Here is a 56,987-nt window from a genome sequence, read left to right as displayed (position 1 = left end):
TCTGGTTGATGCGCGAATGTGGATGGTGAACGAAGACGGTAGTCATGTGCGCAAAGTGAAAGAGCACGCCGAGGGCGAAAGCTGCACACACGAGTTCTGGGTGCCAAACGGCTCCGCACTGGTGTATGTCTCTTATCTTAAAGGCCAACAGGGCCGCACCATTTACAGCTTCAACCCGGATACCGGGATCAACGAAGCGGTGATGCAAATGCCAGCGTGTTCGCATTTGATGAGCAACTTCGACGGCACTCTGTTTGTCGGCGACGGTTCGGGTACGCCGGTGGACGTAAAAGACACCAGCGGGTATACGATCGATAACGATCCTTACCTGTACGCCTTTGATGTGGCGAAAAAAGCGCACTTCCGTATCGCCCGCCATGATACTTCCTGGGCTACTGTGGCAAACAGCCGCCAGGTAACCCATCCGCATCCATCCTTTACCCCGGATGATAAAGCGGTTCTGTTCAGTTCGGATAAAGACGGCAAACCGGCTCTCTATATCGCGAAACTCCCCGAGCAACCTGTAATGTTGCAAGCATGATTTAGTTAGTGTTTCTGTAACTGGCCTTGCCCTCCTCCTGGAGGGCTTTTTTTTGGCGAATTTGACTTGTTTTGTAGGCCCGATAAGCGAAGCGCCATCGGGCGCTTTTGCCGGGCGGCGCTGCGCTTGCACCGGCCTACAAAACAGGTTTGATATGAACGAAAAAAACCGGCTCACAATGGAGCCGGTTTTTTCCCGGAGGTACTGCTTATTATTTTTTAGAAGGAATACGCCACACCTAAACGGAAACGGGTCTGACGCTCGTCGGTATCTTTCACGCCCACGTTGCCCACTTCCACATACGGTGCCCAGTTTTTATCCCATTTGTAGGCCAGTTTGGCATTATATTCGTTGGAATAATCTTTATTATTATTACGAATCATCCCTTCTGAACTCTTCGCATAAACATAATTCAGCTCGGTACGGAAATCACCCATCACCCAGCCTACCCACGCATCGCCACGGTTGACTTTATCGTCATCTTTATTTGAGCTTGATGGGTAGCGGGTATATTCATAACGATAACGGGCGGCGACATAGAAGCCACTGTCGAAGCTATATTGCAAATGAAGATTCGGTTTATAAATGGTACGACTGTCATTACTTTCGATGGTAAAGGCTGGTGTTAACGCAATATTGTCTGTGGCTTTCCAGCGCCAGCTAATCTGGTCTTCATGGCCGTTTCCGACGACATCAGCAAACGGCTGATCCTGTTTATCACCGCCTGATTTCCATTTCGCTTCAACGGAGAACCCTAAGCCATTGGCGAAGCGGTGTGACACGGATACACGGTCGGCGTTAGAGCCGCTGTCGATGTATTCATGACGTAAGTCAACGGTAACAGCCTGAGCTGCAAAAGACGCACCAACGAGAGAAGCAAGGACCAGAGATTTCTTAAACATGCAAAAACCCTCAAGTAAATAAAATGATGTTTCGTTTTTATGAAATTGCATTTTATTTTTTAACTAACGATATTTTAGTGATCGAGATCGTAATTATTTGTTTCACTTTTTTTGGCAAAGATCGACGTGACACCCATCAACAAACGCAGGGCATTAAAAGGGAATTTCAGGTTTAAGATCACATAAAGAGGGTATTTGATCAGAACACGAAGTTTTTGGATTTAACTGGAACTTTTAGAATCATCTGATAAGCGTAAAAATAGATTTCAGACAGATACAAAAAAGCCTCCAATAAGGAGGCTTTGTAAAAATGTTATTTTTTGCGGACTATCTTTCGATGGCTAACGCCACGCCTTGCCCACCGCCAATGCATAGCGTCGCTAATCCTCTGCGCGCGTTACGTTTGGTCATTTCATGCACCAAAGAGACCAAAATACGGCAACCGGATGCACCAATCGGGTGGCCGAGCGCAATCGCGCCGCCGTTGACGTTCACCCGGCTCGGGTCCCATTCCAGCATTTTCCCGACCGAAATCGCCTGCGCAGCAAAGGCTTCATTCACTTCGATCAGATCCACTTCGCTAAGCTGCCAGCCCGCGCGTTCCAGGCAGCGACGCGTAGCATAGACAGGTGCGATCCCCATCAGGGCAGGATCGACTCCGACGCTGGCAAAAGCTTTAATCCGCGCCAGCACCGGAAGATTGAGTTCTTCGGCTTTGCTTTCGCTCATCATCATTACCGCCGCCGCGCCGTCGTTGATCGAGGAAGCGTTACCGGCGGTCACCGATCCCAGCATTTCAAAAGCGGGATTGAGCTTCGCCAGCCCTTCTGCACTTGCGTCGGTGCGCGGCTGTTCATCGGTATCGACAATCAACAGCTCGCCGTTGTTGCGCAGCGTATTTACCGGGACAATTTCATCGCGAAAACGCCCGGAATCGATCGCGGCGCGTGCTTTTTGCTGAGAGCTGAGCGCGTAGGCGTCCTGCAATTCGCGGCTGATGCCATATTCACGCGCCAGATTTTCCGCCGTCACGCCCATATGGTAATCGTTGAACGCATCCCACAGGCCGTCGTGTACCAGACTGTCGAGCAGTTGGCTGTTACCGAGCTGTGCGCCAGTTCGGCTGTCGGTGAGAACGTGCGGCGCGCGGCTCATGTTCTCCTGGCCGCCGGCGATGATCACGTCGGCCTCTCCGCACTGAATCGCCTGCGTCGCCAGATGCAGCGCTTTCAGTCCCGAACCGCAGACGTCGTTGATGGTGATCGCCGAGACCGTATTCGGCAGCCCGCCTTTCAGCGCCGCCTGACGCGCAGGGTTTTGCCCGGCGCCCGCCGTCAGCACCTGGCCGAGGATCACTTCATCTATTTCATGGGCGGCAATTCCACTGCGTTCGACCAGGGCTTTTACGACCACGCTCCCCAGTTCCACCGCCGAGTGGCGTGCCAAAGCCCCCTGAAAACAGCCGATAGCCGTACGCAACGCACCCACTATCACGACATCTTTCATCTCTACCTCTGCGCAAAATGACACCGCTGATAGTAGATGCATTGTTATCAACAATTAACGTAATTGTTTAAAAAAAGTGAGTTTTGTCACAGGATTAACGCGCGTCCTGCAGATACTGTCGCAGCCAGCTTCCGGCGACGCCTGGCGGGCTGCGTTTGTTCCACAGAAGATCGATAGCAACCGAGCGCGGCCAGCCGGGAACGTTGATTTGCACCAGACTTTTGGCGGCGGCGAACTCCTCCACCAGCGCACAGGGCAGTGCACACCAGCCGAAGCCCTGCACCGCCATGCTCAGAAGTAACAGATAGTTGGGCGCGGACCAGATCGGGCCGCGCACGTGGGTGGTTTCGCGTTCCAGATAGGTACTCAGCTGCAGCTCGCGCCAGCCGTGCAGCTCATCGACTTCCACCCTTCCCTGAGCCGCTAACGGATGGTTCGTCGCCACGTAGATTGCCATCTGGGTTTGCATCGGCAGGCGAATCACGCCGATGCCGGTGGGATAAACGTCGCGCGCCTCTGTAAGGCCAATCTGCGCACGCTCTTTTTGCAGCAGATCGATAACGTCCTCTTCCTCCCCAATCAAACATTCAAACTCAGTGTGTGGAAAGCGCTTGTCGAACTGGATCATTAAATCCTCCAGCACGTCAGGGTTGAGCGTGTCAGAAAGGACAAAGGTCAGCCGGGCTTCGGTCTGCGCCGTCAGCGAAACTGCCAGCTCATCCAGACGCGCACTGGCGGCCAGAATCGACTGCACATAACCCAGCACCTGTTCGCCCTGCTCGGTCAAAACCGGCTGCCGCGCGGAGCGGTCAAACAGTGCAAAACCGAGATCGGCTTCCAGATTGGCAATCGCGGTGCTGACGGTGGACTGGCTTTTGCGCAGGCGTCGCGCGGCGGCCGAGAATGAACCGGTCGCGACGGTTTCAACAAATGCAGACAAAGCTTCAGGAGAGTAGCGCATGAAGTATCTATTTTATCGATGGATAGTATCTTTTATATATCACAAATAACGATAAAAATAGGCGCCATCAACGCCCATTCCGGCGAATTCATGAGGTCAGGTTATGCAACACGATGTACACAAACGAAAACTGCCGGAGCGCATCTTCCACGCGGTGTGCTTCGAGGGGATTGCGACGGCGATCCTGGCCCCGACAGCCGCCTGGTTAATGCAGCGTTCGGTGATGGAAATGGGCGGTTTAACCATCATTCTGGCGACGACGGCGATGGTCTGGAACATTATTTATAACTTTGGTTTTGACCGTTTCTGGCCGGTTCACCGCGTCACCCGTACCGCGAAAGTGCGTGCCTTCCATGCTCTGGGCTTTGAATGCGGCTTTATTGTGATCGGGGTGTCGATCGTCTCGGCGGTGCTCGGCGTGACGCTGCTACAGGCATTCACCCTGGAAATAGGTTTCTTCCTGTTCTTCCTGCCGTACACCATGTTCTATAACTGGGCGTACGACACCCTGCGCGAGAAATTTATCAAGCGACGCCAGCAACGACGTGCCCTGGCGAACTGATCCCCCTCTGGCCGGAAGCTTCTTCCGGCCCCTTCCCGCGACGTCAACTGCGCCTTCCATGCATAATTATGGTAAATTACGCTTCTTTTTGTTCGTTTTATAGTTGATACGTTGCTCTAATGTCGAAAATTTGGTCAAAAGAAGAGACTCTCTGGAGTTTCGCCCTCTATGGCACTGCCGTGGGCGCAGGAACGCTGTTCTTGCCCATTCAGCTCGGCTCCGCAGGCGCGATTGTCCTGCTGATTACGGCCCTCGTGGCTTATCCATTAACCTACTGGCCGCACAAAGCGCTGGCCCAGTTTATCCTGTCGTCGAACGCCAAAGGCAGTGAAGGGATCACCAGCGCGGTGACGCACTACTACGGCAAAAAGATCGGCAATCTGATCACCACGCTCTACTTTGTCGCCTTCTTTGTGGTGGTGCTGATTTACGCCGTGGCGATCACCAACTCGATCACTGAACAGCTGGCGAAGCATCTGACTGTCGACACTACCGTGCGCGTGCTGGTGAGTCTCGGCGTGGTGATGGTGCTGAATCTGATCTTCCTGACTGGCCGCCACGTCACTATCAAGGTAATGGGGTTCCTGGTCTTCCCGCTGATCGCCTACTTCCTGTTTGTGTCGCTGTACCTCACCACCAGCTGGCAGCCGTCGCTATTGACCAGCCAGATGGCGTTTGACCAGCACACGCTGCACCAGGTATGGATTTCTATTCCAGTGATGGTTTTCGCTTTTAGCCATACGCCGATCATCTCTACGTTTGCCGTCGACAGACGCGAAAAGTACGGCGATGCGGCAATGGGTAAATGCAAAAAAATCATGAAGGTCGCGTACCTGATCATTTGCCTGAGCGTGCTGTTCTTTGTCTTCAGCTGCCTGCTGTCGATTCCGCCGTCGTACATCGTGGCGGCCAAAGAGGAAGGCGTAACGATTCTCTCTGCGCTCTCGATGATGCCGTCCTCCCCCGCCTGGCTGGGTATTTCCGGGATTGCGGTGGCGATTGTGGCAATGTCGAAATCGTTCCTCGGCACCTATTTTGGGGTGATTGAAGGGGCGACGGAGATCGTCAAATCGTCGCTGAATCAGGTGGGCATCAAGAAGAGCCGCGCCTTTAACCGCGCCCTGTCGATCATGGCGGTGTCGTTCATTACGTTTGTGGTGTGCTTTATCAACCCGAACGCAATTTCGATGATTTACGCCATCAGCGGGCCGCTGATCGCCATGATTTTGTTCATCATGCCAACGCTCTCGACCTACCTCATTCCGGCGCTCAAACCGTACCGCTCTTTCGGCAATCTGCTGACGCTGATTGTCGGCGTGCTGTGCGTGTCGGTAATGTTTGTCGGCTAAAAAAACGGTGTTCAGCTCCCTGCTGAACACCGTCCTTCATCAGAAACGAATCTCCCCGCCAAAGACCCAGGTACGACCGCGCGCCGTGGTGGTAACCGAGGACGATCCTTCATTTTCCATGCCGTTCTGGTTCATGCGGTTCAGCGCATCAGCGTAGTTTTTGTCGGTGACGTTTTGCACGCTCAAGCGCAGCTTCACATCATCCGTCAGCTGATATGAACTGTAGAGATCGATGACCGTCGGGATATTCGGCATCTCGTCTTTATTCATGGTGTTGGTGTTTTCATCCGGCCAGGTGCTTAAACGCTTGGTTTTGCCGGTGAATTTAAACAGGCTGCCGACCACCAGCTTTTGATCGAACATGCGCCCGCCAACGTCCAGCGTTGCGTAGCTGTCCGGTAAATCACTCAGGTCGTCATACGAAAAACTGGTGCTGCTGCTGGCAATCGACGTCGGTTGATTGGTGTGCTGCTTGCTCCATGTCAGGTTAACGTAGGCATATCCGATGTCATACCCCGCCTCGATTTCGTAACCCCGGGACGTGACCGGTGACGTAGTGTTGACGTAAATATTGGCGTTAAAGCCGCCGGAAGAGTTATCGATATCCTTGCAGCGCGACCCGTCGTAGCAAAGGAAGAAAGACTCGCTGTTAATGTAATCCTTAATCCGCGACTCGTACGCCAGCGCTTTCAGGTGGAACGAATCCTGTTCGCTCAGCAGCCCCTCTTTGTTGAGGTTGAAACCTGCCTGCCAGGTATCGGCCTTTTCCGGTTTCAGGAACGGGTTCATGGATGCGCCACCCTCGTTGGCGAAGAACACCTCCTGCACGTTAGGCGCACGAGAAGAACGGCTCCAGCTGACAAATGGCTGCAGCCACGGCGTAACCTGCGCGGAAAGTGTCACTGACGGGTTCAGCGCTTTGTCGTCCAAATCGAGATTCGCTTCGCCCTGCGGGAAACATTTCTCGTTATCCGCGCAGGCCGGTTTGAAACCCTGCACCTGGCTGCGGGTGTAGTTCAAATTCAAATCGAGCTGGTAGATGCTCTTATTTAAGGTTAAACCGGTGTAGAGCGATGCAATCTTTTGCTTACCGGACGGCGAGAACGCGTTGCGGTCAGTTTCGTTATCCTGTTCAAAGCCACGCGTATAGCGGGTGTCCATCAGCTTGCCGCCCAAAAGATACTCAACATCAACGCTCGCCCAGGTAAAGCGGCTGGTGTTGCTCACATCTACGGCGTTTGATTTGTTGGTGGTGGAAGCGTTGCTGAAGTTATACAACGACTCAATCTGATAGTTTTGATTGCCACGACTGGTACTCGCCAGCACGTTGAAATCAATCAGTTCGGACAGCGGCGAATAGTTGTAGCGCAGGTAGTAATCATCGCTGGTGATATCGCGGCGGGTGAAGGTGTTCTGGTAATTACGTCCGGCGAACTCGATATGGTTATACTGGTCGGGATTAAAATCCACTTTATACAGCTGGGAGCGCGGTTCCTGGCGCATGTAGTTTGTATCTTCCCCCATGAACTCCTTGCTGCTCTGACCACCGCCGTTTTCATAGGTGGCGTAGGTCCGAGTGCCGCTGATCCCCACCAGCGCTCCAAGCATTCCGCCGTTATCAAAGGGATCGGTTTTGCCCGCCACCGCCACCATTCCGGTGCGTCCCAGCCCGTTATCGCCGACGGAGAAACGGGATAACACGCCGGTCTGGCGTCCTTCTTTAACCAGATCGTCAATACCAATGGTGCGCATATTGGCGCTACCGGCCAGGGCATTGACTCCTTGCGAACCCGCACTGCTGCCGCGCGACACATCCACTTCTGCGAGGAAGTTAGGATCAATCAACACGCCCGCGCTGTTGCTCGGCCCAAAGTGATAGCTGCTGGGCGCCATGCCGTAAAAGGTCTGCGTCACGCCATCGACCATAGTATTGACGCGCCCCAGCCCGCTCATCCCACGGATGTTGACGTTAACCGTACCCTGCAGCGGATCGATCTGCGTATAGGTTCCGGCCATGCTGCGAAGCGACGCGTCGAGACTTTGCAGATTCTCATTCAGCGTGCGCGAACTGTACGCGCCTGGGCGCGTGTAAGTATCCGCCGACGAGCCCGGATGATTGGTTTCGGCCTGGGCGTTATCCGTAATGGTCAATGTCGAAAAAACCGATTCCCCTTCATTCTCAGCGGAGAAGGTAGTACCGGGAACAATAAGACACCCTGTCAGCAAATAGCCAACCTTGTGTGAACTTCTCAAAATAAACCCCTTATTTATTTTTCTGGCTATCAACAAAAATGAGGAAACTAAATGCCTGAGCAGAATCCTCAAGACGGGAATAACGACCGCTGCGACCGCTATGCCCGGAATTCATATTGACGCTGAGCAGCTGAAGAGTATTTTTATCCGTATTAGCCGCACGCAAACGCGCGACATATTTCGCTGCTTCCCAGTAAGGAACGCGGGAGTCATATAGCCCGGTGGTCACCAGCATGGTGGGATAAGCTTGCGAATGAATATTGTCGTACGGGCTCCATGCTTTTATGGCAGCATATTCCACCGGAACGTTGGGATTGCCCCACTCGCTATATTCCTGCTGCGTTAATGGCAGAGATTTATCCAGCATGGTGTTGAGCACATCGACAAACGGCACCTGCAACACTACCGCGCGGAATAACTCAGGCGCATGATTGACCGCTCCCGCCAGCAGTAAACCGCCCGCGCTGCCGCCCATTCCATAAACCCTATCCGCAGCGCCATAGCCTTGTTTCACCAGACCGCGCGTGGCGTCGATCAGATCGTTAAAGCTATTCTGCTTATGCTCTTTTTTGCCCGCCAGATACCAGGCAACTCCTTTCTCTCCGCCACCGCGCACGTGGGCCAGAGCAAAGACAAAACCGCGATCCAGCAGGCTCATGCGCGGTGTGCTGAACGCTGCGTCGAGGCTCATCCCGTACGCGCCGTAGCCATACACCAGCAGTGGATTATGGCCCTGATTAAAGCGGTCTTTGCGCCAGATAAGGGACACCGGAACCCTCTCGCCATCCCGCGCTTTAACATAAATCAGCCTGCTGGTGTAAGTGCCCGCTACCAGCCCCGGCACAGCTTTCTGGTGAATCAACGTGCTTTTCCCGCTCTCGAGATCCCACTGGTAATAGCCGAGCGGAGTGTCGAGAGACGAGTAGATATAGTTAAATACTGTGGCGTTTCCGTCGCCGTTGCTGCCGGTGCGGGCCATATAGGTTGGGTCAGGGAAGCTCAGTTCCTGCCACTGCTGGCTGGCAAAACCGAGTTTTCGATAGTGTGTTTTACCGTCATAACGTTGGGAAACCACCACCGCCCGGGCAAACAGGGTAAAACCCTCCAGCTCTTTTTCGCTGTCGGGAGCCAGCACGCTTTGCCAGTTTTCATTAACCTTCGCGCGATAAAGGGCAAAGTTTTTGCTCTCATGATTGCTGCGGATATAAAAATAGCCGTTTGCGTGATCGGCATAATATTCCGTGCCTGTCGCGCGTGGGCGTAATAACTTCACAGGCGCTTGCGAATCCTCTAATGAGAGATAACGCACCTCGGAAGTGTCATTGGCGCTTGCGGTAATAAGCAGGAACTGCTCGGACGCCGAGCGGGCGATTCCGGTATAAAAGCGCCCGTCATTTTCCTGCCAGACTGTCTGGGCTTTGGCAGTGTTCAGATCGTAACGCATAACCTTATAAGGCGTCTGCGTTTGCGGATGCAATTGAACGTAATAGAGCTGCTTACCGTTATTGCTGAAAACGATATCGTCCGACGCCTGATGAATAGTCGCCTTCAGCCATTGCTTATGTTCAATATCAAACACCGCAATCTGATACTGTCCATCGCCGGTATAATCTTCCGCCACAGCGATAAATCGATTGTCTTCACTGAGGGCATAACGCCCAAGAGAATAATAGGCTTTCCCCTCGCTGCGGGTGACCGTATCAATCACGGTTTCCCAGACGGTTTCGCCATCCTTTTTACGCATAATTTGTGGAAAATTAGCCTGAGTCGAATACTCAGATTTATACAGATAATTATGCTGACGCACCGGCTGAGCATAATTGTCCTGTACCTGACGAGACTGCATCTCCTGATAAACCTGGGTTTTCAACTCTTTCCATTGCGCGGAGACCTGTTCCGTATAGGTATTTTCCTGGCGCAGATAATTGAGCACACTTTCATTCTGACGGGAATCATCACGCAGCCAGGCGTAATTATCCTGACGTGTATCGCCGTGGTTTTCCGAGACCTGAGAAACCTTATTCGCAACCGGTGCTTGTGGCAGATTTTGGGCAATAGCGCCCTGTGCCGTTAGCAGAACGCTAAAGGCCATAAACCCAAGGTATTTCATTTTTCGTCCTTTAAATTCTAAATCCTGAGCAAATTAAACTCGACGGGCAAAGTGACTTTATGGATGCCGTTACGCAATAATTCCGCTGGTGGTTGCGGAAGCGGCTGCGCTTTTCGCAGCGCGGCAAGCGCCGCCCTGTCGAGCGACAGCGTGCCGGAGGAGTCCACCAACTGACTGGCGACGATTTCACCCCGGTTATTCACGCTAAAAGCGATGGTTGCCGTGCCCGTACGTTTGCGCTTGCGAGCATCTTCCGGATAGTTGCGCATCCGGTTAATTTTGCCTTTCACCAGCGATTCCCAGTTGATCTTACTGCTGCTGATTCGGGTGGAATCCGTGTCCAGCGGCGCGGCGTTTCGCTGGCTGACAATCGCCTGAACTGGCGGGGCCGCACGGCTGGTCACCGTCGCATTCCCTTTCTCGGCACGCTGCTGTTGCGGTGCCTTTTTCTTCTCCGGTTTTTTGACACTCTTTTGCACCGGCTTGTGAGCGGCCATGTGCAGCTCAGCTTCTTCCACCGTCGGCAGCTTTGGCATTTCTTTAAGCTGCGGCGTCTCTTCGGTACTCATCTCTTCCACCTTACGCTGCTGGCTGATCCCCGGCGGCAGCGTCGGCAGAATGAGGGAAACCTCCAGCTCGGGCGAGTAGTCCACCATCACCGCCGCCGGGGAGGCGATCGGTGGCGGCGAGGTGAAATGCAGCATAAACGCCAGTGCCACAGTCAGATGTGCCAGGACGCTGACAGCAACACCTTTGCCCCAGGAAGGGTGAATATCTACGGCTGTCATTTTTTAATGGCCGGAACTGACCAAATGTAATCGGCCTGTTTCGCGCTGAGGGCCGCCCCTTCGGTCGTCAGCATCACCACAATCGGGGCCTGACCGTTGAGATCCTGCAGATGCAGCGGGACGCCAACATCCTTAGCCGCGTGATATCCCCCGACAAACATCAGCGCGGGTTTTGGCGCATTAAGCAGCTGCTGCGCCATAAAGCGATCGCGGTTTTGCTGAATCGCCACCATTGCTGTTAACTGTTCGGGCGCAATTTCGCCCCCGTGCATCAGATAAATAATGGCGGACAGCGCATTGCGAACTGTTTTTTGCGAACTGTGCTCACCCGCCGGGAAAACGGGTTGTTTATAGATAGCGTTCACCTGAGCACGGGGAATATTGGCGGCCAGCAGCGGATAATCGCCCATCAACGCCGTCTTCGTCAGTTCGCCATACAGCGGCCACGGCCAGCCAGGGTTCCAGCGCAGGGATTCCTGAATGCGTTGATCGCGCATCGAGGCTCCACTCTTCAGCGCCTTTTTGACATCATCGACCGCAGGCTGTTGATCGGCGGTGATCATCTCCATCAGCACGCTGCCCTGCGGGCGTTTGCGCTGGAGATTTTGCAGCAGCCACAGCTCAATAGTGTGATGCGCAACGTTGGTGTGCTCTTCGCCCACAATGACCTGCGGAGCCTGACTCAGAACCGCGAGTAATTCTTCTGGCGTGAGCGTTGCCCCTGTTTGCGCATTTTTAATCTGCGTAGCCAGGGGCAGTTGCGCTGTTGTCGGCTTAGTGCTTTGACAGGCAGTTAAGACCAGAGAGCTGATTAACAGCAGAGATACCGTAATAACCTTTAAATTTTTCATAATAATTAATTAGTTACCTTCTATTATGAAGGTTTCACCCGTTTTATCGTGTAAACAACGAGCAAACATTAATGCTAATGATAATTAATATCAAGATCATTAGCATTAACAATTAATTATCGTACTAACTAACAGGTCTTTTACATACAATGACTTATGTCAAACTGGTGGAATAGAGGACATGGCGCGCCAGCGGATGTTCGGCAGGTAAAGCAGGATGTAAAAACTCACCGCGCTTTTCCATGCCCAGACGCTGCATCAGTTGTTCAGAAGGGAGATTGTGAATTGAGGTAAATGAAACCACTTCGTCGAGGTGTAATTCATTCGCTGCATATGTGAGGCAGGCCGTTGCTGCTTCTTGCGCAAGGCCCTGATGCCAGAATGATTTCGCCAGACGCCAGCCGATTTCAATACAGGGAGAAAAGGGAAATTTATCCGGCTGCGGATGCAAACCGACGCACCCAACAAATTCGCCGGTTTCTGTTAATTCAACGGCCCAAAATCCCCAGCCGCGTTCGGTAATACCCTCGCGGAATCGCGCGACAAGCGTGTCACTTTCTTCGCGCGTTAAGGTTGCGGGGAAAAATCGCATCGTCTCGGGATCGCCGTTAAGATCCGCGAAAGGGGCAAGATCGTCTGATGACCACTGTCGGAGAGTCAGTCGTGGCGTCTTAATCATCGTATTATCCTTGTTTTAGGGTTTCCAGCGGGAACGGTCTGTCCTGCACCACCGTTTTCATCACCAGCGTCGATCGCAGATGCTGCACCCCCGGCATCGCCGATAATTTGTCATCGTAGAGTTTCTGGAACGCCGAAAGATCGCGAGTGACCACATGCATCAAATAATCAGGATCGCCGAACAAGCGCTGCGCGAGCACGATCTGTGGAATCTCTTCCACGGCGGCTTCAAAGGCGCTAACGGCTTTCTTGTCGCCCTCTTTTAACGTCGCAAAGACGATGGCCACAAAATTGAAACCCATTTTAGTCGGGTCCAGATTCGCGCGATATCCGGTAATCGCGCCGCTTTGTTCCAGCGCCCGAACACGCCGGTGACACGGTGAAAGGCTTAAATTGACACGCTCTGCCAGTTCGGTCAGCGACAAACGCCCATCCCGCTGCAGCTCAGCAAGAATTTTTCTATCAATGCTATCCATTTGGAAGATTTTCTCATTATTACCCTTCTTTCAGCATAACATTGGAAGCTCATTTCGCCCTGATGTCGATATTCTTTCTTTCCATTAAATACATTTGTGAAGGGTGCTGCGGGAATGGAAATGAGTATTGTCGTCGGGTTCTGGGTAGTCTCTTTTCTGTTAATCATCACCCCAGGTGCCGACTGGGCTTATGCCATTAGCGCGGGAATCAACGGACGGCGGGTGATCCCGGCGGTGATGGGATTGATGTCTGGCCATCTGTTGGCGACGGTGATTGTGGTCGCAGGGGTTGGGGTGTTAATCGCCGGACATCCGCTGGCGCTTTCACTGCTGACCGTTTCAGGTGCGCTTTATTTACTGTGGCTGGGTGTCACGATTTTACGCCATCCGGCGACGGTCAATGCAGGCGATCAGCAGACGGGAAGCTGGAACACATGGGCGATTAAAGGGTTGTGTATTAGCGGGCTTAATCCAAAAGTATTTCTGCTGTTTTTGGCTCTACTCCCGCAATTCACCGATCCTAAAGGCAGCTGGTCGGTGCCTCTGCAAATGTCGGCGCTGGCTGTGATGCACTTGTTCACCTGCACGCTAATCTATTTGCTGGTCGGCTACGGCTCGCGGGCAATCTTAGCCGCCCGCCCGCAGGCCGCGCGCAGAGTCAGCATCGCCTCCGGAGGAATAATGGTGGTGATATCACTGCTCCTGATTTACGGGCAGTTCAGATAACAAAACACCGGCAGAAGCCGGTGTTTTGTTTTCAGGCGCGGATATCGTCATATTCGCGCGTCTTATCAAACTCGTGTTTAGCGAACGGACACAGCGGGATAACCTTGCGGTTTTCAGCGCGCATTTTTTCGACGACTTTCGCCACCAGCTGTTTGCCCACGCCCTGCCCTTTCAGGCTCTCGTCCACATCGGTATGTTCGATAATACTCAGGTGCTCCCCGGTCGGAACAAACACAATTTCGGCAACCTGATTCCCCTGTGCATCATTGACGTAGAACTTATTGTGGCCTTCCAGAATATTCATGGGTCCTCGCTTATTTTTGGCGATACTTCAGCGCACCGCTCGGGCAGGTATCAATCACTCTCTTGACCGTATCGACATCCACTTCATCCGGGATGATCCACGGCTTACGTTTCAGATTAAACAGCTTGCTGCTGCCGCGCACGCAGTTTCCTGAGTGCTGGCACAGGCCCGTGTTGAAGTAGACATCAATCTTTTCCCCGGTATACGCCCGGTATCCCGCTTCCAGTAATTCCTTATCCATGACATTGCCTCTGTTATTTTTATACGTTCGGAATAAGCATAGCGCTGATAGAAACAAGGAGCTATCTCTCTACCGTTTCGCAGAACTCTACGGGGTTGTGGATGTTGTCACTGGGCCAAACTGCGCGGTGAAAAGGAAACACATGGACGCACATCTCAGGGATAATCCCCCCTTAATTTACGTAGGTATCCATTAAAACTCACGCTCTGTTCGTGATATTTAAAACCAAGTGATTATCATGCAGTGAGAAACACCGCAGAGGTGAAATTTAGGAAATTTTGACATGTTAAAAACACAGCTTAAGCAAACAGAACTCATTTGCAAGATGATGTTAGGTGCTACGATCCTTGCAACCTCAACCGCCTCCTATGCTCTTGAAAATATCGATCAACTAGCAACAAGAATCGGCATGGATAATTTTCGGGAAGCGATTAAAAAAGGGGATCGTAACGCCTATAAAAGTCTCCCAGCAAAAGGTTACAAAAACGGTTTAACCGGCTTGCTGATTAAAACAGGGACTTATGTTAATCCTGAATATAGCTTTGCCGATTGCGACACCGATACCGTTATCGTTTCAGTACAGGAAAGAAAAACGCTTCCCGGTTGTCGGATTTCATTAAAGCTGGCGACTAAAGATGCTGACGGCAGTTATCACGATAATGGCATCCGCATTGAATATGGGATTACCACCGGTTCTAAAAAGTTTGTCGCCAATAATTCCGCATGGGCGCAACACGCCATTGCAGGTGACAAGGTTCTGGAAACCTCACTGAAGCGAGACGCCAACGACTCCGTTTGCACCATGTGGTCAACGCTGGCGAAGAATATGGCGACCGGGCGCGATGAACATACCCCAATGTCCGTGTACGACCAGCGATTTGAATCACTTAGAGGCAAACCAGGCATCTCGGAAGAGAACATTACATTCTCGCACCACTTAACCCACTATGTTTATCAGGATATGGCTGATAAATCCCCTCAGGAAGTTGAAGCCCTGGTTTATCAGACCTGTCAGGCAGGTATGTAATAGTTCATTTGCGATTCTGGCGACGAATGTCATGAATATTAAATCATTATTCAGTTTGTTTATTTTACTTAGTTCTCCCCTTGCTACTTTCGCAGCTAATACGGAAGAACTCAGTCAAAAGTTAGATGAAGGTTATCGTTACGCGTGTAACGCCACCCAAACAGGTGAAGCGGCTAGCGCATCCTATCAACTTGAAAACTATAGAATGCTATTCACGGGTACCCAGGCTGTGGTTGGTTTTAGCCAAATTATGCACGATGAGATAGACAATATTGTGGCTGGTTTCTTTAAAAAGGGAATGATTCAAGGGAACACCAGCACTGCGGCATGCGAAACCCCGCAAGACCTGCTGGCAACAGCGACACGAGCGGTTTATACCCGGCAAGTTAAATTAACGCTGGCGTCTAATTTTGATGATGTTCGCTTTAGCCAATATGCCACTGAGGCTTACCCAATATTTGATTCGATAATTGCGGCTAAAATTAGCGAAGAAGAAGCCAATAGCTCGATAAATAAGATTGCTAATAATGCAATCATTAACAATGAAGATGCTGTTGCCGTCAGTAATGCAACTAATGCCATGAAAGCCGTCGCTGAAGTTCTCGTATCCGTCAGAAACGATAAGGAGCTTGAGCAGTTCTTATCGGACTATATCAGGAAACACAAGTAACCAGGCCGAAGGATGCTGCAATTTTCGAATAATGAATGACCACTTTGCAAGAGCATTGTGAGAGCCGTCGCGGGTATTGCGTGAAGATTAGATGAGAAATGAATAGTTGAGGGAAGATCTGGAGCGGGCGAAGGGAATCGAACCCTCGTATAGAGCTTGGGAAGCTCTCGTTCTACCATTGAACTACGCCCGCTTTGAGGTGCGTAAGGCATTATAGACCTTACGCTTGTTCGCACAAGCCTCAAGACAGCTAACCGGTGATTTATTAACCGCTTAGCATTTCGGTTTACTGCCCTGTGCCGGAAGGTAGCGCTGAGGATCGATAGCGGTAGCGCGGTAGCGAATCTGGAAATGCAGCGCGACCGCATTGGCTCCGGTGCTACCCATCGTCGCGATCTTCTGTCCGGCCTTCACGTTTTGTCCGTTGTTCACCAGCAGCGTATCGTTATGCGCATACGCGGTGATGTAGTCTTCGCCGTGTTTAATCATGATCAGATTGCCGTAACCGCGCAATTGATCTCCCACGTAAACCACCTTGCCTGCACCCGATGCGTAAACGGGTGTGCCGCGTGCTGCTGCGATATCAATGCCTTTGTTACCCCCTTCTGAGGTGGAGTACGGTGCAATCACTTTACCGCTGGCAGGCCATACCCAGCAGCGTTGTCCGACCGGTGGCCATGACGATTGCGGCACCGCGTAAGACGGCGTCACTTTGGCCGTTTTGCCTTTGGATGAGGATTTTTTGCCTGACGAGCTGCTGCCATTGACCTTGAGCTTTTGCCCGATTTCAATGGTGTACGGCGGCGATATGCCGTTCATACGTGCCAGATCGCGCACGCTGGTGCCAGTCATGCGGGAAATTTTGGAGAGAGTATCCCCGCGCTGGACGGTATATACCGAGCCGCTGTAGCTTCCATCAGAGCCTGATTTACTGCCCGAGCACCCTGCCAACATTAACGTTAGCATCAGGCAAAACAGGGCAATCAGGGGATTTCTTGTCAGGCTTCCTGCAAACAAAGCGGCTCCTCGGTCAGCGTAAATGGCGTCCTATGATAGCAGCCTGAAATCTGTTGCCAATCTTTGCTGTAAAGTCTCTTTGCGGCGCAGGGAGCCACCCCACCAGTCAAAGAGTGCGATATAATGTCACCATCCCGTCGTTCGGGTACTGGAGTCGGAATGAGCACACAAGAACACGTCATTTTGGTTAACGACCAGGGAGAGGTCATCGGCACTCAGGAAAAGTACGCCGCCCACACAACGCATACCCCGCTGCATCTGGCTTTCTCATCGTGGTTGTTTAACGCCCAGGGTGAATGCCTCGTCACCCGCCGCGCATTGAGTAAAAAAGCCTGGCCCGGCGTCTGGACCAACTCCGTCTGTGGTCACCCACAAACCGGCGAAAGTACCGAGCACGCGCTTGTTCGCCGCTGCAGGTATGAAATCGGTGCTGAAATTGCCCATCTGACACCTGTTGCTATGGATTTTCGTTACTGCGAAACCGACCCTTCTGGGATCGTCGAAAACGAAATTTGCCCTGTGTATGCGGCAAAGCTCGTCGGCACGCTGACCCTCAATCCTGATGAAGTGATGGCAGTGCAGTGGGTTGAGCTGGAATCGTTAATCGGTGCAGTCGAGGCTACGCCGTGGGCATTTAGCCCGTGGATGGTTTCGCAGGTTGCCCTCGCGCAGGAAAAGCTCAGGCAATTTGCCCTCGAATCCAAGCCATAAAAAAAGCCCCGACGCGATGAACGCCGGGGCTTTTCAGTTAGTAATAGCTTATTTTACCGGACGCATCGCCGGGAACAGGATCACGTCACGGATGGTGTGGCTGTTGGTGAACAGCATCACCATACGGTCGATACCAATACCCAGACCTGCGGTCGGTGGTAAACCGTGCTCCAGCGCGGTGACGTAGTCTTCGTCGAAGAACATCGCTTCGTCGTCGCCCGCTTCTTTCGCGTTAACCTGATCCTGGAAGCGCTGCGCCTGATCCTGCGCATCGTTCAGCTCGCTAAACCCATTACCGATTTCACGGCCACCGATGAAGAACTCAAAGCGGTCGGTGATTTCCGGGTTTTCGTCGTTACGACGTGCCAACGGAGACACTTCAGCCGGGTATTCGGTGATGAAGGTTGGCTGAATCAGGTGCGCTTCGGCCACTTCTTCGAAGATCTCGGTCACGATACGGCCCAGACCCCAGCTCTTCTCAACTTTGATACCGATGCTTGCAGCAATCGCTTTCGCAGAATCGAAGTTATCCAGGTCAGCCATATTGGTCTCTGGACGGTATTTCTTGATAGCCTCGCGCATGGTCAGTTTGACGAACGGCTTACCAAAGTCGAACACCTCTTCGCCGTAAGGCACTTCAGTGGTGCCGAGAATATCGTGTGCCAGGGTACGGAACAGAGACTCGGTCAGTTCGATCAGATCTTTGTAATCCGCATACGCCATATAGAGTTCCATCATCGTGAACTCTGGGTTATGACGTACGGAGATGCCTTCGTTACGGAAGTTACGGTTGATTTCGAACACACGCTCAAAACCGCCAACCACCAGACGCTTCAGGTACAGTTCCGGCGCGATACGCAGGTACATGTCCAGATCCAGCGCGTTGTGATGGGTGATGAACGGACGGGCAGACGCGCCGCCTGGGATCACCTGCATCATTGGCGTTTCGACTTCCATAAAATCACGGCCAACCATGAACTGACGGATGCCCGCCATAATCTGGGAACGGATTTTGAAGGTTTTGCGGGATTCATCGTTAGAGATGAGATCCAGGTAGCGCTGACGATAACGCGCTTCCTGATCCTGCAGACCGTGGAACTTATCCGGCAGCGGACGCAGTGCTTTAGTCAGCAGACGCAGTTCAGTACAGTGAATGGACAGCTCGCCGGTTTTCGTCTTGAACAGCTTGCCTTTCGCACCCAGGATATCGCCCAGGTCCCACTTCTTGAATTGCTCGTTGTAGATGCCTTCTGGCAGATCGTCACGGGAAACGTACAGCTGAATACGGCCACCGACGTCCTGTAACGTCACGAAAGACGCTTTACCCATCACACGACGGGTCATCATGCGGCCTGCAACGGACACTTCAACGTTCAGCGCTTCCAGCTCTTCGTTTTCTTTCGCGTCAAAGTTAGCGTGCAGCTGATCTGAGGTATGATCGCGACGAAAATCGTTCGGGAATGGGATACCCTGCTCACGCAGCGCAGCCAGCTTCTCGCGGCGGGTTTTCAGTTCGTTATTAAGATCGACTACCGCGTCAGTGCCCTGTGCTTGTTGTTCAGACATGTTGGTTCCTCATAACCCTGCTTTCAAACTTGCTTCGATAAATTGGTCCAGGCTGCCGTCCAGCACCGCCTGCGTGTTACGGGTTTCAACCCCGGTACGCAAGTCTTTGATACGGGAGTCATCAAGGACGTAAGAACGAATCTGGCTGCCCCAGCCGATGTCAGATTTGTTATCTTCCATCACCTGTTTCTCAGCATTCTTCTTCTGCATTTCCAGTTCATAAAGCTTCGCTTTCATCTGCTTCATGGCCTGGTCTTTGTTCTTATGCTGCGAACGGTCGTTCTGGCACTGCGTTACCGTATTGGTCGGGAGGTGGGTAATACGCACCGCCGATTCTGTACGGTTAACGTGCTGACCACCCGCACCGGATGCGCGATAAACGTCGATGCGCAGATCGGCCGGATTGATTTCGATATCAATATCTTCATCCACTTCCGGATAGACAAACGCAGAGCTGAAAGAGGTATGACGACGACCACCGGAATCGAATGGGCTCTTACGTACCAGGCGGTGAACGCCGGTTTCGGTACGCAGCCAGCCGTAAGCGTAATCACCAATAATCTTGATGGTGATGGATTTGAGACCCGCCACTTCACCTTCAGACTCTTCGATGATTTCGGTTTTGAAGCCGCGCGCTTCTGCCCAACGCAGATACATACGCGCCAGCATGCTCGCCCAGTCCTGCGCTTCTGTACCGCCAGAACCGGCCTGGATGTCGAGATAGCAGTCGGCGCTGTCGTACTCGCCAGAGAACATACGGCGGAATTCGAGCTGCGCCAGTTTCTCTTCCAGCACGTTGAGTTCAGCGATGGTTTCGTTAAAGGTTTCTTCGTCGTCGGCTTCGACGGCTAATTCCAGCAGACCGGAAACATCTTCCAGCCCCTGAGTCATTTGATCCAGCGTTTCAACGATGGCTTCGAGGGAGGAGCGCTCTTTACCCAGCGCCTGTGCGCGTTCAGGTTCGTTCCAGACGTCGGGCTGTTCCAGCTCGGCGTTTACTTCTTCAAGACGCTCTTTCTTGGCATCATAGTCAAAGATACCCCCGAAGAACGTTGGAACGTTCGGTGAGGTCTTGAATGCGGTTTTTTACCGGATTAATTTCAAACATGGTCTGTTTTCTTTATTGGACTAGTCAAAATGCGGTGATAAGAGCGGGATTGTACCCAATCCACGCCCTTTTTTATAGAGAATAGTGCCGCTAAATTGGCCAGATATGATCGATGATAATCTGCAAACTGCGATTACCGCGAAACTCGTTAATATCCAGTTTGTAGGCCAGTTCAACTTCACGCACACCGCTATCCGGCCAGATGGCGGTGTCGACGTTAAAGGCGATTCCATCCAGCAGCGGGCCACCGTTCACCGGCTCGACCATCACCTTCAGGTGACGCTCCCCCACCAGACGCTGTTGCAGCAGGCGGAATCGACCGTCGAACAGCGGCTCCGGAAACATCTGCCCCCACGGACCGGCATCGCGCAGCATCTGCGCGACTTCCATCGTCATCTCCGCGCCAGACAGCGCGCCATCAGAGACCACTTCGCCCTGCAGTAACGCCGGGTCCAGCCAGTCGGTAACCAGCTCGCTGAAAAGCCGCTGAAACTCGTCGAATTTCGCCTCTTCTAGCGATAAACCAGCCGCCATCGCGTGGCCGCCGAATTTGATCATCAGCCCAGGATAGAGTGTGTCCAGACGCTCAAGCGCATCGCGCATGTGCAGCCCTTGAATGGAACGACCCGAGCCTTTCAGCGTGCCGTCGCCCGCCGGGGCAAAGGCAATCACCGGACGGTGAAAACGCTCTTTGATGCGCGACGCCAGAATCCCGACCACGCCCTGATGCCACTCCGGGTGGTACATCGCCAAGCCGCCGGGCAGCGTGTCGGTGCTGCGCTCAAGTTTTTCGCACAGAGTCAGGGCTTCTGCCTGCATCCCCTGTTCGATCTCCTTGCGCGTCTGATTCAGCGCGTCGAGTTCATTGGCTAACACGCGGGCTTCGCCGATATTGTCGCAGAGCAGCAGCGCCACCCCGACGGACATATCATCCAGTCGCCCTGCCGCATTGAGACGCGGGCCAAGGGCAAACCCGAGGTCACTTGCCGCGAGTTTAAGCGGGTCACGATTAGAGATTTCGAGCAGCGCTTTAATCCCCGGACGGCATTTCCCCGCACGAATCCTGCCCAGCCCTTGCCAGGTCAGAATGCGGTTATTGGTGTCGAGCGGCACCACGTCTGCCACCGTGCCGAGCGCGACTAAATCGAGATATTCGGCAAGATTAGGAACTGCAATTCCGCGCGCCTCGAACCAGCCTTTATCGCGCAGCAACGCACGCAGGGCCAGCATCAGATAAAACGCTACGCCTACGCCCGCAAGCGATTTCGAGGGGAAATCGCAGTCGCGCAGGTTCGGGTTAATGATGGCTTCAGCCGCTGGCAGCGTGTCGCCGGGCAAATGGTGATCGGTGACCACGACCGGGATCCCAAGCTGATGCGCCCGATCGACGCCAGAATGAGATGAGATCCCGTTATCAACCGTCAGGATCAACTGCGCCCCGCGAGCATGAGCTTGATCGACCACTTCCGGGCTGAGGCCGTAACCGTCTTCAAAACGGTTCGGCACCAAATAGGTGACGTTATCGCAGCCCAGCGCGCGCAGGCTGAGGACGCTTAGAGCGGTGCTGGTCGCGCCATCGGCGTCGAAATCACCGACTACGACAATCCGCGTGCCTTCGCGCAGTGCGTCATAGAGAATTTCCGTCGCTTTTTCGATGCCACTGAGCTGCTGCCAGGGCAGCATCCCTTTGACGCTGCGCTCCAGCTCTGTGGCCGCGCGAACGCCGCGCCCGGCGTATAAACGGCGCAGGAGCGGAGAAAGATCGGCAGGTAAATCAACGCTTTCATCCACCTCGCGGCGGCGTAATGTTGTGTTGGCTTTCACGCGAATTATTTACCGCCAGTCTGTTTCTGGTGCGCGTCGAGGAACTCTTTCATCTCTTTCGGCCCCTGGTAGCCCGGCACGACGTAGCCGTTGCTCAGCACGATGGCCGGGGTTCCGGTCACGCCAAACTGCACGCCCAGCGCGTAGTGGTTGGCGATGTCGATATCACAGGAGGCTGGGGTGACGCCCTTGCCGTTCATCGCGTCATCAAAGGCTTTATTGCGGTCTTTGGCACACCAGATGGCTTTCATGTCCTGCTCTGGCTGGCTCTGCACGCCCGCACGTGGGAACGCCAGATAACGCACGGTGATTCCGAGCGCGTTGTAGTCTTTCATCTCTTCATGCAGCTTGTGGCAGTAGCCGCAGGTGATATCGGTGAACACCGTAATCACGTGTTTTTCCTGCGCTGCTTTGTAGACGATCATCTCTTTTTCCAGCGCGTTCAGGTTTTTCATCAGCAGCTGGTTAGTCACGTTCACCGGTTGCGCGCCGCTGACATCGTACATCGGGCCTTGAATGAAGTGCTTGCCGTCTTCAGTGACATACAACACGCCGCTGTTGGTCAGCACGGTTTTCATTCCGGCAACCGGTGCTGGCTGAATATCCGTACTGGCCACGCCGAGTTTCGCCAGCGATTGTTTGATCGCAGCATCATCTGCATGGGCAAAACCGGTAAAAGAAGCGGCCAGCAGGGAGAACAGCACTAAAGATTTTTTCATTTTCAATCCTATCACTATTTTATCGGCACTCACGCTCGTGGGTGGTGCTGTTGGTGTAGCTGTCGCAAGCGTTCTGTTGCTACATGAGTGTAGATTTGCGTCGTCGAAAGATCGCTGTGCCCAAGTAGCATCTGCACCACGCGCAAATCGGCGCCATGATTCAGAAGATGCGTCGCAAAGGCGTGACGCAGAACGTGCGGCGAAAGTTTTTCACTGTCGATGCCCGCCAGTGTGGCGTAATGTTTAATGCGATGCCAGAAGGTTTGTCGCGTCATCTGCTGCGCGCGCTGGCTTGGGAACAGAACATCAATCGACACGCCGTTCAGCAGCCACGGTCTTCCGTGTTCCAGGTAATTCTCAACCCAGTACACCGCCTCTTCGCCAAGCGGCACCAGCCGTTCCTTATTCCCTTTACCAATCACCCGCACCACGCCCTGACGCAGGCTGATGTCGCTCATCGTCAAACCGACCAGTTCCGACACGCGCAGCCCGGTGGCATACAACACTTCAAGCATGGCTTTATCGCGTAACTCCAGCGGCAGGTCAACCGCCGGGGACTGCAACAGGCGATCGACCTGCGCTTCGCTGAGATCTTTCGGCAAACGCTGCGGCAGCTTAGGCGACGCCAGCAGTGCGCTGGGATCGTCAGCGCGAAGCTTCTCGCGATACATATGCTGGAACAGCCGACGCATTGCACTCAGCAAGCGCGCGGAACTGGTGGCTTTATAGCCGCCGTCCATGCGTTCGGCCAGCAGTGCCTGCAGATCGTCGCTTTGCGCCTGTTCCAGAGACAAGTCTCGATGGGCGAGCCACTCCACCAGCATGGTCAAATCGCGTCGGTAAGCGCTGAGCGTATTCTCCGCCAGATTCTTTTCCAGCCACAGCGCATCGAGAAATTGTTCGATGAGGGCGAGATCCTTTTCCACGTCTGCTCCTGTGATTCTGCCATCGGCCATTATGACGTAATGGTACAGGTTTCTGGTACACTACGCCTAAAGTCAAAGCAAGTATTGAGAAGTTTACGCGATGAATATTGGTCTGTTTTATGGTTCCAGCACCTGCTACACCGAGATGGCCGCGGAGAAAATTCGCGACATTATTGGCCCGGAACTGGTGACTCTGCACAATCTGAAAGACGACGCGCCCACAGAGATGGAGCAGTACGACGTTCTGATTCTTGGCATTCCGACCTGGGATTTTGGTGAATTACAGGAAGACTGGGAAGCTATCTGGGATCAGCTGGACTCGCTTAATCTTGAAGGCAAAATCATTGCGCTGTACGGCATGGGCGACCAGCTGGGTTATGGCGAATGGTTCCTCGACGCGCTCGGTATGCTGCACGATAAACTCGCCCCGAAAGGCGTCACCTTTATCGGCTACTGGCCGACAGAAGGCTACGAATTTACAAGTCAAAAACCGATCATCGCGGATGGCCAGCTGTTTGTCGGACTGGCGCTGGATGAAACCAACCAGTACGACTTAAGCGAAGAGCGCCTACAAAACTGGTGCGAGCAAATTCTGGGCGAAATGGCGGAAAAGTTTAGCTAATTCCCTGGCATCACGGCGTCGGCTGTTGCTGCATCACCATCCGACGCAAATCTCGCCACTCGTTCGCATCCATACTGTCTGCTGACAGCCACAAATGCTGGCAACGTGCCCCTTCCTCTTTGCGCAGACGGAACATCATCCCCGAGTTTAACATCCAGGGCGTGCCGACGATCTCCCACTCTTTGCCCTGCCAGCGCAAGCGCGAATCCATCAGCAGTTTGATTTCACCCTGACGGGAATTGATACGTCGCTGGCTGCGCACGCTGTCGAACACCACTAGCGACAGTAACAGCATCCAGAGCGGCGTATAGCTAAGAGGCCACGGCATCAGCAAAATAAAAGCTGCGACAATGCCGTGGAGCAAAAGAGACATCCACTGTGAGCGCCACGAGACGCGCAGATCAGATTGCCACAGGACCACGTTCCCGATTCCGTGTTTGAATTAATTGCACCATCCGCTGCAACTCGGTGTCGGCGGGTTTGCCGTGATTCATCAGCCAGTTGAATAAATCAGGATCGTCACTCTCCAGCAGGCGGATAAACAGACGCTTATCATCATCGCTTAAGCTGTCGTACTCATACTCGAAGAAGGGCATGACGGAAATATCAAGTTCACGCATGCCGCGACGGCACGCCCAGTGGATACGGGCCTTGTTGTTAATGTCCATGTCGATTTCCTGCTAAACGTTTCTTCTACCTCTAAGAGGGACGATTTCTAGTGTAACGTGTTTTTTGCTGTTTCATTACTGGAATATCAGCAACTGGAAGCACGCTTCCAGAATAATCCCTGCAATCAAAGGGGATTACTCTGTTCTGCGTGGCGCTACGCAGAACGGCGATAAGGCACAATTGGGCTGCTGAAAGCGCTTGCAATGACTACAGTCTCTTTTACCATTAGGCATTACCGAAGCGTTATGCAATTCAGGACATCATTATGGCTTTTAACCCATTTCCTCCTCGCCAGCCCGTCGCCTCCGCGCGTCTGCCGCTGACGCTGATTTCTCTTGATGACTGGGCGCTGGCGACCCTCGTCGGTGCAGATGCCGAAAAATATCTGCAGGGCCAGGTGACCGCAGACGTAAGCCAGATGACTGAGCACCAGCATCTGCTGGCGGCGCATTGCGATCCGAAAGGTAAGATGTGGAGCAATCTACGTCTTTTCCGCCGTCAGGACGGTTTCGCCCTGATTGAACGCCGCAGTCTGCGCGATGCGCAGCTGACTGAACTGAAGAAATACGCGGTGTTTTCCAAAGTCACCATCGCTGCGGATGACGAGCATGTTCTGTTGGGCGTGGCTGGTTTCCAGGCTCGCGCCGCGCTGAAAAACCTGTTCAGCGAACTACCGGATGCCGAGAAACAGCTGGTCAGCGAAGGCGCAACTTCGATTCTGTGGTTTGAGCAACCTGCCGAGCGCTTCCTGCTGGTCACCGACGTGGCTACCGCAGAGCGCGTCACGGAAGCTCTGCGCGGTGAAGCGCAGCTGAACAACAGCCAGCAGTGGTTAGCCCTGAACATTGAAGCCGGATTAGCGGTTATTGATGCAGCTAACAGCGCGCAGTTTATCCCGCAGGCGACAAACCTGCAGGCGCTGGGTGGCATCAGTTTTAAGAAAGGCTGCTACACCGGTCAGGAGATGGTGGCGCGGGCCAAATTCCGTGGGGCTAATAAACGCGCCCTGTGGTATCTGGCAGGCCATGCCAGCCGCGTACCAGAAGCCGGGGAAGATCTCGAACTGAAGATGGGCGACAACTGGCGTCGTACCGGCACCATTTTAGCTGCCGTTCAGCTGGACGATGGTCGTCTGCTGGTGCAGGTAGTAATGAATAACGACATGGAGCCGGACAGCGTATTCCGCGTGCGTGACGATGCCGGCACCTTGAGCATTGAGCCCCTGCCGTATTCGTTAGAAGAGTAGTTTTAGTTGGTGGGAATCGCCGGGTGGCGGAAGGTAAAAGCAAAACGGTAACCCTTGGGTTACCGTTTTTAGTTTTTGCCCCCTCTCCCCGTGGGAGAGGGTTGGGGTGAGGGCATCAGGCCGCACCCGCTATCAAACCTGCCCAACGTACAAATAAATCGCCAGGAAATGACACACGCTGCCGCCTAACACAAAGCCGTGCCAGATGGCATGGTTGTACGGAATGCGTTTACAGACGTAAAAAATCACGCCGAGGGAATAGACAATCCCGCCTACCGCCAGCAGCGTCACGCCGCCCGCCGCCAGTTTCACCGCCAGCTGATAAACCACAATCAGCGACAGCCAGCCCATCGTCAGATAGGTCACTAACGACAGCACTTTAAAGCGATGCGCAATGGTCAGTTTAAATAAGATCCCGAGCAGCGCCAGGCTCCAGATGACAATCATCAGCCCGCGCGACAGCGGAGAGTTTAATCCCACCAGTAAAAATGGGGTGTAGGTCCCGGCAATCAAGAGATAGATAGCGCAATGGTCGAATTTCTTGAGCCATCGTTTTGCCCGCTGATGCGGAATGGCATGGTAAAGCGTCGAGGCGAGAAAAAGCAGGATCATGCTTCCGCCGTACAGACTGTAGCTGGTGATCGCCATCGCATTCGCGTTGGTGTCTATCGCCTGAACCAGCAGCAACACCAGGCCCACGATGCCAAAAACAAGGCCAATACCGTGGCTGATACTGTTGGCTACTTCCTCGGCCAGTGAATATCCCTGCGCAGTAAATGGTTTGCTAACCATAAGAGGACTCCGGGAGAACATAAGATCATGATGTATCGCCTGACTATGCTAACTGATAATGATTCCAGTGAACACCTGTTAGCTAAAATAAATCCAACTTCAGGATTAGTCCTTAAAAATCATTATTTTGAGTTATATTTTCACCTAACAGATGTTAGTCAGAGTGAAGGCATTTAAAATCAATCACATAAAATTGCGATTGATTCGGGTAGATCTCCGCAATCACCTCTTTAAGCGCCGCAAGGGACATATTCTCCTGCTGTGCGTGCTTTTCCGTCAGCGTATCCAGCGTCACTGTCGAGGTTCCCACCACTTCGATGGTGCAAAACCAGGCGTCGTCCTCGAAGCGCCCGACGCGCAAAATATCGCCGGTTTTAAAATGCGATTCAGACTCGTCACGGATAGTAATGGTTTTGCGCCCGGCCAGAATGTCGTCCTGGAAACGCTGAAAAAAAGTGATGTCGTTAGGCTGCATGTTATTATTCCCTTTAGATGAAGTCTGATGAGTGAGTTTAGCCACTGTGAGCATGTTCTCCCATTCCGCCATTGCCAGTCTCAACAATCTTGAGATGATGGTCTACAACTATGTCATTAAAAACCGTGACAAAGTGACCTATATGACCATCCGCGAGCTGGCGGATGCGGCGGGTGTGTCTACCACCACAGTGCTACGTTTTTGTCGCAAGCTGAACTGCGATGGCTATTCCGAATTCCGCGTGCGCTTTAAATTATATCTGGAACAAAACGAACCCCAGCAGGCGAATTTTGGCACCAGTGAAATTATCAGTTTCTTTAAAAGCGTCAATAATGAAGAGTTTGACGCTTTATTAGATAACGCCGTCGATATTATATTATCCTCCGAGCGAATTATATTTGTTGGCGCGGGCACCTCCGGATCGTTGGCGAAATATGGCGCACGATTCTTCTCTAATATCGGAAAATTCAGTAACCATATCGACGACCCTTATTTCCCGGTAACCAACGATATGGCGAAAAATGCGCTGGCGATTGTGCTGTCCGTTTCGGGCGAAACCGAAGAGATCCTGCGCTTCGCCAGCCAGTTCAGCCTGCACCACTGCAAGGTTCTATCCATCACCAGCCACGAGCATTCTCGCCTGGCCAAGCTGGCCGATTTTAATCTCTCCTGGCATGTTCCACAAACCCGTATCGGCGGAGTCTACGATATTACGACGCAGATCCCGGTTATTTATATTCTCGAATCTATCGGGCGAAAACTGGCGAAGAAACTAGCGGAATAAAACGCCCTGTTTTTTTGATGTAACATATTACATTATCGCCAAATTGTTATATCGTGACATTTAATTGTGCTTTGCTAGACTCGAAAACAATAGATCATAAGACGAGAGTAGCAAACATGAAAAAACTCACCTTACCAAAAGATTTTTTATGGGGCGGCGCGGTGGCGGCGCACCAGGTTGAAGGCGGCTGGAATAAAGGCGGCAAAGGCCCAAGCATTTGCGACGTGCTGACCGGCGGCGCGCATGGCGTACCGCGCGAAATCACTCAGGAAGTGATTGAAGGGAAATACTATCCCAACCACGAAGCCGTCGACTTCCACGGCCATTACAAAGAAGACATCAAACTGTTTGCCGAGATGGGCTTCAAATGTTTCCGTACCTCTATCGCCTGGACGCGTATCTTCCCGAAAGGCGATGAAACTCAGCCGAATGAAGAAGGGCTGAAGTTCTACGACGACATGTTTGATGAACTGCTGAAGTACAACATTGAGCCGGTCATCACCCTCTCCCACTTCGAAATGCCGCTGCACCTGGTGCAAGAATACGGCGGCTGGACCAACCGCAAAGTGGTGGATTTCTTCGTCCGTTTCTCGGAAGTGGTTTTCGAGCGCTATAAGAGCAAGGTCAAATACTGGATGACCTTCAACGAAATCAACAACCAGCGTAACTGGCGCGCCCCACTGTTCGGGTATTGCTGCTCCGGCGTGGTCTACACCGAACATGAAAACCCGGAAGAGACCATGTACCAGGTGCTGCATCACCAGTTCGTTGCCAGCGCTCTGGCGGTAAAAGCCGCGCGTCGCATCAACCCGGAAATGAAAGTCGGTTGTATGCTGGCGATGGTGGCGCTCTATCCGTTCTCCTGCAAGCCAGAAGACGTGATGTTTGCCCAGGAATCCATGCGTGAGCGTTATGTCTTTACCGATGTTCAACTGCGCGGCTACTATCCAAGCTACGTCCTGAACGAGTGGGAGCGCCGTGGCTTTACCATCCATATGGAAGCGGGCGACGAGCAGATCCTGCGTGAAGGCACCTGCGATTACTTAGGTTTCAGCTACTACATGACCAACGCCGTCAAAGCCGAAGGCGGCACCGGCGACGCCATTTCGGGCTTCGAAGGCAGCGTGCCGAACCCGCATGTGAAAGCCTCCGACTGGGGCTGGCAGATTGACCCGGTTGGCCTGCGCTATGCCCTGTGCGAGCTGTACGAACGTTACCAGAAACCGCTGTTTATCGTGGAAAACGGCTTTGGCGCTTACGATAAAGTCGAAGAAGACGGCAGCATCAACGATGACTACCGCATCGATTATCTGCGTGCGCACGTGGAAGAGATGATGAAAGCGGTCACCTATGATGGTGTGGATCTGATGGGTTACACCCCGTGGGGCTGCATCGACTGCGTCTCGTTCACTACCGGCCAGTACAGCAAACGCTACGGCTTTATCTATGTGAACAAGCACGACGACGGTACGGGCGACATGTCTCGCTCCCGTAAGAAGAGCTTTAACTGGTATAAAGAAGTGATTGCCAGCAACGGCGAGAACATCTAAATCGACTGCCCGGTGTCGCTTCCCTTGCAACGGCCTACAGTCTCGTAGGCCCGGTAAGCGCAGCGCCACCGGGCATTAACACTATTTCCCGCCTGCTAACTCAAGAAAACTTCCCGTCACATACGACGCTTTTTCGCTAAGCAACCAGACGATAGCTTGCGCGACCTCTTCCGGCTGTCCGCCGCGCTGCATCGGTAATGCGGATTTCACCCGGTCGACTCGCCCTGGCTCACCGCCTGACGCATGAATATCGGTGTAGATCAGTCCAGGGCGCACACAGTTCACACGAATGCCCTGCGCCGCCACTTCCAGCGCGAGGCCCGTTGTCAGCGAATCCACCGCCCCTTTAGACGCAGCATAATCAACGTATTCGCCCGGTGCGCCCAGACGCGATGCCGCCGACGAGACATTCACAATCGCCCCGCCTTTGCCGTTGTGTTTAAACGACATGCGCTTCACCGCTTCGCGACAGCAGAGGAAATAGCCTGTGACGTTGGTTGCGAGTACGCGGTTGATACGCTCGGCGGAGAGATTCTCGATGGTGCTCTGCTCAAACAAAATCCCGGCATTGTTCACCAGCGCCGTTAACGGTTCGCCCTCGCGGTCAATGCTGTCAAACATCGCCAGCACTTGAGATTCGTCGCTGATATCCGCGCGCACGGCAAACGCCCTGCCGCCCGCCTCGATAATATGATTGATCACATCCGTCGCGGCCTTGATGTTGTGGTGATAGTTCACCGCCACGGTGTACCCTTCTTGCGCCAGCTGTAGCGCCGTCGCTTTGCCAATGCCCCGGCTGGCGCCGGTGACCAGTGCGATTGCCATTGATTTTCTCCCAATAAAAAAGCCGGGTGGCGGCTACGCCTTACCCGGCCTACTGTTCAGAGCTTAAGTATTACTGATATTCGCTCATTGGCACGCAAGAACAGAACAAATTACGATCGCCGTATACGTCATCGAGACGCTTAACGGTCGGCCAGTACTTGTTCGCCACGCCTGCCGGGAAGACCGCCAGCTCACGGGTATAACCGTGATTCCACTCCGCCACCAGCTCGTTCTGGGTATGCGGGGCGTTCACCAGCGGGTTATCTTCCAGTGGCCATTTGCCCTGTTTCACACGGTCGATTTCACCGCGGATCGCCAGCATTGCGTCGATAAAGCGGTCCAGCTCAACTTTGCTTTCCGATTCGGTCGGCTCAACCATCAGCGTACCCGCCACCGGGAAGGACATGGTTGGCGCATGGAAACCGTAATCGATCAGACGTTTCGCAATATCCAGCTCGCTGATCCCAGTCTCGTCTTTTAGCGGGCGAATATCGAGAATACATTCGTGCGCCACGCGACCGTCACGACCGGTGTAGAGCACCGGATAGGCGTCTTTCAGGCGTGTGGCGATGTAGTTCGCATTCAGGATCGCCACCTGGCTCGCCTGTTTCAATCCTTCCGCGCCCATCATGCGGATGTACATCCAGCTGATTGGCAGAATAGACGCACTGCCGAACGGTGCCGCAGAGACCGCACCCTGACGGGTCAACATGCCTTCAATCTGCACCACGCTGTGGCCTGGAACGAACGGAGCCAGATGCGCTTTCACGCCGATAGGGCCCATACCCGGGCCGCCACCGCCGTGCGGAATGCAGAAGGTTTTGTGCAGGTTCAGGTGCGATACGTCCGCGCCGATAAAGCCCGGAGAGGTGATTCCCACTTGGGCGTTCATGTTCGCACCGTCGAGGTAAACCTGACCGCCGAACTGATGCACTACTTCGCACACTTCACGGATCGTCTCTTCATAGACGCCGTGAGTGGACGGGTAAGTCACCATGATGCAGGAGAGTTTCTCGCCCGCCTGTTCGGCTTTCGCACGCAGATCGGCAAGATCGATGTTGCCATTTTTATCGCAGGCCACGACCACCACTTCCATTCCCGCCATCTGCGCAGATGCTGGGTTAGTGCCGTGAGCGGAGCTTGGAATCAGGCAGATATCGCGATGCCCTTCGTTGCGGCTTTCGTGATAGTGACGGATCGCCAGTAGGCCCGCGTATTCCCCCTGCGCACCCGAGTTCGGTTGCATGCAAAGTGCGTCGTAGCCGGTCAGTTTCACCAGCCAGTCTGAAAGCTGACCGATCATCTGATGATAGCCTTCCGCCTGATCTGCCGGGCAGAATGGGTGAAGTTCAGAGAACTCAGGCCAGGTAATCGGGATCATTTCCGCGGCGGCGTTGAGCTTCATGGTGCAGGAACCCAGCGGGATCATCGCCTGATTCAGCGCCAGATCTTTGCGCTCCAGAGAGTGCATGTAGCGCATCATCTCGGTTTCGCTGTGATAGCGGTTAAACACCGGATGGGTCAGGACAGCGTCGTCACGCAGCATGCTTTCCTGAATCGAGCGGCTGTCGTGCGCCACGTCTTTATCCAGAGAATCGACGTCCAGACCGTGGGCATCGCCCAGCAGAACGTTGAACAGCGTCTGGATATCCTCGCGGGACGTGGTTTCGTTCAGAGTGATGCCAACCGCGTTCAGAATATCGCTGCGCAGGTTAATTTCTGCGGCTTCGGCGCGAGCCAGCACGCCAGCTTTATCAGCCACTTCCACACACAGGGTGTCAAAGTAGTGCGCATGGCGCAGCTTCAGCCCTTTCTGCTGCAAACCGGCCGCCAGAATATCGGCGAAACGGTGAATACGGGTGGCGATGCGTTTCAGGCCTACCGGACCGTGGAACACCGCATACAGACTGGCGATGTTGGCCAGCAGCACCTGAGAAGTACAAATGTTGGAGTTCGCTTTCTCGCGGCGGATGTGTTGCTCGCGAGTCTGCATCGCCATGCGCAGCGCGGTGTTGCCAGCGGCGTCTTTCGACACGCCGATAATACGGCCAGGCATGGAGCGTTTGAATTCATCTTTCGCCGCGAAGAACGCCGCGTGCGGGCCACCGTAGCCCATCGGCACGCCAAAGCGTTGCGCAGAGCCGAAGACAATGTCCGCGCCCTGTTTGCCTGGAGCGGTGAGCAGCACCAGCGCCATGAAATCAGCGGCGACGCTGACCACAATTTTGCGGGATTTGAGTTCAGCGATCAGGCTGGTGTAGTCATGGACTTCACCGGTGGTACCGACCTGCTGCAACAGCACGCCGAACACATCCTGATGATCCAGCACTTTTTCAGCGTCATCAACAATTACGTCAAAACCGAAGGTTTCGGCACGGGTGCGGACCACATCCAGCGTCTGCGGATGAACATCGGCAGCCACGAAGAAGCGGTTAGCGTTTTTCAGCTTGCTGACGCGCTTCGCCATCGCCATCGCTTCGGCGGCGGCGGTCGCTTCATCAAGCAGCGAGGCAGAGGCGATATCCAGACCGGTCAGATCCAGCGTCACCTGCTGGAAGTTCAGCAGCGCTTCCAGACGACCCTGAGACACTTCTGGCTGATAAGGGGTGTAGGCGGTGTACCAGCCTGGATTTTCCAGCATGTTGCGCAGGATAACTGGCGGTAACTGCACAGGGGTGTAGCCCATGCCAATGTAAGACTTAAAGCGCTTGTTGAGGCCGGCAATCGCCTTCAGCTCTGTCAGCGCGGCGTATTCAGTGGTCGCATCACCCACCTGCGGCGGTGTGGCGAGCTGAATGTCTTTGGGCACGATCTGGCCGATCAGTGCGTTTAACGAATCCGCGCCAACTGTCTTCAGCATCTCCTGCTGTTGCTGAGCATCCGGCCCAATGTGACGTTCAATGAAAGCGCCACGGTTTTCAAGCTGGCTTAAAGTCTGTGTCATGAGCGATGGTTCCTGAGCTTGCGGTGATATTAGGATCCCCTCTCCCTTTGGGAGAGGGTGAAAAGCAATTACTCGTCTTCTAACAGTGTTGCGTACGCGGTCGCATCCAGCAGCGCTTCAACTTCTGCTTCATCGTTGGCTTTGATTTTGAAAATCCAGCCACCGGTGTACGGCTCACTGTTGACCAGCTCCGGGGAGTCGCTCAGTGCATCGTTTACCGCTACGATTTCGCCACCGACCGGGGCATAGATGTCAGAAGCCGCTTTCACAGACTCTGCCACGGCGCAATCATCGCCCGCGCTCACGGTTGCGCCGACGTCTGGCAGATCAACGAACACCATGTCACCCAGCAGCTCTTGCGCGTGCTCGGTGATACCCACGGTGTAAGTCCCGTCAGATTCTTTACGCAGCCATTCGTGTTCTTTGCTGTATTTCAGTTCTGCTGGCACATTGCTCATTGGAATTCTCCTGATAATAAATTGATTAGGCGACCGGCTTACCGGCGCGAACAAAAATCGGTTTAGTCACGCTGACCGGCATTTCACGGTTGCGGATCTGCACCACGGCAGTCTCGCCAATTCCGGCCGGGACGCGCGCCAGCGCAATGCTGTAGCCCAGCGTCGGTGAGAAAGTGCCGCTGGTGATAATGCCTTCGTGAAGATTGCCGCTGGCATCGGTGAAGCGCACAGGCAGTTCGTTACGCAGCACGCCTTTCTCTTTCATCACCAGGCCGACCAGCTGCTCGGTGCCTTTCTCGCGCTGCAGTTCCAGCGCTTCACGGCCAATGAAATCGCGATCTGCCGGTTCCCACGCGATAGTCCAGCCCATATTGGCCGCCAGCGGAGAGACGCCTTCATCCATCTCCTGACCGTACAAATTCATCCCGGCTTCCAGACGCAGCGTGTCGCGCGCGCCCAGACCTGCCGGTTTCACGCCCGCTTCGACCAGCGCACGCCAGAAATCAGCGGCTTTCTCGTTCGGCATCGCAATTTCGTAGCCCGCTTCACCGGTGTATCCGGTGGTGGCGATAAACAGATCGCCTGCCTGCACGCCGAAGAACGGCTTCATGCCTTCTACAGCTTTACGCTGTTCATCGCTGAACAGAGATGCGGCTTTGGCCTGCGCGTTTGGCCCCTGCACGGCGATCAGGGAAAGATCGTCGCGAACGGTGATATCAACGGCATATTTGGCGGCGTGTTCGGAAATCCAGGAAAGGTCTTTTTCGCGGGTGGCGGAGTTAACAACGAGGCGGAAGAAATCTTCAGTGAAGTAATAAACGATCAGGTCATCAATCACGCCGCCGGAGGCATTGAGCATCCCGGTATAGAGCGCTTTGCCTGGCGTCTTGAGCTTTGCAACGTCGTTCGCCAACAGATAACGCAGAAACTCCCTGGTGCGACTGCCGCGTAAATCGACGATGGTCATGTGGGAGACATCGAACATCCCGGCGTCGGTGCGCACTGCATGGTGCTCATCGATTTGCGAGCCGTAGTGCAGCGGCATCATCCAACCGTGGAAATCGACCATGCGCGCGCCGCATAACGTGTGTTGTTCGTACAAAGGAGTCTGTTGAGCCATCTTGTCCTCGTTGATTAAGCAGTGCAGGGCAATCTTGCGTTTCGCGCGAAATTTCTTACCACGAAACCCGGCGTCGGCATCACTGCAGGACGTCGACGCAAACGTTCTCTTTTCCCTGAAGTTACCACCGAACCCGGCGATTAACCATAAGGTAAAACGGGTCATCACATTAGCTTATGACCAAAAAACGCTAAAAAGCCTACAGAGTTATTCACTGGCAAAATGCGATTTACCCCGCATAAAATTAACTTAAATTTCACAATATTTAGCACAGGCTGATATTTCCTGCGGAAAAACGCGCCTATTTTCCGTCATGAAAAAAATTCGACATTAGATAATCTAATGCGAAAAGAAGTGTGAAATTAGAATATTTCAAACGAGGGAAACATCCCGGCACAAAGGCCGGGAGAGGAAAGTGTGATGGGGGTCTAATTTAACGTTTTGTGCTTAACGCAGCCACTCGGGGAGATCGTTTAAGCCCATCGCCTGACGCAGAAGTTGTGGTTTGACGCCGGGAAGCGTGTCCGCCAGTTTCAGACCAACGTCGCGCAGCAGTTTTTTCGCCGGATTGTTTCCGGCAAACAGCTCGCGGAAGCCCTGCATTCCCGCCAGCATCATCGCCGCGCTGTGTTTGCGACTGCGCTCGTAGCGACGCAGATAAAGATGCTGACCAATATCCTTGCCCTGGCGGTGCAGACGACGCAGTTCGTCGATAAGTTCTGCGGCATCCATAAAGCCCAGATTGACGCCCTGCCCGGCCAGCGGGTGAATGGTGTGCGCCGCGTCGCCTACCAGCGCCATTCGGTGCGAGGCAAACTGGCGCGCATAGCGCCCGGTCAGCGGGAACAGTTGGCGCTCACTTTCAAGCGTGCACAGTCCGAGACGGTTATCAAAAGCCATGCACAGCGCCTGATTGAACTCCTCAGGGGTGGCGGCTTCCATCTGCTGCGCCTTTTCCGGCATCAGCGACCAGACAATGGAGCACTGATGCGGATCGCTTAACGGCAGAAACGCCAAGATACCATCGTTGTGGAAAATCTGCCGCGCCACGCCGCCGTGTGGCTCAGTCGTGCGGATCGTCGCTACCAGCGCGTGGTGGCGGTAATCCCAGAAGGTCAGCGGGATATCGGCTTTATTGCGCAGCCACGAGTTGGCACCATCGGCGCCCACCACCAGCCGCGCGGTCAGCATGTCGCCGCTTTGCAGGGTCAGAAAGGCTTCGTTTTCGCCCCAGGCAATCTGCTGAATTTGAGCGGGAGCCATCAGCGTGACGTCTGAACAGGCTTGCGCTTTGCGCCACAGGGCGTGGTGGATCACCGCATTCTCGACGATGTGGCCGAGATGGCTGTATCCCATGCTTTCATCGTCAAAGGCGATATGGCCGAAGCTGTCTTTGTCCCACACTTCCATCCCGTGATAACAGCTGGCGCGTAACGCCGTGATATCAGACCAGACGCCAAGATGCGTTAGCAGCTTTTCGCTGGCGGCGTTGATGGCCGATACGCGAAGCTCTGGCGGCGCGTCCTGCGAAACAGGTTGCGGCGGTTTATTCTCAAGCACCGCCACGCGCAGACCACTGCCCTGTAAACCGCAGGCCAGGGCCAGCCCCACCATTCCGCCGCCAACAATGGCAACATCAACATTCTGCACTTAGTAACTCCTTAACGAGCGACCCAACCGAGGGTTCGCTGCGCCAGCACGTCGCGTGCCGGAATGAATAGTTCCATCGCCATCAGCCCCGCGTTGCGCCCGGCTACCAGCGGTGCCCAGCGATTCGCGAACAGATGCACCAGACCGTCGGTCACGCCGATGGTGGCCTCTTTATCTGCCTGACGGCGTTTCTGATACTGACAAAGCACGGAATACGCACCGCAGTCTTCGCTGTCCTGCAAGGCCTGCGCCAGCGTCTCAGCCAGGCTCATAACGTCGCGCAAACCTAAATTAAACCCTTGCCCGGCAATCGGATGCAGCGTTTGCGCCGCATTGCCGACTAACGCCAGGCGATGAGAAACCGACTGCGACGCGGTGGTCAGCGCCAACGGATACGCCGCGCGTTTTCCGGCGTGGGTGATGCGCCCTAAACGCCAGCCGAAGGCTTTTTGCAGCTCGTCGCAAAAACGCGTATCTGACCAGGCCATGACGTCATCCATCGCGTCTACTGCGTGGCACCAGACCAGCGAGCTGCGACCATCAGACATCGGCAGCATCGCCAGCGGGCCGTGTTCGGTAAAACGTTCAAAGGCGCGCCCCTGATGGGCCACTGCGGTCGAAACGTTGGCAATCACTGCCGCCTGACCGTAAGGCTGTTGCCGCCATTCGATCCCGCACTGAGTCGCCAGCGCGGAACGGGAACCGTCTGCGGCAACCAGCAATTTTCCGGCCAGCACATCGCCGTTATCCAGCGTGACGCTCACGCCCTCTGCACTGCGGGTGAAACTGGCGACGCGCGCCGGACAGTGCAACGTCACGCCAGGCGCATCCTGCAATAAACGGAACAGGCGCTGCCCGACGTCGTGCAGTTCGACCACCTGCCCGAGGGCATCAATGTGGTAATCCTGCGCATCGAGTGTGACAAAACCGGCATGGCCGCGATCGCTGACGTGAACGGTATTAATGGAGGTTGCGCACTCGGCAATCGCTTGCCAGATACCCAGCCGCGACAGGTGCTGACAGGTGCCCTGCGCCAGCGCAATCGCGCGGGAGTCAAAGCCTGGATGTTCCGTTGTCTGTGGCGCGACGGCCTCGACCAGATGAACCGGGAGCTGGCCGCGCGTCAACTGTGAAATCGCCAGGGCGAGCGTCGCGCCCGCCATGCCGCCGCCAACGATTACCACGCTCATGCGCGTGCCGCCGCCATCAGGGCTTCGATCTCATCGGCTTTTTTAACGACAGACGCCGTCAGGTTTTCGTTGCCGCTTTCGGTGATCACAATGTCGTCTTCGATACGAATACCAATCCCGCGATATTCGGCAGGGACGTCCGCATCCGGCGCGATATACAGACCCGGTTCGACGGTTAACACCATGCCCGGCTCAAGGGTGCGCGAGCGATCTGCGCCGTAGCCTCCGACATCGTGCACATCCAGCCCCAGCCAGTGACTCAGACCATGCATAAAGAACGCGCGATGGGCGTTGTCGGCAATCAGCTCTTCCAGGTCTCCCTTCAGAATGCCGAGTTTTACCAGACCGTTGACCATGATACGGATCACCGAACCGGTCACTTCCTGAATAGAAGTACCCGGACGGAACAGGGTCAGCGCCGTTTCCAGTGATTCGAGAACAATGTCGTAAACCGCGCGCTGTGCCGGGCTGAATTGGCCATTCACCGGGAAAGTGCGGGTGATGTCACCCGCGTAACCGCGGTATTCACACCCCGCGTCGATCAGCACTAAATCGCCGTCGCGCAGTTCGCTCTCATTTTCGGTGTAATGCAGGATGCAGCCGTTTTCGCCACCGCCGACAATGGTGTTGTAGGACGGGAAACGTGCTCCGTGGCGATTGAACTCATGCAGAATTTCGCCTTCGAGCTGATACTCAAACATCCCCGGATGGCATTTTTCCATTGCACGGGTGTGGGCCAGGGCGCTGATTTCGCCCGCGCGGCGCATCACATCCAGCTCTTCCGGCGATTTAAACAGGCGCATTTCATGCACCAGCGGACGCCAGTCAGTGATGGACGCAGGCGCAGAAAGATTCTGACGCGAGCCTTTGCGCAGTTTATCCAGCGCGGTAAAGACCAGCTCATCGGCGTATTTGTATTCGCCCTGAGCGTGATAGACCATGTCCAGACCGTTGAGCAGCTGATAGAGCTGCTCATCGATTTCGCTAAAGGCCAGCGCGCGTTCGACGCCGAGTTTTTCCGGTGCCGCGTCTTGCCCTAAGCGGCGGCCAAACCAGATTTCGGCGGTGAGATCGCGAACACGGTTAAAGAGAACGCTGTGGTTGTGGGTGTCATCGCTTTTAATCAGCACCAGCACCGCTTCTGGCTCGTTAAACCCGGTGAAGTACCAGAAATCGCTGCTCTGGCGATAAGGATATTCGCTGTCGTTGCTGCGCGTGGCTTCCGGTGCGGCAAAAATCAATGCCGCGCTGCCCGGTTGCATGTTAGCTAACAGCGCCTGACGGCGGCGAAGATACTCCTGCTGAGTCATGACACCCTCCTGTGCGTTCTTTTTATTAATGTAAGGTCGGTTTGCGTACTTCCGGTGCTGTCAGCTGCGAGCGAGTAAAGGTGTCGTGACATAACAATGCTGCCACGCGAACGTACTCGATAATCTCTTCAACGGACATCTCCAGCTCTTCCTGGTCTTCGTCTTCGTCGTAGCCCAGCTGGGCGATATTGCGCAGATCGTCGATGGCCTCACCCGCTTCACCGGTTACTTTATCAAGTTTCGGCTGCGTGACGCCGAGGCCCAGCAGATAGTGGTTTACCCAGCCTGCCAGCGCATCGGCGCGATCGAAGACGCTAACATCGTCGCCATCAGGCAGATAAAGCTGAAAAAGGAAACCGTCATCCTCCAGAGAGTCGCTGGTCGCCGAGTGCATTTTGCGCAGCGCTTCCGCCAGTTCGTGACCAAAGGCCAGGCCTTCGTTCGTCAGGTCGTGAAGCAGCGGCTGCCAAGAGCTGTCGCTGTTTCCGCCGCACAGCATGCCACTGATCAGACCGTGCATTTCAGCAGGGGTCAAACCCACGCCCTGCTGGTTAAGTAACTGGCTTACTTCGTTGTAACCAGGCATTTCGTTCTGTATAGACATGCGCATTCGTCATCGTTGGGAGGAATATTCATGATATGCTACCACTTTGGACACTGGAGATACCAGAAAAGGGCTTGTATCTTCATATCATGGTAGCTATAGTGTCGCCCCTTCGCAGCCCCCAGGGCCGTGAGCGAAGGTCGCGCAGTCAATCAGCAGGAAGGTGGCATGTCTGCACAACCCGTCGATCTCCAGATTTTTGGCCGTTCGCTGCGAGTGAATTGTCCGCCTGAGCAAAGAGATGCTTTGAGCCAGGCTGCGGACGATTTGAATCAGCGGTTGCAAGATCTAAAAGAACGCACTAGAGTCACAAATACTGAGCAGTTGGTTTTCATCGCCGCGTTGAACATCAGCTATGAATTAACTCAGGAAAAAGCGAAGACCCGCGACTACGCGGCGAGCATGGAGCAACGCATTAAAATGCTCCAGCAGACCATCGAACAAGCGTTGCTTGATCAGGGTCGCACTCCCGAAAGACCGGGACAAAAGTTTGAATAACACTTTGCAGTTGACTATGGTAGAGTGACTGTGAAGACAAAATTTCTCTGAGATGTTCGCAAGCGGGCCAGTCCCCTGAGCCGATATTTCATACCACAAGAATGTGGCGCTCCATGGTCGGTGAGCATGCTCGGTTCGTCCGAGAAGCCTTAAGACTATGACGACACATTCACCTTGAACCAAGGGTTCAAGGGTTACAGCCTGCGGCGGCATCTCGGAGATTCCCCTTCTTTACTACCTTCAAGCATCATGACTCAATTTCCTGAAGTCCCTGCTTCCCGACAAGACATCCGTCAGCTAATCCGTAAAACTCGTCGAGCGCTTTCGCCCGAACAACAAGCTCATTTCGCACAAACTGCTGCCGCCCGTATGATGGCCTATCCGCCCGTCGTGATGGCGCGTACGGTTGCCCTGTTTCTGTCGTTTGATGGTGAGCTTGATACCCAACCGCTGATCGAACAACTCTGGCGCGCCGGAAAAAAAGTCTATTTGCCGGTGCTGCACCCGTTCAGTCCGGGCAATCTGCTGTTCTTGCACTACCATCCGCACAGCGAACTGGTGGTGAACCGCCTGAAAATCACCGAACCTAAACTCGATGTGCGCGACGTTCTGCCCTTGCAGGATTTGGACGTGCTGATTACGCCACTGGTGGCTTTTGATGAGAGCGGTCAGCGTCTGGGGATGGGCGGCGGATTTTACGATCGCACGCTGCAGAACTGGCAGCAGTACGGTGTGCAGCCGGTGGGTTATGCCCATGATTGTCAGGGTGTGAAAGCGCTGCCGGTGGAGAAATGGGATATTCCGCTGCCTGCGGTAGTGACGCCGTCGAAAGTGTGGGAGTGGTGAAATAATAAAGCCGGGTGGCGGCTACGCCTTACCCGGCCTACAAAAACACGCTGAACCTGTTGAAACTGTAGGTCGGGTAAGCGACAGCGTCACCCGACACAGTAAACCGCAGAATTAGTACAACAGACGCGCGCGAATCGTGCCTGGAATCGCCTTCATGCTCAGCAGCGCTTTCTCCGCCACATCGTCATCCGCTTCGATATCAATCACCACGTAGCCCATCTGCGAGTTGGTTTGCAGGTACTGCGCGGCAATGTTGACGCTCTGCTCGGCGAAAATCTGGTTAATCGCCGTCAACACGCCAGGACGGTTCTCGTGGATGTGCAGCAGACGACGACCGCCGTGCAGCGGCAGAGACACTTCCGGGAAGTTCACCGCAGACAGCGTAGAACCGTTATCGGAATATTTGCTCAGTTTGCCCGCCACTTCCAGACCGATGTTTTCCTGCGCTTCCTGAGTCGAGCCGCCAATGTGCGGCGTCAGGATCACGTTGTCGAATTCACACAGCGGAGAGGTGAACGGATCGGTGTTGGTCGCCGGTTCCGTTGGGAAGACGTCGATTGCCGCGCCCGCCAGATGCTTACTCCGCAGGGCCTCGCACAGGGCAGGAATGTCCACCACCGTACCGCGCGCGGCGTTGATCAGCAGCGAACCCGGCTTCATCAGCGCCAGCTCTTCCGCACCCATCATATTTTTGGTGGAGGCGTTTTCCGGCACATGCAGACTCACCACATCGCTCATGTTCAGCAGGTCAGAAAGATGCTGAACCTGAGTCGCATTCCCCAGCGGCAGTTTGTTTTCGATATCGTAGAAAAAGACGTTCATCCCGAGAGATTCCGCCAGAATACCGAGCTGCGTACCGATATGGCCGTAGCCGATGATCCCCAGCTTTTTACCGCGCGCTTCAAACGAGCCAGAGGCCAGTTTGTTCCACACGCCACGGTGGGCTTTGGCGTTGGCTTCAGGAATGCCACGCAGCAGGAGCAGCAGTTCGCCAATCACTAACTCCGCCACGGAACGGGTGTTGGAGAACGGCGCGTTAAAGACCGGTACGCCGCGTTTGGCCGCCGCATTCAGATCCACCTGGTTGGTCCCGATGCAGAAACAACCGATTGCCACCAGCTTCTCCGCGCAGGCAATAACGTCTTCAGTCAGATGGGTACGGGATCGCAGGCCGATAAAGTGGGCATCACGGATGGATTCTTTCAGCTGCTCTGTATCCAGCGCGCCTTTGTGGAATTCGATGTTGGTGTAACCTGCTGCACGAAGGTTATCCAGTGCTTTCTGATGCACCCCTTCGACGAGCAGAAACTTAATCTTGTCTTTTTCCAGTGATACCTTTGCCATTTACCCGACCCTGTTTTGTCTGAACTGATGTTGTGCTGGATTAAAATCCGCTCTAGCCAACATATCAAAAAAAACTATTGCAGCAATATGAACGTTTGCGTCGGCACTCTGAAGAAAAGTCATCCAGAGCAAAATGTCAGAGGAAAATGCTGTGGTTAATCAGGAAAGCGGCAGGATCATCAGATCAGGCGAAAAAACGTGACACAAGTCACCGAATTTGGCTTTTGAAAAATATTTAGCGGGGGGAGTACTCCCCCCGTCAGATCATTTTACGATGGTTTTCACGCCATCGGCGGTGCCGATCAGCGCCACATCCGCGCCACGGTTGGCGAAAAGCCCTACGGTCACGACGCCTGGGATCGCGTTAATGGCATTTTCCATTGCTACCGCGTCCAGAATTTCCAGATTGTGAACGTCGAGGATCACATTACCGTTGTCCGTCACGACGCCCTGACGGTATTCCGGGCGACCACCCAGCTTCACCAACTGACGAGCGACTGCGCTGCGCGCCATCGGGATCACTTCTACCGGCAGTGGGAAACTGCCCAGGATATCCACCTGTTTTGAAGAATCCGCGATACAGATAAACTTATCCGCCGCGGAAGCGATGATCTTCTCGCGCGTAAGCGCCGCGCCGCCGCCTTTGATCATCTGCATATGGCCGTTGATCTCATCGGCACCATCAACGTAAATCCCCAGACGATCCACTTCGTTCAGATCGAAGACAGTAATGCCGAGGCTTTTTAGCTTTTCCGTGGAGGCATCAGAGCTGGATACCGCGCCCTCGATCTGCCCTTTCATCGTACCGAGCGCATCAATAAAGTGTGCGGCGGTCGAGCCAGTCCCTACACCAACAATAGTGCCGGGTTGTACGTACTGGAGAGCGGCCCATCCTACTGCTTTTTTCAGTTCATCCTGCGTCATGATCTTTTGCCTGTGGTGTGAAAACTCAGGGCGTATTATAGAACAGGCAGGTACGGAATGTCCCTGTGACCGGTGTCACATTAACGAGCAAAGCCCTGACAGATCCGATGTGGTCGGATTTGGTCTGTCACAAAGGTAAATTTGTGTCATAGTGCAGAATCAGCAAAATTCAGGAGCACCACCCCGCAATGAAACGTCCGGACTACAGAACACTACAGGCGCTTGATGCCGTCATTCGTGAACGAGGTTTTGAGCGCGCGGCGCAAAAGCTGTGCATCACTCAATCCGCCGTGTCACAGCGAATCAAACAGCTTGAAAATATGTTCGGACAACCGCTGCTGGTACGTACGGTTCCGCCACGTCCGACGGAGCAAGGGCAGAAGCTGCTCGCCCTGCTGCGTCAGGTTGAGCTGCTGGAAGAGGAGTGGCTGGGCGATGAACAGACTGGCTCCACACCATTGCTGCTGTCGCTGGCGGTGAACGCCGACAGTCTGGCAACTTGGCTGCTGCCTGCTCTTTCCACTGTTCTGGCTGACTCACCGATTCGCCTCAACTTGCAGGTGGAAGATGAAACCCGTACTCAGGAGCGTCTGCGTCGCGGCGAAGTGGTGGGTGCCGTCAGTATCCAGCCGCAGGCGTTGCCAAGCTGTCTGGTCGATCAACTGGGTGCGCTCGATTATCTGTTCGTTGGCTCAAAAGAGTTCGCCGACAAGTATTTCCCGAATGGCGTCACCCGCGCCGCGCTGCTGAAAGCGCCCGCCGTGGCGTTCGACCATCTCGACGACATGCATCAGGCATTTTTACAGCAGAACTTCGACCTGCCGCCGGGCAGCGTGCCGTGTCATATCGTGAACTCGTCGGAAGCCTTCGTGCAGCTGGCGCGTCAGGGAACCACCTGCTGCATGATTCCGCATCTGCAGATTGAGAAAGAGTTGAAGAGCGGTGAGCTTATCGACTTAACGCCGGGGCTGTATCAGCGTCGGATGTTGTACTGGCACCGATTTGCGCCGGAAAGCCGCATGATGCGCAACGTCACCGATGCACTGCTGGCTTACGGCCATAAGGTGTTGAGGCAGGATTAAAAAAAGCCGGGTTTCCCCGGCTTTTTCATTATTGTTGTGCAGGTGCTGGTGCCGTTTGCTGGCCCTGTGCAGGCTCAAGCTGGAACACCACATCAACCTGATCGTCGAACTGAATGGTCGGCTGCTCGTAGGTTTCCTGTGCGGAAGCCGGTGCAGCATCCGCCTTCATCATACGAACCATCGGGCTTGGCTGATAGTTAGAGACGTGGTAGCGCACGCTATACACTGGGCCAAGCTTCGATTTGAAGCCAGATGCCAGTTGCTCAGCCTGACGTACGGCATCGTCAATCGCCGCTTTACGCGCTTCGTCTTTGTATTTCTCTGGTTGCGCAACGCCCAGCGACACGGAACGGATTTCGTTCAGCCCCGCTTTCAGCGCGCCATCTAACAGCGAGTTCAGCTTGTCCAGCTGACGCAGCGTGACTTCAACGGTACGCACCGCGCGGTAACCTTTCAGAATACTTTTGCCATTCTGATAGTCGTAATCCGGCTGAGTGCGCAGATTCGCGGAGTTAATGTCCTTTTTCGCAACGCCATTCTGCTCAAGGAAAGAGAGATATTGCGCAACGCGATCGTCAGCCTGTTTCTTAGCTGACGCCGCATCTTTTGCCGCGACGTTCACTTCAATCGCCAGCGTTGCAACATCGGGAACCGCATCCACGCTTGCGGTACCGGAAGTGACAATGTGCGGACCATTTGGCAATTCGTTTGCCTGTACCGACACTGCGCTTAAACCTACTAATGCCGCCAGGGCCATCACTTTAAACTTCACTGTTATTCCTCCATGTTGCGAAGTGCCCACCGAAGGGCGCATGCCAGCAAGCTTAGCGCGTCTGTTTCAGTTGTCCATAAGACAACGCTTAGTTGAACAATACCTGCACGTGATTAATCCCTTCTTTCGCCAGCTGGAAGGCGATTATCCACATCACCACACCGACCAGAGTATTAATGATGCGCTGTGCTTTGGCAGTACGTAAACGCGGAGCGAGCCAGGCGGCCAGGATCGCCAGACCGAAGAACCACAGGAAAGACGCGCTTATCGTTCCCAGAGCAAACCAGCGTTTGGGTTCAACATCGAGTTGACCGCCGAGGCTGCCCAGCACCACAAAAGTATCCAGGTAGACGTGCGGATTAAGCCAGGTCACCGCCAGCATGGTGGCAATAATCTTCCAGCGCCCCTGCTTCATCACTTCGGCGCTGGCCAGTTCGAGATTACTGCTCATGGCAGTTTTCAGTGCGCCGAAACCGTACCACAGCAGGAATGCCACTCCGCCCCAGGTCACCAGCGCCAGCAGCCACGGAGACTGCATCAGCAGTGCGCTGCCGCCAAAAATCCCGGCGCAAATCAGCACTAAATCGCTGACGGCGCAGAGCATCGCAATCATTAAATGATATTGACGGCGAATCCCCTGGTTCATGACGAATGCATTCTGAGGACCGAGCGGAAGGATCATGGCTGCGCCAAGCACAAGACCTTGAAAATAATAAGATAAAATGGAAAATAATCTCACAGGATTGTCGTTACGACAGACTATACTGCGAGATCTTCATTAGAGGAAATTGATAATTTTAATCCATAATAAGTATGGCTAATAGTAGCGGATTGGGATTACGACAAACGTTTTCATTGCGGATTTAGCGTATGCTGGACGTACCAGCAACCGTACCAAAGGAATGGATATGAAGCATAACGCGAAGGCTTTACTCTTCTGTGCCGGATGGGTCGTTGCCAGTGTGTGGGCCGCCACCGCCAGCGCGACCACAACGTTGCGCTATACGGATCATGAACCGTACGGAAACATGCGCACCCGGCTTATCAAAGAGACCTTTTTTAGAGCGATTGAGACCGAATCGATCGGCCGCCTGAAAATCGAGGCGCACTGGAACGGCGAGCTCTCCACCAGCTATGACGCCTTAAAGACGATTAGCCGGGGCGATGTCGCGGATATCGGGATTGTAGTTCCCGAATACACGCCAGACCTGCTCCCGCGACACCAGATTTTCAAGAGCTTCCCTCTCGGGCCCGCCAGCGGTAATGCACAGGTGGCGACGTTTCGGCGCATTTTCAGTGAGTATCGCCAGTTCGACAACGAGCTGGAAAAAAATAACCTCGTTAACCTGCAATTTTTCCTCGGCTATCCGGTCGGTTTTTTTACCACCCAACCCAACGTCAAACTGGATCAGCTGAACGGCAGCAAATGGCGAACTGCCAGCTTTTGGCATCAGTCATTTTTACGCAACGCGGGTGGCGTGCCGGTGAGTATGCCGTGGAATGACAAAATCACCGACGCGCTGGCGGACGGGCAGCTTGATGGCCTGATGGTTAACCTCGACAGCGGGCACGATATTCATGCCGAGCGTGCAGCTCCGCATATTCAGCTCTCCCCTTCCCTGTGGCTCGGGCACGTTTATCTTCTGGTGATGAATAAAACGGTGTGGGATGGTCTCGACGTGAAGGATCGCGGTGCCATCAAACGGGCAGCCGCCGCGACGCAAAGACGTCTCGGGGCAGCGCAAGACGCGAATCTGCTTGAGATGGTAAACCAGATGAAAAAAGATGGCGCATCCATTCACTACCTGACGAATCAGGAGCTAGAAGCCTGGCAAACCGCCACCGGATATCAGCAGGTTCAGGCTGAATGGGTGACTCAGCAGGAAGATAAAGGGATAACGGATGCGGGCCTGCTGATGAAGGGTGTCAGCACCATTGTTAACGACGTCATAAGATAAAAAAACGCCCGCCGGGTTCTCCCAGCGGGCGTTGTCTTTCCGGGCGGATTTACTCGCTCGCGTTTTCTTTCACACGCTTGAAGTTCACGTCCATCTGCGGATACGGGAAGCTGATACCGTTGGCATCAAACTCACGTTTAATACGCTCCAGCACGTCCCAGTAAACGTTCTGTAGGTCACCGCTTTTGCTCCAGATGCGCACCACGAAATTGATCGACGACGCCCCCAGCTCATTCAGACGCACAGTCATTTCGCGGTCTTTGATGATGCGCTCATCCGACTCAATGATGCGAGTGAGCAGCGCTTTAACCTGATCAATATCAGAATCGTATGCGACGCTAATCAACAGTTCGTTGCGACGTACCGGCTCGCGGGAGAAGTTAATAATATTCCCGGCGATAATTTTCCCGTTTGGCACCACCACAATACGGCCATCAACGGTGCGCAGGGTGGTGGAGAAGATCTGCACCTGCAGTACGGTTCCGGCAATGCCACCTAAATCAACATATTCACCGGAGCGGAACGGGCGGAAAGTCACCAGCAGCACGCCTGCCGCCAGGTTTGAGAGAGAACCCTGCAGGGCCAGACCGATAGCCAGACCGGCAGCACCGAGTACTGCGATGACGGAAGCCGTCTGCACTCCGACGCGCCCCAGCGCAGCAATAAGCGTAAAGGCAATAATGCCGTAGCGCACCAGCGCAGAGAGGAAATCGGCTACCGTGGCGTCAATCTGACGCGCACGCATCACGCGGTTGATCGCATTGGACACCACGCGTGCCACGATCATCCCGACGATAATAATCGCAATTGCTGCCACGATGTTTACCGCATAACTCAGCAGTAGCGCCTGGTTGCGCACCAGCCAGGTGCCTGCGTTATTAATGCCATCTACTACACCGAGATCATCCATTCATTCTTCCTTTTCTAATTCAGACAAAAAAATCCATCTCACTTGGGAGACAGGCAGGTTAGTAAAGGGTAAACAAAAAGCGTGGATTATGCCAAACAGATCACAAAATCCGCCAATGCAGCCCGTTGAAAAGGCATAAAAAAAGGCCCGCAAATGCGGACCTCTTTAGCGCTAAAAGCAGCTCAAATTACAGAACGTCAACCGCGTTCAGTTCTTTGAATGCCTGCTCCAGACGGGTGATCATAGAAGTCTGGGCAGAACGCAGCCATACGCGTGGATCGTAGTATTTCTTGTTCGGCTGGTCTTCGCCTTTCGGGTTGCCCAGCTGACCTTGCAGGTAAGCTTCGTTGGTTTTGTAGTACTGCAGGATGCCGTCCCAGGTTGCCCATTGGGTATCGGTATCGATGTTCATTTTAACTACACCGTAGCTTACGGAGTCTTTGATTTCCTGAGCAGAAGAACCGGAACCGCCGTGGAAGACGAAGTTCAGGCTGTTGTGCGGCAGGTTGTGTTTCTTAGAAACGTATTCCTGAGAATCGCGCAGGATAGTCGGAGTCAGAACCACGTTACCTGGCTTGTAAACGCCGTGTACGTTACCGAAAGATGCCGCGATGGTGAAACGTGGGCTGATTTTGCTCAGCTCGGTGTACGCGTAATCAACGTCTTCTGGCTGGGTGTACAGTGCAGAAGCGTCCATGTGGCTGTTGTCCACGCCGTCTTCTTCACCGCCGGTGCAACCCAGTTCGATTTCCAGGGTCATGTCCATTTTGGACATACGCGCCAGGTATTTGGAGCAGATTTCGATGTTTTCGTGCAGTGACTCTTCGGACAGGTCGATCATGTGGGAAGAGAACAGTGGCTTACCGGTCGCTGCGAAGTGTTTTTCGCCAGCGTCCAGCAGACCGTCGATCCACGGCAGCAGTTTCTTCGCGCAGTGGTCGGTATGCAGGATTACTGGAACACCGTAGTGCTCAGCCATCTGGTGTACGTGATGCGCACCAGAGATTGCGCCCAGGATTGCTGCGCCCTGAGGAACGTCAGTTTTCACGCCTTTACCGGCGATGAATGCTGCGCCACCGTTAGAGAACTGGACGATGACCGGCGCTTTAACTTTTGCAGCGGTTTCCAGTACGGCGTTAATGGAGTCGGTACCCACGCAGTTAACTGCTGGCAGAGCAAAGTTGTTCTCTTTAGCTACCTGGAACACTTTCTGAACGTCATCACCAGTGATCACGCCAGGTTTTACGAAATCAAAAATTTTAGACATGTTACGTAGTCCTGTATCTTCGGCCGTTAGAAAAGGTGCGAGCTCTAATAAGCACGCTGAAATTTGGGCAGGTTTCCCTGCCCATGAATGGCTTACTTCTTAGCGCGCTCTTCGAGCATAGCTACTGCTGGCAGAACTTTGCCTTCCACGAATTCGAGGAATGCGCCGCCACCAGTGGAGATGTAGGAGATTTTGTCGGAAATACCGAACAGGTCGATTGCCGCCAGAGTATCGCCGCCGCCTGCGATGGAGAACGCTTCGCTGTCTGCGATTGCGTTAGCCACGATTTCAGTGCCTTTGCGGAAGTTCGGGAATTCGAACACGCCAACCGGGCCATTCCACAGAATGGTTTTCGCATTTTTCAGGATATCAGCCAGTTTCTGTGCAGAAACGTCACCCAGATCCAGAATCTGCTCTTCATCTTTGATGTCGTTAACAGATTTCAGGGTAGCCGCTGCAGTTTCAGAGAACTCAGTTGCCACGCGAACGTCCGTTGGGACTGGGATATCACAAGTGGTCAGCAGACGTTTTGCTTCGTCAACCAGGTCCGCTTCGTACAGGGATTTACCCACGTTGTGGCCTTGAGCAGCAACGAAGGTGTTCGCGATACCACCGCCAACAATCAGCTGGTCAGCGATTTTAGACAGGGAATCCAGAACGGTCAGTTTGGTAGAAACTTTAGAGCCACCAACGATAGCAACCATTGGACGCGCTGGTTCTTTCAGTGCTTTACCCAGTGCTTCCAGTTCGTCTGCCAGCAATGGACCTGCGCAAGCGACGTCTGCGAATTTACCGATACCGTGGGTAGAAGCCTGTGCACGGTGAGCTGTACCGAATGCATCCATTACGAATACGTCGCACAGGGCAGCGTATTTTTTGGAGAGTGCTTCGTCGTCTTTCTTCTCGCCTTTGTTGAAGCGAACGTTTTCCAGAACAACCAGTTCACCTGCCGCCACTTCAACGCCATCCAGGTAGTCTTTAACCAGACGTACCGGGTTAGACAGTTTGTCTTTCAGGTAGTTAACAACCGGCAGCAGAGAGAATTCTTCGTTGTACTCGCCTTCGGTCGGACGACCCAGGTGAGAGGTTACCATCACTTTCGCACCCTGTTTCAGTGCCAGTTCGATAGTTGGCAGGGAGGCACGAATACGTGCGTCGCTGGTCACTTTGCCATCTTTAACAGGTACGTTCAGATCGGCACGGATGAAAACGCGTTTACCTGCCAGATCCAGATCGGTCATCTTAATTACAGACATGGTGAATCCTCTCGTTGATTCTTAAAGTTTTGCATGCGCACTTTGCGCCCTACCTGAAACCTTGTGCGGCCATGGCTAACGTGGTGTCGAGCATCCGGTTAGCAAAGCCCCATTCATTATCGCACCACACCAGCGTTTTGATGAGGTGGGCACCGCTGACCCGCGTCTGTGTACCATCGACAATGGCACTGTGCGGATCGTGGTTAAAATCTACTGAGACCAACGGTAATTCCGTATAGTCAACTATACCATGAAATGTACCCTGTGCCGCTTTTTGCAACAACAGGTTGACTTCATTAGCTTTTACCGGTTTCTTCACGGTAACACTGAGGTCAATCGCGGTGACATTTATGGTCGGCACGCGGACCGCAATGGCTTCAAATCGATCGTTAAACTGAGGGAAAATACGGGTGATCCCAGCCGCCAGTTTCGTATCCACCGGAATGATTGACTGACTCGCCGCGCGCGTGCGACGTAAGTCCGGGTGATACGCGTCGATAACCTGCTGATCGTGCATGGCGGAGTGAATCGTGGTGACTGTGCCCGATTCAATGCCATACGCATCGTCTAGCAGTTTGATGACCGGAATAATGCAGTTTGTGGTGCAGGAGGCGTTGGAGACGATACGGTGTTCAGCTTGCAGCTCAAGATGGTTCACACCGTAGACGACGGTTGCGTCGAGGTCGTGACCACCGGGATGGGAAAACAGCACTTTCTTCGCGCCTGCTGCCAGATGCGCCTCGCCGTGTTCGCGATTGCCGTACACGCCGGTGCAGTCCAGCACCACATCCACACCCAACTCACGCCACGGCAACGCTTCAATGCTGCGCTCATGCAGGACGCGAATCACATCATCGCCGACGAACAGTTGCTCTCTTTCCTGGCGAACGTCCCAGGCAAAGCGCCCATGGCTGGTATCGTATTTCAACAAATGCGCCATACCCGCCGCGTCTGCCAGTTCATTGACAGCCACTACGGTGATTTCCGCCCGACGTCCGGATTCATATAAAGCGCGAACCACGTTACGTCCGATGCGACCAAAGCCATTAATCGCTACGCGTACGGTCATAGGTCTCCTGCAAGGCTATCCCTAAATTGAAGTGGCTGAAAGAGTAATCCAGCTACGCTCAGAGGGGAATCCTTGCCTGTCACAAACTGCGACTGATTGGTCAATTGTCGAACATTTAATCGACTGAAACGCTTCAGCAAGAATAAGCGAAACGGGGAATAAAAGGAACGTTCGCCCGGAGCAATAAGCCAGCTATATGACATGCGTCACATTTTCAATGGAATAATTCACAGGGATGTTACATGAATCAGGAATAGCGGATACAAAAAAACCGGGTGGAGGGAAAAGCAAAACGGTAACCCATAGGTTACCGTTTTTGATGTTTGCGCCCTCTCCCGTGGGAGAGAGTTGGGGTGAGGGCATCAGGCCGCACACACCCCATAAGCGGCGATTACAGCAGTTCTTTCGCTTTCGCGACTACGTTCTCAACGGTGAAGCCAAACTCTTCGAACAGCAGTTCTGCAGGTGCAGACTCACCGAAGGTGGTCATACCGACGATAGCGCCGTTCAGGCCCACATATTTGAACCAGTAGTCAGCGATACCCGCTTCTACGGCAACGCGTGCAGACACGGCTTTCGGCAGTACGGATTCACGGTAAGCCGCATCCTGCTTGTCGAACGCGTCGGTAGACGGCATGGAGACCACGCGCGCTTTCACGCCTTCGGCAGACAGTTTATCCCATGCAGCAACCGCCAGTTCAACTTCAGAACCGGTCGCGATGATGATCAGCTGCGGCTGCGAACCTGCGCAATCTTTCAGCACGTAACCACCGCGAGCGATGTTCGCCAGCTGCTCTTCGGTACGATCCTGCTGTGCCAGGTTCTGACGGGAGAGGATCAGCGCGGTAGGACCGTCCTGACGCTCAACGCCATATTTCCACGCTACCGCGGACTCAACCTGGTCACATGGACGCCATGTGGACATGTTCGGGGTCACACGCAGAGACGCGACCTGCTCAACCGGCTGGTGAGTCGGACCATCTTCACCCAGACCGATAGAGTCGTGGGTGTAGACCATCACCTGACGCTGTTTCATCAGCGCAGCCATACGCACGGCGTTACGTGCATATTCCACAAACATCAGGAAGGTAGAGGTGTACGGCAGGAAACCACCGTGCAGGGAAATACCGTTGGCAATCGCGGTCATACCGAATTCACGCACACCGTAATGGATGTAGTTACCGGCGGTATCTTCATTGATCGCTTTAGAGCCAGACCAGATGGTCAGGTTAGACGGTGCCAGGTCAGCAGAGCCGCCGAGGAATTCTGGCAGCAGCGGACCAAACGCTTCGATCGCATTCTGAGACGCTTTACGGCTGGCGATTTTTGCAGGGTTAGCCTGCAGTTTGGCGATGATTTCGTTCGCTTTCGCCGCGAAATCTTCCGGCATGTCACCTTTCATACGACGGGTGAATTCAGCCGCTTCCTGAGGGAAGGCTTTCGCGTAAGCAGCGAATTTCTCGTTCCAGACGGACTCTTTCGCCTGGCCTGCTTCTTTGGCATCCCACTGAGCGTAGATCTCAGCCGGGATTTCAAACGGCGCGTATTTCCAGCCCAGCTGTTCGCGGGTCAGTGCAATTTCTGCGTCGCCCAGCGGTGCGCCGTGGGAATCGTGGGTACCGGCTTTGTTTGGAGAACCGAAACCGATGATGGTTTTGCACATCAGCAGAGACGGTTTGTCAGTCACAGCGCGCGCTTCTTCTACTGCGCGTTTAATCGCAGCAGCATCGTGGCCATCAACGCCACGTACAACGTGCCAGCCGTAGGCTTCGAAACGTTTAGCAGTGTCGTCAGTGAACCAGCCTTCAACGTGACCATCGATGGAGATACCGTTGTCATCGTAGAACGCAACCAGTTTGCCCAGTTTCAGGGTACCAGCCAGCGAGCACACTTCGTGAGAAATGCCTTCCATCATACAGCCGTCGCCCATGAAGGCGTAGGTGAAGTGGTCAACGATGTCGTGGCCTGGACGGTTGAACTGTGCCGCCAGCGTTTTCTCTGCAATCGCCATACCGACCGCGTTCGCAATACCCTGACCCAGCGGACCGGTAGTGGTCTCAACGCCAGCGGTGTAACCCACTTCCGGGTGACCTGGAGTTTTGGAATGCAGCTGGCGGAAGTTTTTCAGCTCTTCGATTGGCAGCGCATAACCTGTGAGGTGCAACAGGCTATAGATCAGCATAGAGCCGTGGCCGTTAGACAGTACGAAACGGTCACGGTCAGCCCAGGACGGGTTCTGAGGGTTATGGTTCAGGAAATCACGCCACAGGACTTCGGCAATGTCAGCCATACCCATAGGGGCACCCGGGTGACCGGATTTGGCTTTCTGTACTGCGTCCATGCTCAGCGCACGAATAGCATTAGCAAGCTCTTTACGTGAGGACATTTTAACTCCAGATCGGACTGTTAAAGGCCGTGCCCTTGACGACAGCGCGTTTTGGGCTATGCCAGAAAAAAGTGCCAACAATGTAACCCAAGCGACAAAGCATGTACATGGAGCATTCTTTTGCCGTTTAAGAAATCTCTGGATCATGCTCGCATGTTGCGCAATCTACTCGCCCGGGCCTCCAGATATTCCTTATACTTAGCTCGACTGCGGCTTCGCTGCCGGAGCATTTTTCAGACTTTTTTCAGTTAACGAGTACGGAAGCAACATCATGAAAATGCGTGCAATAGTGCTGGCCTTGGGTACGACGCTGCTGCTGAGCGGCTGTCAGAATATGGATTCAAACGGTCTGATGAGCTCTGGAGCAGAGGCTTTCCAGGCCTATTCCCTGAGCGATGCGCAGGTCAAAGCCTTGAGCGATCAGGCGTGCAAAGACATGGACGCTAAAGCGACCATCGCCCCCGCCAGTAGCACTTACGCACAGCGTCTGAACAAGATTGCCGCTGCGCTCGGCGATAACATCAACGGTCAGCCAGTGAACTACAAAGTCTACATGGCGAAAGATGTGAACGCGTTTGCGATGGCTAACGGCTGCATCCGCGTCTACAGCGGCCTGATGGATATGATGACGGATAACGAAGTCGAAGCGGTGATCGGCCACGAAATGGGCCACGTCGCGCTCGGTCACGTGAAGAAAGGAATGCAGGTGGCGCTCGGCACCAACGCCGTGCGTGCGGCGGCGGCCTCTGCGGGCGGTATCGTCGGCAGCCTGTCGCAATCCCAGTTGGGCGATGTGGGCGAAAAACTGGTGAACTCCCAGTTCTCCCAGCGTCAGGAATCCGAAGCGGATGACTACTCCTACGATCTGTTGCGCAAACGCGGCATCAATCCTTCAGGCTTAGCGACCAGCTTTGAGAAACTGGCAAAACTGGAAGAAGGCCGTCAAAGCTCGATGTTTGACGATCACCCGGCTTCCGCTGAACGCGCGCAGCACATCCGCGATCGCATGGCGGCAGACGGGATTAAATAAAAAAGCCGGGTGGCGGCTAACGCCTTACCCGGCCTACAAGATTAGCATGCCCGGCAAGTGCTACGCCGCCGGGCAATTTCTTGATTACTCGCCTTTTTTGGCTGCCTGGATGTACAGCATTTCCAGCGCCAGCGTTGCCGCTGCCAGAGCGGTGATCTCAGACTGATCGTAAGCAGGCGCCACTTCCACGACGTCCATCCCCACGATGTTCAGATCTTTCAGACCGCGAACCAGTTTGATTGCACGGTCAGACGTCAGACCGCCAATCACCGGCGTACCGGTACCTGGTGCAAACGCAGGGTCCAGACAGTCGATGTCAAAGGTCAGATACACCGGCATATCGCCCACGATCTGCTTAACCTGGGCGATAATATCGTCCACGCCGCGATCGTTGACCTGGCAGGCGTCCAGCACCGTGAAGCCGTTGTCTTTATCGAATTCAGTACGGATACCGATCTGCACAGAATGATTCGGATCGATCAGCCCTTCGTTCGGCGCGGTATAGAACATAGTGCCGTGGTCAAACTCGCAGCCGTTCGCGTAGGTGTCGGTGTGGGCATCGAAATGGACCAGCGCCATTTTACCGAAATGTTTCGCGTGGGCGCGCAGCAGCGGCAGCGTCACGAAGTGGTCACCGCCGAAAGAGAGCATGCGCTTACCGGCAGCCAGCAGTTTCTCAGCATGGGCCTGCAGTTTTTCGCTCATCTCACGCGCGTCGCCGAAGGCATACACCAGGTCGCCGCAGTCGACGACGTTCAGGCGCTCGCGCATATCGAAGTTCCACGGGAAGCGGTTGTGTTCCCAGGCTAGGTTAGTGGAAACCTGACGGATCGCCGCCGGGCCGTGACGGCCACCGGCACGACCCGAAGTCGCCATATCAAACGGAACGCCAGTAATCACCCAGTCAGCGTCGCTGTCGTACGGCTGGAAGTTCATCGGAAGACGTAAAAAACCAAACGCGTTAGATACCAGAGAGTTGTCGTACTGATGACCTAAAGTGCTCATGTCCTGACCTCGTGTAGAGTCGATACAAGAAAATAGATGAAAAAAAATCCCCTCCGCGTCGTTAAACCCGACGAGGAAGGGATTGATTCGGAAACTGCATATTGGAGCGAATTATCGCCGTTAATTCGTACAGGTTCAAGGGAGTTTCACGCTCTGTTGCCCTCACCCCATCCCTCTCCCATGTACGGTCCGGGGACATGGTAGACAGGTGTTCGGGGACATGGTGAACACTATTTAACATCCTTTACCCATGGTGATCGACTTTTTCTTCAGGTCGATCACCCCCACTTTCGTGCTGTACCACCACACCTCATAACAGCCATCTTCAGCCCCTTCCTTCAGTCCCACATATTCGCCCCTGAACGCTTTTCCTGCCTTCAGCGTTACCCCTCTCAGGCTCAGTTTTCCGCTGATATCCACTTTCCTGACCATCACGCCCTCGTCGTATTCCGGGGGTTCAGCGTGACTGTTGTACTGCCGCGCTGATGGCTGATACCGCGAAGCGGGCACTGCCATATCCAGCGAGGTGTGCGGCCGTTCAAGGTTATAGACGTTGCGCCAGTGGTCAAAGGCACGCTGCAG

At 54.0% G+C, this 56,987-nt stretch carries 54 protein-coding genes, 1 tRNA gene, 1 other RNA gene and 2 pseudogenes (1 of these 58 running past the window's edge); 17 read left to right on the top strand and 41 right to left on the bottom strand.

The annotated features are described in order from the left end of the window. Positions 1-541 carry the end of an oligogalacturonate lyase family protein gene (locus tag C3708_RS10350; protein WP_095283234.1) on the top strand. Its footprint begins 635 nt before the window's first position, so the window shows 541 of its 1,176 coding nt (coding positions 636-1,176); the start codon falls outside the window, past its left edge; its stop codon occupies positions 539-541. A 218-nt stretch (positions 542-759) separates the two neighbouring features. On the opposite strand, the gene C3708_RS10345 is transcribed toward C3708_RS10350, so the two are convergent. The 3 genes from C3708_RS10345 to C3708_RS10335 form a co-directional block, all read right to left on the bottom strand. Further along, positions 760-1,443 (bottom strand): oligogalacturonate-specific porin KdgM family protein, encoded by a 684-nt coding sequence (locus C3708_RS10345; RefSeq protein ID WP_095283235.1) that lies wholly within the window; start codon positions 1,441-1,443, stop codon positions 760-762. A gap of 327 nt (positions 1,444-1,770) precedes the next feature. Beyond that, the gene (locus tag C3708_RS10340; protein ID WP_103949205.1) at positions 1,771-2,949 is read right to left on the bottom strand and encodes an acetyl-CoA C-acetyltransferase; all 1,179 of its coding nucleotides are present in this window, start codon (positions 2,947-2,949) and stop codon (positions 1,771-1,773) included. A gap of 94 nt (positions 2,950-3,043) precedes the next feature. Next, positions 3,044-3,910, bottom strand: coding sequence for a LysR family transcriptional regulator (locus C3708_RS10335; RefSeq protein WP_095283237.1), 867 nt, complete (start codon positions 3,908-3,910; stop codon positions 3,044-3,046). Positions 3,911-4,013: 103 nt separating this feature from the next. Between C3708_RS10335 and C3708_RS10330 the strand changes: the two genes are divergently transcribed. Both C3708_RS10330 and C3708_RS10325 read left to right on the top strand, forming a co-directional pair. Continuing rightward, a complete protein-coding gene (locus C3708_RS10330) occupies positions 4,014-4,472 on the top strand; it encodes a multidrug/biocide efflux PACE transporter (RefSeq protein ID WP_103946597.1) in 459 nt (152 codons plus the stop codon). Between the two features lie 119 nt (positions 4,473-4,591). Next, a complete protein-coding gene (locus C3708_RS10325; protein ID WP_103946598.1) occupies positions 4,592-5,821 on the top strand; it encodes an amino acid permease in 1,230 nt (409 codons plus the stop codon). Positions 5,822-5,860: 39 nt separating this feature from the next. Here C3708_RS10325 and C3708_RS10320 read toward each other — a convergent pair whose 3' ends face one another. From C3708_RS10320 to C3708_RS10295, 6 genes are all read right to left on the bottom strand, one after another. Further along, positions 5,861-8,074 carry a TonB-dependent receptor domain-containing protein gene (locus C3708_RS10320; RefSeq protein WP_103949204.1) on the bottom strand — a complete coding sequence of 738 codons (2,214 nt, stop codon included), beginning with the start codon at positions 8,072-8,074 and terminating at the stop codon, positions 5,861-5,863. Positions 8,075-8,084: 10 nt separating this feature from the next. Beyond that, positions 8,085-10,184, bottom strand: a complete 2,100-nt coding sequence (locus C3708_RS10315; protein ID WP_103949203.1) for a S9 family peptidase — start codon at positions 10,182-10,184, stop codon at positions 8,085-8,087. A 17-nt stretch (positions 10,185-10,201) separates the two neighbouring features. Continuing rightward, on the bottom strand, positions 10,202-10,972 hold the full coding sequence (locus C3708_RS10310; RefSeq protein WP_103949202.1) for an energy transducer TonB: 771 nt from the start codon (positions 10,970-10,972) through the stop codon (positions 10,202-10,204). Beyond that, the gene (locus C3708_RS10305; protein ID WP_103949201.1) at positions 10,969-11,823 is read right to left on the bottom strand and encodes a ChaN family lipoprotein; all 855 of its coding nucleotides are present in this window, start codon (positions 11,821-11,823) and stop codon (positions 10,969-10,971) included. Before C3708_RS10305 ends, C3708_RS10310 begins: the two co-directional genes overlap by 4 nt. A gap of 154 nt (positions 11,824-11,977) precedes the next feature. Further along, positions 11,978-12,502: a GNAT family N-acetyltransferase gene (locus tag C3708_RS10300; RefSeq protein ID WP_103949200.1), complete on the bottom strand. Its 525-nt coding sequence runs from the start codon at positions 12,500-12,502 to the stop codon at positions 11,978-11,980. 4 nt (positions 12,503-12,506) lie between these two features. Continuing rightward, positions 12,507-12,977, bottom strand: a complete 471-nt coding sequence (locus C3708_RS10295; RefSeq protein WP_103949199.1) for an Lrp/AsnC family transcriptional regulator — start codon at positions 12,975-12,977, stop codon at positions 12,507-12,509. A 114-nt stretch (positions 12,978-13,091) separates the two neighbouring features. Here C3708_RS10295 and C3708_RS10290 point away from each other — a divergent pair, with 114 nt between their 5' ends. Beyond that, positions 13,092-13,703 (top strand): LysE family translocator, encoded by a 612-nt coding sequence (locus tag C3708_RS10290; protein WP_103949198.1) that lies wholly within the window; start codon positions 13,092-13,094, stop codon positions 13,701-13,703. Between the two features lie 31 nt (positions 13,704-13,734). On the opposite strand, the gene C3708_RS10285 is transcribed toward C3708_RS10290, so the two are convergent. Together C3708_RS10285 and yjdI are read right to left on the bottom strand one after the other, a co-directional pair. Then, positions 13,735-14,007 (bottom strand): GNAT family N-acetyltransferase, encoded by a 273-nt coding sequence (locus C3708_RS10285; RefSeq protein ID WP_103946605.1) that lies wholly within the window; start codon positions 14,005-14,007, stop codon positions 13,735-13,737. Between the two features lie 10 nt (positions 14,008-14,017). Next, on the bottom strand, positions 14,018-14,248 hold the full coding sequence (gene yjdI / locus C3708_RS10280) for a 4Fe-4S mono-cluster protein YjdI (RefSeq protein WP_103949197.1): 231 nt from the start codon (positions 14,246-14,248) through the stop codon (positions 14,018-14,020). A 325-nt stretch (positions 14,249-14,573) separates the two neighbouring features. Here yjdI and C3708_RS24055 point away from each other — a divergent pair. Both C3708_RS24055 and C3708_RS10270 read left to right on the top strand, forming a co-directional pair. Continuing rightward, positions 14,574-15,011: pseudogene (locus C3708_RS24055) on the top strand (hypothetical protein); the annotation flags it as partial. Between the two features lie 295 nt (positions 15,012-15,306). Then, complete coding sequence (locus tag C3708_RS10270) at positions 15,307-15,945, top strand: hypothetical protein (protein ID WP_103949196.1); 639 nt, start codon at positions 15,307-15,309, stop codon at positions 15,943-15,945. A gap of 119 nt (positions 15,946-16,064) precedes the next feature. Here C3708_RS10270 and C3708_RS10265 read toward each other — a convergent pair. Together C3708_RS10265 and actS are read right to left on the bottom strand one after the other, a co-directional pair. Beyond that, positions 16,065-16,138, bottom strand: a tRNA-Gly gene (locus C3708_RS10265). Between the two features lie 80 nt (positions 16,139-16,218). Next, positions 16,219-16,962: an amidase activator ActS gene (gene actS / locus C3708_RS10260; protein WP_255411569.1), complete on the bottom strand. Its 744-nt coding sequence runs from the start codon at positions 16,960-16,962 to the stop codon at positions 16,219-16,221. Positions 16,963-17,121: 159 nt separating this feature from the next. Here actS and idi point away from each other — a divergent pair, with 159 nt between their 5' ends. Continuing rightward, on the top strand, positions 17,122-17,673 hold the full coding sequence (gene idi / locus C3708_RS10255; protein ID WP_103946612.1) for an isopentenyl-diphosphate Delta-isomerase: 552 nt from the start codon (positions 17,122-17,124) through the stop codon (positions 17,671-17,673). 48 nt (positions 17,674-17,721) lie between these two features. On the opposite strand, the gene lysS is transcribed toward idi, so the two are convergent. The 5 genes from lysS to xerD all read right to left on the bottom strand — a co-directional run bounded on the left by lysS (position 17,722) and on the right by xerD (position 23,816). Next, positions 17,722-19,239 carry a lysine--tRNA ligase gene (gene lysS, locus C3708_RS10250; RefSeq protein WP_103949195.1) on the bottom strand — a complete coding sequence of 506 codons (1,518 nt, stop codon included), beginning with the start codon at positions 19,237-19,239 and terminating at the stop codon, positions 17,722-17,724. Positions 19,240-19,248: 9 nt separating this feature from the next. Next, positions 19,249-20,347 (bottom strand): peptide chain release factor 2 gene (gene prfB, locus C3708_RS10245; protein WP_103949194.1). Its coding sequence is split into 2 segments (ribosomal slippage): positions 19,249-20,271 and positions 20,273-20,347, totalling 1,098 coding nucleotides; the frame shifts between segments, so codons are not numbered across the junction. A gap of 90 nt (positions 20,348-20,437) precedes the next feature. Further along, on the bottom strand, positions 20,438-22,171 hold the full coding sequence (recJ, locus tag C3708_RS10240) for a single-stranded-DNA-specific exonuclease RecJ (RefSeq protein WP_095283253.1): 1,734 nt from the start codon (positions 22,169-22,171) through the stop codon (positions 20,438-20,440). A 5-nt stretch (positions 22,172-22,176) separates the two neighbouring features. Further along, positions 22,177-22,890, bottom strand: coding sequence for a bifunctional protein-disulfide isomerase/oxidoreductase DsbC (dsbC, locus tag C3708_RS10235; protein ID WP_103949193.1), 714 nt, complete (start codon positions 22,888-22,890; stop codon positions 22,177-22,179). Positions 22,891-22,919: 29 nt separating this feature from the next. Then, positions 22,920-23,816: a site-specific tyrosine recombinase XerD gene (gene xerD, locus C3708_RS10230; protein ID WP_103949192.1), complete on the bottom strand. Its 897-nt coding sequence runs from the start codon at positions 23,814-23,816 to the stop codon at positions 22,920-22,922. Between the two features lie 100 nt (positions 23,817-23,916). Here xerD and fldB point away from each other — a divergent pair, with 100 nt between their 5' ends. Continuing rightward, positions 23,917-24,438 (top strand): flavodoxin FldB, encoded by a 522-nt coding sequence (gene fldB / locus C3708_RS10225; RefSeq protein WP_095283256.1) that lies wholly within the window; start codon positions 23,917-23,919, stop codon positions 24,436-24,438. A 10-nt stretch (positions 24,439-24,448) separates the two neighbouring features. On the opposite strand, the gene C3708_RS10220 is transcribed toward fldB, so the two are convergent. Together C3708_RS10220 and sdhE are read right to left on the bottom strand one after the other, a co-directional pair. Beyond that, the gene (locus C3708_RS10220; protein ID WP_103946617.1) at positions 24,449-24,859 is read right to left on the bottom strand and encodes a protein YgfX; all 411 of its coding nucleotides are present in this window, start codon (positions 24,857-24,859) and stop codon (positions 24,449-24,451) included. Then, positions 24,840-25,106: an FAD assembly factor SdhE gene (gene sdhE / locus C3708_RS10215; protein ID WP_095283258.1), complete on the bottom strand. Its 267-nt coding sequence runs from the start codon at positions 25,104-25,106 to the stop codon at positions 24,840-24,842. The genes C3708_RS10220 and sdhE overlap by 20 nt, the downstream gene beginning before the upstream one ends. A gap of 266 nt (positions 25,107-25,372) precedes the next feature. Here sdhE and ygfZ point away from each other — a divergent pair, with 266 nt between their 5' ends. Continuing rightward, entirely contained in the window at positions 25,373-26,353 is a 981-nt protein-coding gene (gene ygfZ, locus C3708_RS10210; RefSeq protein WP_095283259.1) for a tRNA-modifying protein YgfZ, read from the top strand. A 132-nt stretch (positions 26,354-26,485) separates the two neighbouring features. On the opposite strand, the gene C3708_RS10205 is transcribed toward ygfZ, so the two are convergent. Both C3708_RS10205 and yqfB read right to left on the bottom strand, forming a co-directional pair. Then, the gene (locus C3708_RS10205) at positions 26,486-27,145 is read right to left on the bottom strand and encodes a hemolysin III family protein (protein WP_103946619.1); all 660 of its coding nucleotides are present in this window, start codon (positions 27,143-27,145) and stop codon (positions 26,486-26,488) included. Between the two features lie 154 nt (positions 27,146-27,299). Then, positions 27,300-27,620, bottom strand: a complete 321-nt coding sequence (gene yqfB, locus C3708_RS10200) for a N(4)-acetylcytidine aminohydrolase (RefSeq protein WP_095283261.1) — start codon at positions 27,618-27,620, stop codon at positions 27,300-27,302. A gap of 52 nt (positions 27,621-27,672) precedes the next feature. On the opposite strand from yqfB, the gene C3708_RS10195 reads away from it, so the two are divergent. Beyond that, entirely contained in the window at positions 27,673-28,404 is a 732-nt protein-coding gene (locus tag C3708_RS10195; RefSeq protein WP_095283262.1) for a MurR/RpiR family transcriptional regulator, read from the top strand. Between the two features lie 116 nt (positions 28,405-28,520). After that, positions 28,521-29,954: a 6-phospho-beta-glucosidase BglA gene (gene bglA, locus C3708_RS10190; protein WP_095283263.1), complete on the top strand. Its 1,434-nt coding sequence runs from the start codon at positions 28,521-28,523 to the stop codon at positions 29,952-29,954. Between the two features lie 81 nt (positions 29,955-30,035). Here bglA and C3708_RS10185 read toward each other — a convergent pair whose 3' ends face one another. From C3708_RS10185 to C3708_RS10145, 8 genes are all read right to left on the bottom strand, one after another. After that, positions 30,036-30,779 carry an SDR family oxidoreductase gene (locus tag C3708_RS10185; protein ID WP_095283264.1) on the bottom strand — a complete coding sequence of 248 codons (744 nt, stop codon included), beginning with the start codon at positions 30,777-30,779 and terminating at the stop codon, positions 30,036-30,038. A gap of 70 nt (positions 30,780-30,849) precedes the next feature. Then, on the bottom strand, positions 30,850-33,723 hold the full coding sequence (gcvP, locus tag C3708_RS10180) for an aminomethyl-transferring glycine dehydrogenase (RefSeq protein WP_103949191.1): 2,874 nt from the start codon (positions 33,721-33,723) through the stop codon (positions 30,850-30,852). Positions 33,724-33,791: 68 nt separating this feature from the next. Next, entirely contained in the window at positions 33,792-34,181 is a 390-nt protein-coding gene (gene gcvH / locus C3708_RS10175) for a glycine cleavage system protein GcvH (protein WP_103949190.1), read from the bottom strand. Positions 34,182-34,206: 25 nt separating this feature from the next. Then, a complete protein-coding gene (gene gcvT / locus C3708_RS10170; protein WP_103946622.1) occupies positions 34,207-35,301 on the bottom strand; it encodes a glycine cleavage system aminomethyltransferase GcvT in 1,095 nt (364 codons plus the stop codon). Between the two features lie 447 nt (positions 35,302-35,748). Continuing rightward, positions 35,749-36,951 carry an FAD-dependent 2-octaprenylphenol hydroxylase gene (gene ubiI / locus C3708_RS10160; protein ID WP_103949188.1) on the bottom strand — a complete coding sequence of 401 codons (1,203 nt, stop codon included), beginning with the start codon at positions 36,949-36,951 and terminating at the stop codon, positions 35,749-35,751. Between the two features lie 11 nt (positions 36,952-36,962). Continuing rightward, positions 36,963-38,141, bottom strand: coding sequence for a 2-octaprenyl-6-methoxyphenyl hydroxylase (gene ubiH / locus C3708_RS10155; protein ID WP_103949187.1), 1,179 nt, complete (start codon positions 38,139-38,141; stop codon positions 36,963-36,965). Then, positions 38,138-39,451 carry a Xaa-Pro aminopeptidase gene (gene pepP, locus C3708_RS10150; protein WP_103949186.1) on the bottom strand — a complete coding sequence of 438 codons (1,314 nt, stop codon included), beginning with the start codon at positions 39,449-39,451 and terminating at the stop codon, positions 38,138-38,140. Before pepP ends, ubiH begins: the two co-directional genes overlap by 4 nt. Before the next feature lie 25 nt (positions 39,452-39,476). Continuing rightward, positions 39,477-40,055 (bottom strand): YecA family protein, encoded by a 579-nt coding sequence (locus tag C3708_RS10145; protein ID WP_133159632.1) that lies wholly within the window; start codon positions 40,053-40,055, stop codon positions 39,477-39,479. Between the two features lie 168 nt (positions 40,056-40,223). On the opposite strand from C3708_RS10145, the gene zapA reads away from it, so the two are divergent. The 3 genes from zapA to C3708_RS10125 all read left to right on the top strand — a co-directional run bounded on the left by zapA (position 40,224) and on the right by C3708_RS10125 (position 41,399). Then, positions 40,224-40,553 carry a cell division protein ZapA gene (gene zapA / locus C3708_RS10135; RefSeq protein ID WP_015960320.1) on the top strand — a complete coding sequence of 110 codons (330 nt, stop codon included), beginning with the start codon at positions 40,224-40,226 and terminating at the stop codon, positions 40,551-40,553. Between the two features lie 41 nt (positions 40,554-40,594). Continuing rightward, positions 40,595-40,778: non-coding RNA, 6S RNA (gene ssrS, locus C3708_RS10130), on the top strand. 24 nt (positions 40,779-40,802) lie between these two features. Continuing rightward, a complete protein-coding gene (locus tag C3708_RS10125) occupies positions 40,803-41,399 on the top strand; it encodes a 5-formyltetrahydrofolate cyclo-ligase (RefSeq protein WP_103949185.1) in 597 nt (198 codons plus the stop codon). Positions 41,400-41,513: 114 nt separating this feature from the next. Here C3708_RS10125 and serA read toward each other — a convergent pair whose 3' ends face one another. Next, the gene (serA, locus tag C3708_RS10120; protein ID WP_095283274.1) at positions 41,514-42,746 is read right to left on the bottom strand and encodes a phosphoglycerate dehydrogenase; all 1,233 of its coding nucleotides are present in this window, start codon (positions 42,744-42,746) and stop codon (positions 41,514-41,516) included. 264 nt (positions 42,747-43,010) lie between these two features. Next, positions 43,011-43,670, bottom strand: coding sequence for a ribose-5-phosphate isomerase RpiA (rpiA, locus tag C3708_RS10115; RefSeq protein ID WP_103949184.1), 660 nt, complete (start codon positions 43,668-43,670; stop codon positions 43,011-43,013). A 188-nt stretch (positions 43,671-43,858) separates the two neighbouring features. Between rpiA and argP the strand changes: the two genes are divergently transcribed. Then, positions 43,859-44,752, top strand: a complete 894-nt coding sequence (gene argP, locus C3708_RS10110; protein ID WP_095283276.1) for a DNA-binding transcriptional regulator ArgP — start codon at positions 43,859-43,861, stop codon at positions 44,750-44,752. A gap of 28 nt (positions 44,753-44,780) precedes the next feature. On the opposite strand, the gene C3708_RS10105 is transcribed toward argP, so the two are convergent. Next, positions 44,781-45,524: an oxidative stress defense protein gene (locus C3708_RS10105; RefSeq protein ID WP_103946629.1), complete on the bottom strand. Its 744-nt coding sequence runs from the start codon at positions 45,522-45,524 to the stop codon at positions 44,781-44,783. 88 nt (positions 45,525-45,612) lie between these two features. Further along, positions 45,613-46,248 carry an arginine exporter ArgO gene (gene argO, locus C3708_RS10100; protein ID WP_103949274.1) on the bottom strand — a complete coding sequence of 212 codons (636 nt, stop codon included), beginning with the start codon at positions 46,246-46,248 and terminating at the stop codon, positions 45,613-45,615. A 184-nt stretch (positions 46,249-46,432) separates the two neighbouring features. Here argO and dctP point away from each other — a divergent pair, with 184 nt between their 5' ends. After that, a complete protein-coding gene (gene dctP / locus C3708_RS10095) occupies positions 46,433-47,482 on the top strand; it encodes a TRAP transporter substrate-binding protein DctP (RefSeq protein WP_103949183.1) in 1,050 nt (349 codons plus the stop codon). Between the two features lie 49 nt (positions 47,483-47,531). On the opposite strand, the gene C3708_RS10090 is transcribed toward dctP, so the two are convergent. The 5 genes from C3708_RS10090 to tkt all read right to left on the bottom strand — a co-directional run bounded on the left by C3708_RS10090 (position 47,532) and on the right by tkt (position 54,370). Next, positions 47,532-48,392: a small-conductance mechanosensitive channel MscS gene (locus C3708_RS10090; RefSeq protein ID WP_095283280.1), complete on the bottom strand. Its 861-nt coding sequence runs from the start codon at positions 48,390-48,392 to the stop codon at positions 47,532-47,534. Between the two features lie 187 nt (positions 48,393-48,579). Then, the gene (fbaA, locus tag C3708_RS10085; RefSeq protein ID WP_095283281.1) at positions 48,580-49,659 is read right to left on the bottom strand and encodes a class II fructose-bisphosphate aldolase; all 1,080 of its coding nucleotides are present in this window, start codon (positions 49,657-49,659) and stop codon (positions 48,580-48,582) included. Positions 49,660-49,751: 92 nt separating this feature from the next. Then, positions 49,752-50,915, bottom strand: a complete 1,164-nt coding sequence (gene pgk, locus C3708_RS10080) for a phosphoglycerate kinase (RefSeq protein WP_095283282.1) — start codon at positions 50,913-50,915, stop codon at positions 49,752-49,754. A gap of 49 nt (positions 50,916-50,964) precedes the next feature. Beyond that, a complete protein-coding gene (gene epd, locus C3708_RS10075; RefSeq protein WP_103946633.1) occupies positions 50,965-51,984 on the bottom strand; it encodes an erythrose-4-phosphate dehydrogenase in 1,020 nt (339 codons plus the stop codon). Between the two features lie 391 nt (positions 51,985-52,375). Next, entirely contained in the window at positions 52,376-54,370 is a 1,995-nt protein-coding gene (tkt, locus tag C3708_RS10070; protein WP_103949182.1) for a transketolase, read from the bottom strand. A gap of 271 nt (positions 54,371-54,641) precedes the next feature. On the opposite strand from tkt, the gene C3708_RS10065 reads away from it, so the two are divergent. Beyond that, positions 54,642-55,400, top strand: coding sequence for a M48 family metallopeptidase (locus C3708_RS10065; protein WP_095283285.1), 759 nt, complete (start codon positions 54,642-54,644; stop codon positions 55,398-55,400). Between the two features lie 84 nt (positions 55,401-55,484). Here the strand turns inward: C3708_RS10065 and speB are convergent, their stop codons facing one another. Continuing rightward, entirely contained in the window at positions 55,485-56,405 is a 921-nt protein-coding gene (gene speB / locus C3708_RS10060; protein WP_002434404.1) for an agmatinase, read from the bottom strand. Between the two features lie 234 nt (positions 56,406-56,639). Then, positions 56,640-56,987 (bottom strand): annotated as a pseudogene (locus C3708_RS10050) (IS481 family transposase); the annotation flags it as partial.

The organism is Lelliottia sp. 7254-16 (genome assembly GCF_002922995.1).
GTDB classification, from domain to species: Bacteria; Pseudomonadota; Gammaproteobacteria; order Enterobacterales; family Enterobacteriaceae; genus Enterobacter; species Enterobacter jeotgali.
This window is presented reverse-complemented; position numbering and strand designations above follow the sequence as displayed.

Excerpts from the sequence above, each read along its gene's own strand:
- C3708_RS10345 (WP_095283235.1), bottom strand. The coding sequence starts at position 1,443 with ATGTTTAAGAAATCTCTGGTCCTTGCTTCTCTCGTTGGTGCGTCTTTT.
- C3708_RS10340 (WP_103949205.1), bottom strand. The coding sequence starts at position 2,949 with ATGAAAGATGTCGTGATAGTGGGTGCGTTGCGTACGGCTATCGGCTGT.
- C3708_RS10335 (WP_095283237.1), bottom strand. The coding sequence starts at position 3,910 with ATGCGCTACTCTCCTGAAGCTTTGTCTGCATTTGTTGAAACCGTCGCG.
- C3708_RS10330 (WP_103946597.1), top strand. The coding sequence starts at position 4,014 with ATGCAACACGATGTACACAAACGAAAACTGCCGGAGCGCATCTTCCAC.
- C3708_RS10325 (WP_103946598.1), top strand. The coding sequence starts at position 4,592 with ATGTCGAAAATTTGGTCAAAAGAAGAGACTCTCTGGAGTTTCGCCCTC.
- C3708_RS10315 (WP_103949203.1), bottom strand. The coding sequence starts at position 10,184 with ATGAAATACCTTGGGTTTATGGCCTTTAGCGTTCTGCTAACGGCACAG.
- C3708_RS10310 (WP_103949202.1), bottom strand. The coding sequence starts at position 10,972 with ATGACAGCCGTAGATATTCACCCTTCCTGGGGCAAAGGTGTTGCTGTC.
- C3708_RS10305 (WP_103949201.1), bottom strand. The coding sequence starts at position 11,823 with ATGAAAAATTTAAAGGTTATTACGGTATCTCTGCTGTTAATCAGCTCT.
- C3708_RS10300 (WP_103949200.1), bottom strand. The coding sequence starts at position 12,502 with ATGATTAAGACGCCACGACTGACTCTCCGACAGTGGTCATCAGACGAT.
- C3708_RS10295 (WP_103949199.1), bottom strand. The coding sequence starts at position 12,977 with ATGGATAGCATTGATAGAAAAATTCTTGCTGAGCTGCAGCGGGATGGG.
- C3708_RS10290 (WP_103949198.1), top strand. The coding sequence starts at position 13,092 with ATGGAAATGAGTATTGTCGTCGGGTTCTGGGTAGTCTCTTTTCTGTTA.
- C3708_RS10285 (WP_103946605.1), bottom strand. The coding sequence starts at position 14,007 with ATGAATATTCTGGAAGGCCACAATAAGTTCTACGTCAATGATGCACAG.
- yjdI (WP_103949197.1), bottom strand. The coding sequence starts at position 14,248 with ATGGATAAGGAATTACTGGAAGCGGGATACCGGGCGTATACCGGGGAA.
- C3708_RS10270 (WP_103949196.1), top strand. The coding sequence starts at position 15,307 with ATGAATATTAAATCATTATTCAGTTTGTTTATTTTACTTAGTTCTCCC.
- idi (WP_103946612.1), top strand. The coding sequence starts at position 17,122 with ATGAGCACACAAGAACACGTCATTTTGGTTAACGACCAGGGAGAGGTC.
- lysS (WP_103949195.1), bottom strand. The coding sequence starts at position 19,239 with ATGTCTGAACAACAAGCACAGGGCACTGACGCGGTAGTCGATCTTAAT.
- dsbC (WP_103949193.1), bottom strand. The coding sequence starts at position 22,890 with ATGAAAAAATCTTTAGTGCTGTTCTCCCTGCTGGCCGCTTCTTTTACC.
- fldB (WP_095283256.1), top strand. The coding sequence starts at position 23,917 with ATGAATATTGGTCTGTTTTATGGTTCCAGCACCTGCTACACCGAGATG.
- sdhE (WP_095283258.1), bottom strand. The coding sequence starts at position 25,106 with ATGGACATTAACAACAAGGCCCGTATCCACTGGGCGTGCCGTCGCGGC.
- ygfZ (WP_095283259.1), top strand. The coding sequence starts at position 25,373 with ATGGCTTTTAACCCATTTCCTCCTCGCCAGCCCGTCGCCTCCGCGCGT.
- C3708_RS10205 (WP_103946619.1), bottom strand. The coding sequence starts at position 27,145 with ATGGTTAGCAAACCATTTACTGCGCAGGGATATTCACTGGCCGAGGAA.
- yqfB (WP_095283261.1), bottom strand. The coding sequence starts at position 27,620 with ATGCAGCCTAACGACATCACTTTTTTTCAGCGTTTCCAGGACGACATT.
- C3708_RS10195 (WP_095283262.1), top strand. The coding sequence starts at position 27,673 with ATGTTCTCCCATTCCGCCATTGCCAGTCTCAACAATCTTGAGATGATG.
- bglA (WP_095283263.1), top strand. The coding sequence starts at position 28,521 with ATGAAAAAACTCACCTTACCAAAAGATTTTTTATGGGGCGGCGCGGTG.
- C3708_RS10185 (WP_095283264.1), bottom strand. The coding sequence starts at position 30,779 with ATGGCAATCGCACTGGTCACCGGCGCCAGCCGGGGCATTGGCAAAGCG.
- gcvP (WP_103949191.1), bottom strand. The coding sequence starts at position 33,723 with ATGACACAGACTTTAAGCCAGCTTGAAAACCGTGGCGCTTTCATTGAA.
- gcvH (WP_103949190.1), bottom strand. The coding sequence starts at position 34,181 with ATGAGCAATGTGCCAGCAGAACTGAAATACAGCAAAGAACACGAATGG.
- gcvT (WP_103946622.1), bottom strand. The coding sequence starts at position 35,301 with ATGGCTCAACAGACTCCTTTGTACGAACAACACACGTTATGCGGCGCG.
- ubiH (WP_103949187.1), bottom strand. The coding sequence starts at position 38,141 with ATGAGCGTGGTAATCGTTGGCGGCGGCATGGCGGGCGCGACGCTCGCC.
- pepP (WP_103949186.1), bottom strand. The coding sequence starts at position 39,451 with ATGACTCAGCAGGAGTATCTTCGCCGCCGTCAGGCGCTGTTAGCTAAC.
- C3708_RS10145 (WP_133159632.1), bottom strand. The coding sequence starts at position 40,055 with ATGTCTATACAGAACGAAATGCCTGGTTACAACGAAGTAAGCCAGTTA.
- zapA (WP_015960320.1), top strand. The coding sequence starts at position 40,224 with ATGTCTGCACAACCCGTCGATCTCCAGATTTTTGGCCGTTCGCTGCGA.
- C3708_RS10125 (WP_103949185.1), top strand. The coding sequence starts at position 40,803 with ATGACTCAATTTCCTGAAGTCCCTGCTTCCCGACAAGACATCCGTCAG.
- serA (WP_095283274.1), bottom strand. The coding sequence starts at position 42,746 with ATGGCAAAGGTATCACTGGAAAAAGACAAGATTAAGTTTCTGCTCGTC.
- rpiA (WP_103949184.1), bottom strand. The coding sequence starts at position 43,670 with ATGACGCAGGATGAACTGAAAAAAGCAGTAGGATGGGCCGCTCTCCAG.
- argP (WP_095283276.1), top strand. The coding sequence starts at position 43,859 with ATGAAACGTCCGGACTACAGAACACTACAGGCGCTTGATGCCGTCATT.
- dctP (WP_103949183.1), top strand. The coding sequence starts at position 46,433 with ATGAAGCATAACGCGAAGGCTTTACTCTTCTGTGCCGGATGGGTCGTT.
- C3708_RS10090 (WP_095283280.1), bottom strand. The coding sequence starts at position 48,392 with ATGGATGATCTCGGTGTAGTAGATGGCATTAATAACGCAGGCACCTGG.
- fbaA (WP_095283281.1), bottom strand. The coding sequence starts at position 49,659 with ATGTCTAAAATTTTTGATTTCGTAAAACCTGGCGTGATCACTGGTGAT.
- pgk (WP_095283282.1), bottom strand. The coding sequence starts at position 50,915 with ATGTCTGTAATTAAGATGACCGATCTGGATCTGGCAGGTAAACGCGTT.
- epd (WP_103946633.1), bottom strand. The coding sequence starts at position 51,984 with ATGACCGTACGCGTAGCGATTAATGGCTTTGGTCGCATCGGACGTAAC.
- tkt (WP_103949182.1), bottom strand. The coding sequence starts at position 54,370 with ATGTCCTCACGTAAAGAGCTTGCTAATGCTATTCGTGCGCTGAGCATG.
- C3708_RS10065 (WP_095283285.1), top strand. The coding sequence starts at position 54,642 with ATGAAAATGCGTGCAATAGTGCTGGCCTTGGGTACGACGCTGCTGCTG.
- speB (WP_002434404.1), bottom strand. The coding sequence starts at position 56,405 with ATGAGCACTTTAGGTCATCAGTACGACAACTCTCTGGTATCTAACGCG.